Raw genomic sequence first — 57,671 nt, 5'->3', positions numbered from 1 at the left:
CAGGACGGGGGACAGGCACCCCGGTGGGCGTTGCTTCGCGCACCGGTGGCTGCGGGGGCTGAGGCACAGCAGCGGCGGCCGGCCGCAGGAACGGTGGATCGGCGCTGGCAGCAGGTGCGGCCCCAGGCCGTTCAGGCGCGGGTGCGGTGGCGGCCGGCCTGACGGCGGCCGGCGCGGCGGCCATCGCGCTTTCCAGCGCAGCGACGCGGCGGCGCAGGCCGGCAATCATCACCAGCGCGACCACCAGCAACAGCGGGATGGCCAGAAGAACCAGTACGACCAGGGCTATCAGTGCTTCCATTGCGTGCTTCCAATGCGATCCCGCGCCCCAGCGGCGGCGGTCGACCGCCCCATGCTACGACAGGGTGGGGCCCATAAACGACGAACCCCGGCCAGGCCGGGGTCCGTCTTCGATCCACACCGGCCTTACTTGGCGGCGATGACCTTGGCCATTTCCAGGCACTTGTTGGAGTAGCCCCACTCGTTGTCGTACCAGGTCACCAGCTTGACGAAGGTGCCGTCCAGGGCGATACCGGCGTCGGCGTCGAACACCGAGGTGCAGGTCTCGCCGCGGAAATCGGTGGCCACCACCTTGTCTTCGGTGTAGCCCAGGATGCCCTTCAGCGCGCCTTCGCTCTGTGCCTTCACTTCAGCGCAGATCTCGGCGTAGGTGGCTTCCTTCTCCAGCTCGACGGTCAGGTCGACCACCGACACGTCCGAGGTCGGGACGCGGAAGCTCATGCCGGTCAGCTTCTTGTTCAGTTCCGGGATGACCACGCCGACGGCCTTGGCCGCACCGGTGGACGAGGGAATGATGTTTTCCAGGATGCCACGGCCACCGCGCCAGTCCTTGTTGGACGGGCCATCGACGGTCTTCTGGGTGGCGGTGGCCGCATGCACGGTGGTCATCAGGCCGCGCTTGATGCCCCACTTGTCGTTGATGACCTTGGCCAGCGGGGCCAGGCAGTTGGTGGTGCACGAGGCGTTGGAGATGATTGCCTGGCCAGCATAGGTCTTGTCGTTCACGCCGAACACGAACATCGGCGTGTCGTCCTTCGACGGGGCCGACATGATGACCTTCCTGGCGCCGGCATCGATGTGCTTCTGCGCGGTTTCCTTGGTCAGGAACAGGCCGGTGGCTTCCAGCACCACGTCGGCGCCGACTTCGTCCCACTTCAGGTTGGCCGGGTCGCGCTCCTGGGTCAGGCGGATCTTCTTGCCGTTGACCAGCAGGTCGTTGCCCTGCACCGCCACGTCGGCCTCGAAGCGGCCGTGCACGGAGTCGTACTTGAGCATGTAGGCCAGGTAATCCGGCTCCAGCAGATCGTTGATGGCCACGATTTCGATGTCGTCGCCGAAGTTCAGCACCGCCGAGCGCAGGACGTTACGCCCGATGCGACCGAAACCGTTGATACCAACCTTGATTGCCATTTCTCAAGCTCCTGCAGCCGCGACGGGTGCGGCGGGATGGATAGGGCCCACAAGTCTAGCAGGCCGAGGCTGGCCACCGTGGGCCAGGCCGGGCCGCCAGCAGGTCGGCGGACAGGATTTGATCCGGATCAAAGCGTTAGCGCGGCGTGAGGCCGAGACTGTCGCCATCCACCCAGCAACGAGAACACCCCCATGCGCAAGACCTCCCCCCTGATCGTGGCCAGCCTGGCCGCCGCCCTGTCCCTCGCCGCCGCCCCGGCCATGGCCCAGTCCAAGGGCGACTGGACCGTTTCGGCCGGCGTGCACCAGGTGGCGCCGAAGTCGAACAACGGCTGGCTGGCCGGCGGCACCCTGAAGGTCGACGTCGACAACGACGTCAAGCCGACCATCACCGGCGAGTACTTCATCGCCGACAACCTGGGCATCGAAGTGCTGGCCGCACTGCCGTTCAAGCACGACATCAACATCAACGGCCTGGGCCGCGTCGGCAGCACCAAGCAGCTGCCGCCGGTGGTGACCGTGCAGTACCACTTCAACAGCAAGGGCAAGGTGTCGCCGTTCATCGGCGCGGGCGTGAACTACACCACCTTCTTCAGCGAAGACACCACCGGTGCATTGGCCGGCAGCAAGCTGAAGCTGCAGGATTCGTGGGGCCTGGCCGCGCATGCGGGCATCGACTTCGCGATCGGCGAGAAGGGCGCCCTGCGCGTGGACATGCGCTGGATCGACATCGACAGCAAGGTGAAGTTGAACGGCGAGAAGATCGGCACCGTCAACATCGATCCGCTGGTCTACGGCGCGTCCTACGTCTTCAAGTTCTAAGCGGTGTGTTGATTGCGGGGGCTTCGCCCCCGCTCCCCCGCTGCACGCACAAACCCTCGCAGCATGTTGCCCCGGTGATTGCCGGGGCTTTTTTGTGCCTGAGACTGAAGCGGTTCCGGAGCTGGGGCGAGGCGGGGAGCAGAGCCTGTACATCCGAGGCGTAATGGTTGCCTGCAATTGCAAAAGGCGGATTTTGATCCTGCATTTGTTCTTGATGTTGCCTTTGACGTTTGCATCCGCCTCCGCGGCCATGTTGGATGGGGCTGCAGGGGCAGGCGCTGCGGGACCGTTGGCGCCATGGATGGCGCCATCGAGCCTCCAGGGACGGATTTACGGCGTGTCCCGCCGCCCCTCCCTCTGCGCTCCCACTTCGGAACAGGAACGCGCCGCTCCTCAATCCACCTACCCCGCTAGAATGTGTGCATGAAAGCCCTGCACTCCCTGTTCCTCGCCGCCGCCCTGGCGCCGGCCCTGCTGTCCGTCTCCGCCCCCGCCCATGCCTGGGGCGCGCAAGGCCACCGCCTGGTTGCCGAAGTCGCCGACGCCCGCCTCAACCCCGCCGCCCGCGCCGAAGTGGACCGCCTGCTGGCCATCGAGCCAGACGCCACGCTGGCCAGCATCGCGCCCTGGGCCGACCAGCTGCGCGCCAAGGACCCGGGTCTGGGCCGTCGCTCGGCCGGCTGGCACTACGTCAACATCGCCGAAGACGACTGCCACTACGAAGCACCGAAGCACTGCAAGAACGGCAACTGCATCGTCGAGGCCCTGAAGGCACAGAGCGCCATCCTCGGTGATCGCAGCCTGACCGATGGCGAGCGCCTGCAGGCACTGAAGTTCGTCGTGCACCTGGTCGGCGATATCCACCAGCCGATGCACGCCGGTTACGCCCACGACAAGGGCGGCAACGATTTCCAGCTGCAGTTCGGCAACCGCGGTACCAACCTGCACTCGCTGTGGGACAGCGGCATGCTCAACACCCGCAAGCTGGACGATGCCGGCTACCTGCCGGTGCTGCAGGGCCAGCGCGCGCCAAAGCTGGCGCGCCAGTCCAACCCGCAGCGCGACCCGCAGGCCTGGGCCGAAGCCAGCTGCCGCATCTCCATGCAAGCTGGCGTTTATCCGGCGTCGCATAAAATCGGTGACGAATACACCGAGCGCTACCGGCCGCTGGCCGAAGCGCAGCTGCGACTGGCCGGTGAAAACCTGGCGCAGTTGCTGAATCGCGTGCTAGGCACGCGCTGAGGAGAATCCCGATGCCGGTCCAGGTGCAGTCGTTCTTCCACCGTGACAGCAATACCTTCAGCTACCTGGTCAGCGATCCGGCCAGCGGTGAGGCGGCGCTGATCGACCCGGTCCTGGACTACGACCCGGACACCGACGCCAGCAGCGAATCACCGCTGCGCGGGGCATTGCAGGCCATCGAACAGCAGGACCTTCAGCTGCGCTGGCTGCTGGAAACCCATGCCCATGCCGACCATGTATCGGCCGGGCGCCGGCTCAAGCAGCGCTTCCCGCAGGCCACGCTGGCCATCGGTGAAGGCATCCGCGCGGTGCAGGCAACGTTCGCGCCGCGCTATGGCCTGCAGCTTCCGGCCGCCGATGAGATCTTCGATCACCTGTTCAGCGACGGCGAAACCTTTGCCATTGGCGAGCTGCAAGGACAGGTGATCGCCGTGCCCGGCCACACCAGCGACAGCATCGCCTACCTGATCGGCGATGCACTGTTCACCGGTGACTCGCTATTCATGCCCGACGGAGGCACCGCACGCTGCGATTTCCCGGGTGGCGATGCCGCACAGCTGTACCGCTCGATCCAGCGCCTGCTGGCCCTGCCCGATGCCACCCGCGTGTTCGTCTGCCACGACTACGGCCCGGGCGGCCGCGACTTCGCCAACGAAACCACCATCGGCGAACAGCGCGCGCACAACATCCACGTGCATGACGGCGTGGCCGAGGCAGAGTTCGTCAGCGTGCGCCAGGCCCGCGATGCCACGCTGGAAGAACCGAAGCTGATGCAACCGGCGGTGAAGGCCAACATCCAGGGTGGAGCCTGATCCACGCCGCTGCGCCCGCCGGGCATGGCCCGGCGCTACCCCGGTCATCGCGAGCGATCATTTTCCCTGCGTACGCACCACGTGCTGGCCCTTCACGATCTCGAAGGTGAAGGCGTACTGCAGGGTGACCGCCACCGGCTCGACGCGCTCGGCGCCGCGACAGTCGCCGCGGTCGGCAGGCACCTTGCCAGCGGCGAAGTGGCAGACCGCTGCGGACGAGTACTTCCACATCGCCACGGCCTCCTGCGCAGCCTCAATCAGGGGCGCATTCTCGCGTGCGGCTCCTGCGGCGCAGTCCTGGCGATCGGTCAGCGGCATGCTGCGTTCGACACCGCCCTGCTCATCCACCACTACCTGCAGGCAGATGGTGGTCGGCGCCAGTTCCGCGCGCGGGTCGCGATCACCGACCTCCGGGTCCGGTGCCGCATACAACTGCGGCATCCGGTAGCCCTCGGTCGCACCCAGCGAATACGCCTGCAACTGCCCACTGCCACCGCCCGCCTGCGGCTGCAGTCGCTGGTGGCCGACATTCTCGCTGCGGGTGTGCACGGTGGCCAGCCGTTCCTGGCTCGCACACCCCACCATCAGCGCCGCCACCACGAGCAGCGGCGCGGACTTCACTGGGCGTCCTCGCTGTTGTCCATCGCAAAGGTGATCGGAATCTTCACTGCGCCTGCCACCGGCTTGCCGTTCTTCATCGCCGGCCGATAGGTCCAGCTGCGCGCTGCGGTGATCGACACCGCGTCGAACACGCCCGGATTGGTGGCACTGAGCACTCTGACATCGGTGGGTTGGCCGCTGGCGTCCACTTCCACGCGCAGGTTCACCACGCCCACCTGGCGTTGCTCGAACGCGGACCTGGGATAGGAGGGCGGTGGCATCTTGACGACCTGGATCTCCCGATCCGTGACCGCCGCTGCCGGGCGGCCGGCCATCGCACCGCCCTGGCTGGCCCACGCTACTGCGCCCATTCCCAGGCACAACCCGACGACCAGCACCTGCCCCGATACCCACGGCAATGCCTTCCGCTTGGACTGCTTCAACATGGCGATACGCTCCTTCAACACGGGTTGGCTGCGCCAATGGCAGACCGCTGGCGCAACCGGGTGGACCAGCTGCGCCTTCAGCAGCGTGCCGGCATAAAGGCCGCGCAGCGCAGGCTGCGGGGCGATGGTACGGGCATCGCAGGCCAGTTCCTGGTCGCGCAGGAAGCGGCGTGCGGCCCAGGACAGCAGCGGGTGGAACCAGAACACCGCGCGCGCCAGCAGCAACGCGCCGTTGGCCCAGTGATCGCCATTGCGACGGTGGCTGCGCTCGTGCTGCAGGATCAGCCCCTGTTCCTGTGCGCTGAACTGTTGATCGAAGTCCGGGCCAACCACGATTCGCGGCCGCCACAGGCCAACCAGTGCTGGCAGGCCTGGATCACTACTGGCCTGCCAGCTGCCATCGGCGCGCGGCTTCAGCGGGCCCATGCGCCGTTCGAAACGACGCTGTGCGCGCAGGTCGCGCAGCAGGCAGATGCCCATGCCCAGCGCCCATGCCAGCAGCAACAGCGGTGCCCATGGCAGCGACGGCCCTGCCAGTTCGTCCACCGCCCCTGGCTCGACTTTCAGCGGCACTGTCGGCACGTGCTGCAACAGCGCAGCCTGCGGCAACGGCAGCAGCAAGGTCACCAGCAGCATCGGCAACAACCACCAGCTGCGATAAGCCAGTCCAGCGCCCCCCATCCACACCAGCAGCGGTCGCAGCACGGCCAGCAGGATCACCCCCATGGCCAGCCACACGCTGGCCTGCCACAGTCCACCGAGCAGCTCAGTCATGATCCAGCTCCTGGATCAGCTTCTTCAGCTCGGCGATGTCCTGTGCGCTCAGCTGGCCGCGCTCGCTGAAGTGCGCCACCAGCGGCGCCACGCGCCCTTCGAAGACACGGCCGATGAAGTCCTGGCTCTGCGCCTCCACCCAGGCCTGGCGCTGCAACAGCGGGCGATACAGATAGCGCCGTCCATCGCGCTCGGCGGCGATCGCGCCCTTGGTCAGCAGGCGGTTGAGCAGGGTCTTGATGGTCGGCTCGGCCCAGTCACGGTGGGCCAGCGCGGCGACCACTTCGTCGGCACTACGCGGTGCCTGATGCCACAGCACCTCCATCACAACGGCTTCGGCTTCGCTGATCGGGGTCATGATTTACATCCGTAATCGACAGATCGATTACGCACGTAATCGAACCAGCTGTCAAGCCCCTCGACTCCGGATTCATCGGCTTTGCGCCAGCATCGAGCCCTCCCAGCCGAGGCCCCGGATGAAAGCGCTTCCCAAGAAGGAATTCCCGGTCGAGCAGGCCCGCCGCTTCCTCGAACCCGGCCCGATCGTGCTGGTCAGCACCGCCTGGCGCGGCCAGCACAACCTGATGACGATGGGCTGGCACATGGTGATGGGCTTCTCGCCGTCGCTGGTCGCCACCTACCTGTGGAATGAAAACCACAGCCATGCACTGGCCGTCGGCAGTGGCGAGTGCGTGATCAACGTACCCGGCGTGGAACTGCTCGATACCGTGGTGGACATCGGCAACTGCAGCGGCCGCGAGGTCGACAAGTTCGCCCGTTTCGGGCTCGATGCGCTGCCCGCGCGCGAGGTCGGCGCGCCGCTGGTCGGGCAGTGCCACTCGAACTTCGAATGCCGCTTGTACGACGACAGCCAGGTGGCGTCGAGCAATCTGTTCATCTGGGAGATCGTGCGCGCCCATGTTGCGCCCCGGCCGAAACTGCCGCGCACGGTGCATTACCGCGGCGATGGGCAGTTCATGGTGTCCGGCGCAGAAGTCTCGCGTCGACGGCGGTTCAAGCCCGACATGCTGTAATGCCCGCACTCCCCCACACGCAGGACCGCCGCGCATGACCGAACACCTCACCGACCTGGACGCCGCCGTCGACTGGCTGTTTGCGCGCGTGGACGGGCCGCTGCGGATCGGGGCACCGCTGGCGCTGGGCAAGCCGCATCGGCTGCTCAACGCCCTGTATGCGCGCGTCGAGCACGATCCCTCACGGCCGCTGCAGCTGTATACCGCGCTGTCGTTGAACCCGCCGAAAGCGCGTGGCAACGGCCTGGAGGCACGCTTCCTTGCGCCGTTCGCGCAGCGCCACTTCGGCGACGATTTCCCGCGCCTGGCCTATGCCGATGCGATCGCGCGCGACGCGTTGCCAGCGCACGTGCAGGTGGAAGAGTTCTACATGCAGTCCGGCGCCCTGCTCGGTTCGCGGCAGGCGCAATCCAGCTATACCAGCCTGAACTACACCCATGCCGCCGACGCGGTCGCGCAGCGCGCGCCGCAGGTCATCGTGCAGAAGGTGGCGATGCGGCCGAATGACCGTCGGCTTTCGCTGTCGTGCAACAACGACATCACCCAGGACACGCTCGATGCGATGACCGCGCGTGGCCTGCCACGCCCGTTGCTGATTGCCGAGATCGATCCGCAGCTGCCCTATCTGGGCGGCTCGGCGACGGTCGATGTGTCGTTCTTCGATCTGGTGATCACTCCGCCTCCGCCGTACCCGGCGCTGTTCGGGCTGCCGCGGCAGCCGGTCGGCGACGCCGACTACGCCATCGGCCTGTATGCCAGCACCCTGGTACGCGATGGCGGCACCCTGCAGATCGGCATCGGCACGCTGGCCGATGCCCTCAGCCATGCGCTGGTGCTGCGCCACACCGACAACGCGCGCTACCGCCGCGTGCTGCACGCGCTGGATCCGCAGCTGGCCAGCCACCCGCTGGTGCAGGAGATCGGCGGCGTGGATCCGTTCGAGGTGGGCCTGTACGGCTGCAGCGAGATGCTCAATGAGGGCTTCCGCCGCCTGGTGCAGACCGGGGTGATCAGGCGCAAGGTGCACGACGACCTGGCGCTGATGCAACGCATCGAGAATGGCAGCACGTTGTCGATCGACCACGCCACCCTCGCCGCGGAAGGCGAGTACCTGCATGGCGCCTTCTACCTGGGCTCGCCGGAGTTCTACGAGTGGCTGCGCACGCTGCCGGAAGACGAATGCCGTGCGATCGGCATGCGCCGCATCAGCGAGATCAACCAGCTGTATGGCGGTAACGAGGCACTGGAGCGCCTGCAGCGCCGCCATGCGCGTTTCTTCAATTCCTGCATGATGGCTACCGCGCTCGGCGCGGCGGTATCGGATGCGCTGGACGATGGACGCGTGGTGTCCGGCGTGGGCGGCCAGTACAACTTCGTGGCGATGGCACATGCCCTGCCGGAAGCGCGCAGCGTGCTGATGTTCCGTGCCGCACGCGATGACAAGGGCCGCCGGGAATCGAACGTGCGCTGGAACTACGGCCACACCACCATCCCTCGCCACCTGCGTGACATCTACCTCAACGAGTACGGCATCGCCGATCTGCGCGGGCTGACCGACGAGGACTGCGTGCATGCGATGACCGCAATTACCGAAGCGCCCTTCCAGGGCGATCTGCTGCAGCAGGCACAGGCCTCGCGCAAGCTGCTGGCGGCATCCCAGCCCGACCCGCAGCGCCTGCAGCGCAACACGCCCCAGGCGCTGGCGGCGGCACTGGCACCATTCCGCGCCGATGGCAGCCTGCCGGACTACCCGCTGGGCAGCGATTTCAACGAGATCGAGCAGGTGCTGGTCAAAGCGCTGGCGTGGCTGAAGGCCAACACGCAGACCCGCAGCGACAAGCTGCGCACCGTCTGGGCAGCGCTGCGGCAACCGGCCGGCGACGGCGATGCGGTGTACCTGCAGCGCATGGGTCTGCAGGCACCGAAGGATTTCGCAGAGCGCCTGGATGCGCGACTGCTGCGCCTGGCACTGGCGCGCACTGCGTAAGCACTGGTGGCGCCGGGCCATGCCCGGCGAATGGGGATCGCTGCCAACCAAGCTTGGCAGCTCCCGGAGCGCCGTCGCTGACGCGGTATCCTGTAGCGATGAAAGACGACTCCCGTTTCCTGCGTGACCTGCAGCAGCGCCAGGCCGCAGGCGAAGACCTGCGTTACCTCTGCTTCTGGGGCCACCAGCCGCCGCGCATCGGTGTGTCCGCCTCGTGCTTCAGCCAGTGGTATGACGCAGGCTTCGACATCGATGGCATGCACTACCGCACCGCCGAGCACTACATGATGGCCGGCAAGGCGCGCCTGTTCGGTGCCACCGGCCTGCTCGACACGATCATCGCCAGCGCCACGCCGGACAAGGCCAAGGCGCTCGGCCGCAAGATCGAAGGCTTCGACGAGGCGCTCTGGACGCAGGCACGCTACGACCTAGTCGTGGAGGGCAACAAGGCCAAGTTCGCGCAGAACCCGGAACTGGGCGCGTTCCTGCGCTCTACCGAAGGCTGGGTGCTGGTCGAAGCCAGCCCGGTGGACGTCATCTGGGGCATCGGCCTGGCCAAGGACCACGCCGACGCGCACAACCCGGCACAGTGGCGCGGATTGAACCTGCTGGGGTTCGCGTTAATGGACGTGCGCGAGGCGATGTAGCGTTTATCCACGCACGGCGTGGATCTACTGGCAAGACGACCGATTCGTTTCGCCCCACAGAAAAAGAGAAAGGCCGGCTTGCGCCGGCCTTTCCTTCATCACTCCATGTCGCTGCTTACAGCGCCTTGGCCGCTTCCACCACGTGCGCCGTGGTGATGCCGAAGTGCTTGTACAGCTGGTCGGCCGGGGCCGAGGCACCGAAGGTGTCGATACCGATCACCGCACCGTCCAGGCCTACGAACTGGCGCCAGAAACCGGTGACGCCAGCTTCCACGGCCACGCGCTTGCGCACCGCGTTCGGCAGCACCGATTCACGGTAGGCCGCATCCTGGCGCAGGAACACGTCGGTGGACGGCATCGAGACCACGCGGGTCTTGATACCGGCCGCATCCAGCTGGGCCTTGGCTTCGGTAGCCAGCGAGACTTCCGAACCGGTGGCGATCAGGATCACGTCCGGGGTACCGGCGGCATCGGCCAGCACGTAACCGCCGCGCTCGATCTGCTTGATCTGCTCGGCGCTGCGCGGCTGGTGCGGCAGGTTCTGGCGGCTGAACACCAGGCAGCTCGGGCCGTCCTGGCGGGTGATCGCGGCCTTCCAGCTCACCGCCGACTCGACCGCATCGCACGGGCGCCACACGTCGTTGTTCGGGATGTAGCGCAGCGAGGCCAGGTGCTCCACCGGCTGGTGGGTCGGGCCGTCTTCGCCCAGGCCGATCGAGTCGTGGGTATAGACGTGGATGGCGTGGGCCGGAATCAGCGCGCTCATGCGCACGCCGTTGCGGGCGTAATCGCTGAACACCAGGAAGGTGGCGTCGAACGGAATGAAGCCACCGTGCAGGGCCAGGCCATTGGCGATGGCGGTCATGCCGAACTCGCGCACGCCGTAGTACACGTAGTTGGCGTTGGCGTCGTCGCTGGCGACCGACCTGCTGCCCTTCCACAGGGTCAGGTTGGAGTGCGCCAGGTCGGCCGAGCCACCGACGATTTCCGGCAGCAGCGGCGCATAGGCTTCGATGGCCAGCTGCGAGGCCTTGCGCGATGCAATCGTCGGGCCTTCAGCGGCCACCTGGGCGATGTAGGCATCGGCCTTGGCAACGAAGTCGGCTGGCAGCTCGCCGTGCGAGCGGCGGGTCAGCTCAGCCGCCTCTGCCGGATACTGGCTGGCGTACTTGTCGAACAGCTGTTCCCACTCGGCCTGGCGCAGGGTGCCGGCGCCATTGGCGCGCCAGCCGTCGTAGATCGCCTGCGGGATCTCGAACGGGCCGTATTCCCAGCCCAGCTGCTTGCGGGTGGCTTCCAGCTCGTCCTTGCCCAGCGGAGCACCGTGGCTGGATTCCTTGCCCGCCTTGTTCGGCGAACCGAAGCCGATGGTGGTGCGGCAGCAGATCAGGGTCGGCTTGTCGCTCTGCGACAGCGCGGCCTCGATGCCGGCCTTGATGCTGTCCGGGTCGTGGCCGTCAACATCGCGGATCACGTTCCAGCCATAGGCCTCGAAACGCTCCGGGGTGTTGTCGGTGAACCAGCCCTCGACGTTGCCGTCGATGGAGATGTGGTTGTTGTCCCAGAAGCAGACCAGCTTGTGCAGGCCCCAGGTGCCGGCCAGCGAGGCCGCTTCGTGCGACACGCCTTCCATCAGGCAGCCATCACCCATGAACACCCAGGTGCGGTGGTCGACCACTTCCAGCTCCGGGCGGTTGAAGCGCTGTGCCAGCAGCTTCTCGGCCAGGGCGAAGCCCACGGCATTGGCGAAACCCTGGCCCAGCGGGCCGGTGGTGGTTTCCACGCCCGGGGTCTCGTGGCGCTCCGGATGGCCTGCGGTGTGGCTGCCCAGCTGGCGGAACAGCTTGAGCTGCTCGATCGGCAGGTCGTAACCGCTCAGGTGCAGCAGCGCGTACTGCAGCATCGAACCGTGGCCGTTGGACAGCACGAAACGGTCGCGGTTGAACCAGTGCGGGTTGCTCGGGTTATGGCGGAGGTAGTCGTTCCAGAGGACTTCGGCGATGTCGGCCATGCCCATGGGCATGCCGGGGTGGCCGGACTTTGCGGTTTCAACCGCATCGGCGGCGAGGAAGCGGATGGCGTTGGCCAACTGGCGACGGGTAGGCTGCGTCATGGTTCTGTCGGAATCGGGAGGCGGCCGCGGACGTGCGGGCGGCCTATTGTCCCACAGACGCGGGGCCGGGTTCAGGCGTAGGACCAGATCCCTTGCCAGTGAAAGGGATCTGGTCCCGCCAACCCCTTACTTGGGCGCGGCAGCCTCGATCACGCCACACATCGACTTCTTCTGGAAGTCCTCGCCAGTGGCGTAGGTAGCCGGGGTGGTCTTGGTCACGGTGATCTTGGAACCCTTGCCCTCGGCTTCAACCAGCACGTTCCACGGCAGGGTGGTCTGGCCACCATTGAACTGGACGTTCTGTTCCAGGGTCAGCATGCCCAGGTCCTTGTCCACGCTGGCGACCTTCAGGCCCGACTTCACGCCCTCGATCTGGATACGCTTGAGAGCGTCGGCCGGGGTAACGTTGGGCACCACGTCCCAGGTGGTGAAGGTGCGCCCGGCGAAGAAGCTGCCGGTCTTGGTGTAGTTGGTTTCACAGGCCTTCTGGGCACTGGCGTCGAAAGCCAGCAGGCCCAGGGCGGCGACCATCACGTACGAAATCCTCATTTCTGCTCCCTTTCGCACGGCGCCAATCCCGACGCCTTCCATGCGTCGGGATAGTATCCATGGCATTCAGGGCGCGTTCAATCGAGGGGCGTGCCCAGCGCCGGTCCGTCATGGGACTCGCCCTTGGCCACCAACGTGGTCAGGGCCAGGTCGCCGGTCACGTTCAGGGCGGTACGGCACATGTCCAGGAAGTGGTTCACGCCCAGGATCAGGCCGATGCCCAGCGGGTTCACACCGACCATCGCGCAGATCATCGCCACCACCGGCAGCGAGCCCGACGGCACGCCCGCCGTGCCGATGCCGCCAAGGATGCAGACCGCCATCACCATGATCTGCTGGCCAATGCTCAGGTCCACGCCGAAGAACTGGGCCAGGAAGATCACCGTCACGCCCTCGAACAGGGCGGTGCCGTTCTGGTTGGCGGTGGCACCCACGGTCAGCACGAAGCGCGACACGCGCTGCGGCAGGCCCATCTGGTCCGCCACGCGCAGTGCGGTCGGCAGGGTCGCGTTGCTGGAGGCGGTGGAGAACGCCATCACCGTCGCTTCCTGGGTATCGCGGAAGAACGACAGCGGCGAGCGGCCGGACAGCCATACGGCAGTACCGTAGGTCACGACCATGTGCAGGCCGAGCGCCAGCACCACCACGCCCACGTACGCGCCCAGGCGGATGATCAGCTCGAAGCCGAACAGCGCGGCCAGATTGAACATGAAGCAGGCCACCGCATAGGGGGCCAGGCGGATGACCAGGTTGATCAGGGTCATCGAGATTTCAAACACGCCTTCGATGGCGCGGCGCAACGGGGCGACCTTCTCATTGTCGGTCAGTACCATGCCGATGCCGAACATCAGCGCGAAGAACATCAGCGACAGGATCGCGCCGTTGTCCGACGCGGCCTGCAGCACATTGCTCGGCACGATCGACAGCAGCATGTCCATGCCCTTCGGCGTGCCATGGATGCCAGCGACGATTTCCTTGCTGCGCTCGGCGTTCTCCGACAGCATCATCGCGGCGACCTGCGGATCCACGCCGGCGCCCGGCTTGAGCAGGTTGACCAGCACCAGGCCGATGCCTACGGCAATGCCGGACAGCAGCACGGTATAGGCCAGGGTCTTCCAGCCGATGCGGCCCAGGGCGCGGATGTCGCCCATCTCCGACACGCCCATGATCAGCGCCGAGAAGATCAGCGGCACGATCAGCATGAAGATCAGGTTGAGGAACAGGCCCGACGCCGGGGTGGTGACGTAGTCCATGACCCACTTGGCACCGGCCTGCAGGCCATCGACGCTGCCGCCCAGGGCGTGCACGATCAGTCCCAGGATCAGGCCGATCGCAAAGCCGATGCCCATCTTCCAATGCAGGGGCAACTTCTTCTTGTCGGCAGCAGCTGCTGTCATGCGCGGGTTTCCTCGAAAAATGAATGCACTCTAACAAAGCGCGCAAGCGGCGCCGGTTCAGGTTCGCCGCGTTGGATACAGCGGCGCCAGGCCAGTGTCGGCGGCGCCGGTAGCCACCGACCAGTGCGGTCCGTCACGGAAGACCTCACGCAGGCGCATGCGCAACGGGGCCAGTTCGCCCTGCCCGCCCCAGCGCGCCTGCTGCAGGTCCAGCAACACCTGGCGCTGGGCCGGGTCATCCAGCCGGGCGATCACCTGCTCGATGCGCTCCACGCCCGCCATCGCACACAGACGCGCCTCCACCTGATCGAAACCCTCACCATCCAGCGCGCGGCGCAGTTCGGCCAAGCCGGCACGCCCGCTCACCACGGTCGTCACAGAGGGCTTGCCGGCTGCAGGCGCCGCCACACGCGGGCGTCGGCCTCGCTGCCAGCCCCACAACAGGGTCAGCAGCCACAGCAGCGCCAGGCCAATGGCCGCCGCCATCCATGGCCACGGTCGCTCGGACAGGCCGCTGGCGCGTGGATCGGTCGCGGCGATACGCCCATCCTGTCCATCGCTGCCCGGCAGCGCGGCAGCGGTGTCGATCGGTGGCAGCGCTGCCGGCGAGGCAGTGGCGGCGCCGGTACCGGCCGCAACGGCCAGCGTCAGGTCCGGCAGCTTCGCTTCCTGTGCCTTGCCGTTGCGCACATCCCACCAGGGCAGGCGTGGTCCCGGCACCACCAGCGAACCCGGCTGGCGCGGCACGATCGAATAGCGGCGGGTGATCTTCAGGCGCGGCGTGCTGCCGTTGAAGGTCTCTTCGTACTGTGCCGGTTCGGCGAACACCTGCGCGTTGGCGCCGACATCGGGGACCGGCAGGTCGGTGAACTGTGCTCGGGTCGCGCCTTCGGCAACCGCTTCGACCACCACGTTGGCTGCCTCGCCGGTACGGGCACTGGTGGGCGCGCTGGTGTAGCGCAGCTGCAGGCTCTGCAGGGGCAACCACGGCTGCGGCGCCTGTGCCGGCTGTGCCTGCACCTGCAACGTGCGGTCTGCGCCGGTGGCATTCATGCGGCCATCGCCGCCCCCGAAGAAGTCATCGAAGAAACCTCCGGCGCTGCGCCCGCTGAAACGCGCACCGGACAGCCGCAACGCGCCGCTGCGCTCGGGGATCAGCAGGAAACGTCGTTCGACCACGTTGTAGCGGCGCCCGTTCACCTGCCGTACGTCGGTGCGGTCATCGCCCACCCGCTGCAACGACGCGCCCGCCGGGGTATCCAGCACCAGCTCGCCGGAGGCCAGCTGCGAGGCGAAATACAACCGCACCACCACGCCCACGCTCTGCTGCACGTACGGCGTATCGTCATCGACAACGGTTTCGATGAAGGCCATCGCATTGCTGTCAGGTCCGGCCACGGCGGCCGCATCGACCTGCAGCGTCAGCGGCGCGGTTCGCGCACTTCCCACCTGCAGGCCCGGTACCACCAGCGCACCACTGCGCCGCGGCGTCAGCGCCACGCCATACAGGTTGCGCTGCTGCATGCTGCCATTGCTCCATTCCACCTGGCGGCTGCTGGTCTGGCCGCTCAGGTCGAAGTCGGTGCGCAATGGCGTGAAGTCGGGAGCGCCCTGATCGCTCTCGACATTGAGGGTGACCGTATCACCCATCGCGATGCGGTCGCGATCCAGCCAGGCGCGTGGATGCGCCCAGGCCAGCAGCGGCAGCCACAGCAACAGCGCCGCCAGTACCGGCCGTGACCAGTGCCCGTGCATGTTGATCGCCCGCGTCATCGCCCTTCCCTCTTCCTGCGTTCGTTTTCCAGCTGGAACTTGGCCCGCAGCAACGCGCCCGGATCATCCGGCACACGCCGCATCCACGCTTCCACCGCCTGTTGCTCCTCGCGCTCGCGCGGTGTGCGGCCCTCAGCCCCCGGTACGGGTTTGCCGTCCTTGCCAGCCTCGCCTTCGCGTGCCTGCTGCATCGCCTGCTGCATGCGCTGGCGCTGCTGCTCATCGGCCTGGGCCTGTGCCTTGGCATCCTCCACCTGTGGTGGCGCCTGCTGGCCATCGCGGCCGCGCTGGCCGGGCTGCGGGCTCGACGGGTTCTTGTCGTCACCCGCCCTGGGCTGCCCCTGCTGGCCCGACGGCGGCTGGCCCTGGCCGGGATTCTGCTGGCCCTGCTGCGGCTTCTGGCCCTGCGGGTTCTGCTGGCCCGAGGTATCGTTCTGCTGCTTATGCTGCCCGCTCTGCGGTGGCTTCTGATGATCCTGGCCTTTGCCACCCGACTGCCTGCGCTTGCGCGCGGCATCGACCACGGCACGGTTGGCAACCGCATCGGCCATGCCGGGATGCAACGCCAGCGCGCGGTCGTAGGCGGCGATCGCTTCGTCGTAGTTGCCTTCGCGTGCCAGCGTGTTGCCCAGGTTGTACCAACCGGCATCGTTGTCGATGCCTTCGAAGCGTTTGCGTGCAGTGGTGAAGTCGCCGTTGCGGTAAGCCTGGACCCCCTCGGCCAGGCGCTGATGCTGCGCCTGGTCGCTACGCTTCCACAGCGTGCCCTGCGCGGGTTGCGAGGCCTGCGTCGCAGGTGCCTGCGCCTGCGCGTCATTCATCCATGGCACGAGGCCGACCGCGAGCACCGCCGCCAGCAGCGCACGACGGCGGAAGGCCAGCAATGCCAGCAGCATCACCGGCGGCAGCAGCCAGAAGCCTTCGTCACGCCACTGCTTGCCTTCGCCCGGCCGCTGCGCCGCCGTGCCTTCGCGCGCGTCGAGTACACCGAGCGCACGCAGATCGCTGTCATCGGCGGCGATGCGTGCATAGCGGCCGCCGCCTGCAGTGGCCACCGCGCGCAGGCTGCCCTCATCCAGCGCAGCCTGGCGGATCTGCCCGCTGCCATCGCGGTAGGCCGCACCGGCAGGCGTGCCCAGGCCCAGCACCGACACCTGCAGGCCCAGGCTGCGTGCCTGCGCTGCCGCCAGTGCAGCTTCACCATCCGCCTGGTCGCTGACCAGCAGGATCTGCCCCTGCAGCGCACCGATCTGCCGCATCAGCCGTGTTGCCCAGTCGATGCCGCGGTCGGCACGCTGGCCATCGCGCGGCATCACGTCCGGCGACAGCGCATCCAGATACAGCGCGACGTTGCTGCCGTCGTCGGTCAGCGGCGCCACGGTGTAGGCATCATCGGCATACACCACCAGCCCCACCTGCCCGCCCTGGCGAGCGCGCAGCAGCTGGCCTACTTTCGCGCGCGCCTGCAGCAGGCGCGACGGTGGCAGATCGGTTGCGCTGATCCGGCTGGACAGGTCCAGTACCACCAGCAGCGGCGCGCTGGCCTGGAACATCGGCTGCGCCTGCTGCCGCCAGCTCGGCCCGGCCATCGCCAGCGATGCCAGTGTCCAGCCCAGCAGCAGCGCCCATGGCAGGCGCACGCGACGCTTCGCACCGGCGGCCAGCAGATGTGGCAACAGATGTGCATCCACCGCCTGCCGCCACGCATCACTGCGTCGCTGCCGGTGCAGCGCCAACGCGATGATCAGCGGCAGCGCCAGCAGCGCCCACAACCACTCGGGCCGCAGGAAGTGCAGCGCGTTCCAGTCGGGAAGATTCGAAGCAAACGCGATCATCGGCGACACTCCGGCCACAGCCAGGCCAGCACGCCCAGCAGCAACGCCAGCCCCAACGGCCAGGCATAGCGTTCTTCGCGCGGACGCAGGCTCGGGCCCTTCGCGGCCACTGGCTCCAGGCGATCGAGCTCGGCGTAGATCCCGGCCAGCTGCGCGGTGTCACGCGCGCGGAAGAACTGGCCACCGGTCATGCTGGCGATCTTCTTCAGGGTGGCCTCATCGACCGGATCCTGGTCGGTGGAAATCGGAATGCCGAACAACCGCATGCTGCCATCGCCGCCAAATGCGACCGTGTGGATGCGCACGCCCTCGGCGCGCGCCACTTCCGCGGCGCGCAGCGGTTCCAGCACACCGGCATTGCTGACACCATCGGTCAGCAGGATCAGCACGCGCTGTCCCTCCGGCTGGCTGCGCAGGCGCTTGACCGCCAGGCCGATGGCATCCCCGATGGCGGTCTCGCGCCCGGCCAGGCCGACCACGCTGTCGCGCAGCTGGTCGCGCACGCTGGCCAGGTCCGCAGTCAGCGGCGTGAGCGTGTAGGCGCGGTCACCGAAGATCAGCAGGCCGACGCGGTCGCCCGCACGACGATCAAGGAAGTCGGCAAGCACGGCCTTGGCTGCGGTCAGGCGATCGACCGCCTGGTCGCCCAGCACCATGTCGCCCTCGCCCATGCTTCCGGACACGTCCATCGCCAACATCATCTGTCGGCCCTGCTGCGGGGGTGTCATGGCTTCGCCCAGCTGCTGCGGTCGCGCCAGCGCGATGCACAGTGCACACCACCCCAGCCAAAGCAACAGCGTGCGCAGCCACGACACGTCGACGCGGCCACCACCGGACAGCGCTTCCAGCTCGGCGGCAGCGTAGGGGACGCGTAGTGCAGCACCCGGCGCTGCACGGCGCTTCCACCAGCGCATCAGCAGCGGCAACGGCAGCGCCAGCAAAGCCAGCGGCCACGCCAGCTGCAGGTCCGGCCATGGCCAGTAACTTGCCAGCAGGTTCATCGGCGGCGCTCCAGCAGCATCGCCAGGTAGCGTTCGCGGGCCCAGCTGCGTATGGCCGCCACGTCGCGGTTGTCGACGCGCGGGCGATAGGCGCCTTCGGCCAACAGGCTGCGGTGGTCATCGGCCAGCGTGCGCTGCGGGTCGAGGCGTTGCCACCAGGCGTCATCGCGCAGCGATTCACTGCCCGGCCGTGCATGGCGTGCGGCACGGCGCAGCAGTCCGGCGATGGCCGCCAGTTCGGCCGCAGCGTCGGGGGCGGTTGCCAGTTCCTGATCGAACAGCTGCAACCAGCGCTGGCGACGGCGGCGACGCCGCCACATCAGTACGGCGATCACCAGCAGCACCAGCATGACCACCGCGCCGATCATCAGGTAACCGGGGGCTGGCGGCCACCATGACGGTGCCGGCGGCAGCTGCACATCGCGCAACGGCAGCGCGGCGCTCATGCCGGCACCTCGGTCGGCGACGGCGCCAGCCAGGCGTCGCTGGGCGCATCGGAGGACAGCACCTGCACGTCGACGCGGCGCGCGCCGAGCTGGCGCCGCAGCTCCTGCAGCGGCTCGACAAAATGCGCCTGCCAGTGCGCCTGCACTTCGCTGCGGCGCAGGTCGAGACCGATGCGCTGCTGCGCGGTCTGGAACTGCAACGCCGCCGACGGTGGCCGCAGCTCCAGTGGATCGACCAGCAGCACCAGGCTTAGGTCGTGATGCTGGGCCAGCGCGCTCCAGCGCGCGGGCGGAATGCGGATGGCCTGCTGCGGATCGGCCAGCACCAGCATGCGCGCGCCTGGGCGCAGCACGCGGCCGGCATGGTCCAGCGCGCGCTCCAGGCCCAGATCGTCGGCCGGCGGCTGTGCATACCAGCGGGTCAGCGCGTCGAGCACGCGGAGCACACCGCGCGGCCCACCTGCGGGGGTGATCGGCGCTTCGCGGTCGCTGCCACGCAGCGCGCCCACGCGATCGCCACGGCGCTGCGCCGACCACGCGGCAACAGCACCCGCGCGTGCGGCCTGCACCGATTTGAAGCGCACGCGGGTACCGAAGTACAGCGCCGGCGACGTGTCGGCCACGATCAGGCTGATCCGCTCGCGCTCGGCCTGGAACAACTTGGTATGCGCGCGACCAGTGCGCGCGGTCACGCGCCAATCGATGTGGCGCGCGTCGTCGCCGGCCACATAGTCGCGCGACTCGGCGTACTCCATGCCGCGGCCGCGCAGCGGGGATGGCGCCTGGCCGGCGTTGCCGGTGCGGCCACGGCGCGGCGGCGGCGGACGCTGTGCCAGCCGGCGCAACGCGACCAGTTCGGCCAGCTGCGGGCGCAGGCCGTCACCTTCGAGCGCAGACGGTGCCTGTTCCAGGGATCGATCGGTCATGCGCAGGCTCAGGGTGCCGGCACCCGGGCCAGCAGCTCCTGCACCAGGCGCTCGCCATCCCAGCCCTCGGCGGTGGCTTCATAGCTGGGCAGCACGCGATGGCGCAGCACGTCGGCGGCGACCGCACGCACGTCGTCGGGCGTGACGAAATCACGGCCGGCCAGCCAGGCGCGCGCACGGGCACAGCGCTCCAGTGCGATGGAGCCGCGCGGGCTTGCCCCCCAGGCGATGCGGCGGCCCAGGCCGGCGTCGTAGCGCGAGGGGTCGCGCGAGGCCAGCACCAGCTCGATCAGGTAGCGCTCCAGTGCCGGTGCCATGTGCAGGTCCAGCACTTCACGGCGGGCATCGAACACGTCCTGCATCGGCATCTTGTCCGGCGCCGGCGCGGCCTCGCCCAATGCACCACGGGCACGCTCACGGGCCAACCGCAGGATCTCCGATTCGGCGGCCTGGTCCGGGTAGCCGATGCGCACATGCATCAGGAAGCGGTCCAGCTGCGCTTCCGGCAGCGGGAACGTGCCTTCCTGTTCGATCGGATTCTGCGTGGCCATCACCAGGAACAGCGGCGGCAGCGCATAGGTATGCCGGCCGACCGTGACCTGGCGCTCGCCCATGGCTTCCAGCAGCGCCGACTGCACCTTGGCCGGCGCGCGGTTGATCTCGTCGGCGAGCAGGATCGGGTGGAAGATCGGGCCAGGCACGAACTCGAACCGGCCTTCCTGCGGGCGCCAGATCTCGGTGCCGGTGAGGTCGGCCGGCAGCAGGTCGGGGGTGAACTGCACGCGGGCAAAGTCCGCTTCCAGGCGCGAAGCCAGCGCACGGATCGCCGTGGTCTTGGCCAGGCCCGGTGCCCCCTCCACCAGCAGATGGCCGTCGGCCAGCAGCGCGATCAGCAGGCGTTCGACCAGTGCCGCCTGGCCGACGATCTCGGCCGACAACGCGTCGCGCAGTCCGGTGAATGCCGCATGCAGGCGGGAGATGGCCGGCGCGGGCGGCGGCGAGATGGTTTCGGGCATCGGCGGTGGCAGGTTCATGGGGGCCTTTGACCGGCGCAGGACGGCACGGGTTCCCGACATCATCGCAGGGTGCCTTGCGATTGGCATCAAGAACGGCTGAACAGCGCATCCACGCATGGCGTGGATCTACCGGCGGAAACGAGGAAGGGCCGCACAGGGCGGCCCTTCTTCGAAGACTTCGGAGCGATGGCTCAGTTCTGCTTGGCCACGCGCAGCACCTTCGGGGTGACGAACACCAGCAGTTCGGCCTTGTCCTTGTTGCGGCCGCGCTTCTTGAACAGGTTGCCCAGGAACGGCACGTCGCCCAGGAACGGCACCTTGCTGATGCTGTTGCGATCGGTGAACTCGTAGACACCACCGATCACCACGGTCTGCCCGTCCTCGACCAGAACCGCGGTATTGACTTCGCGGCGGTTGATCGACGGCACGGTGCCGTAGCCCTCCAGCTGGATCAGCTGGTCGACTTCGTCCTTCTTCACCTGCATGTTGAGGAACACGCGGTTGTCGTTGGTGATGGTCGGGGTGACCTTCAGCTCCAGCACCACTTCCTTGAACTGCACGTTCGGCGTCGCCACGCCGCCAGCGGTACCACCGCTGATGGTGACGTAACCGATCTCCTTGCCCTGCTTGATCATCGCTTCGCGCTGGTTGGTGGTGACCACGCGCGGGTTGGAGATCACCTCGCCTCGCGATTCCTGCTGCATGGCCGACAGTTCCACGTCCAGCAGGTAGCCGGCATTGAGGATCGACAGTGCCAGCGAACCCGGGTTGCTGGCGGCGGCCACCGGCAGGTTCCAGTTCAGGCCACGGGTGATCGCCGAGCCGGACTTCACCGGCGGCGGGCCGACCCGGCCACCGGCTTCCCAGTCACGCTCGGCCTTGGCGTTGGCCAGGTCTGTTGCGACCTGCGACTTGCGGGTCTCGGCATTGGCATCCAGGCTGCCGCTGAAGTACACGTTGTCACGGCTGCCGCTGACACCGAACTTCGCGCCCAGTTCGCGGGCGAAGGTATCGGTGGCGATGACGATGCGGCTTTCGATCAGCACCTGGTCGACCGGGCGGTCGATCACGTTGATCAGCTCGCGCATGCGCGCGATCTTCTTCGGGATGTCGCTGATCATCAGCGTGTTGGTGCGCTCGTCGGCCACGATGCGGCCGCGCGAGGACAGGAAGCCACTGTCTTCCTGCGACGAGCTGCCCGAACCACCGCCGCTGCCACCACCACCACTGCCACCGATGCCCTTGGCCTCGGTCAGCGCTTTGAAGATCTGCGTGGCGCTGTGGTAGTTGATCTGGATGTAGTCGGTCTGCAGGTCTTCGCGGTTCTCGATGGCGATGCGCGCGTCTTCCTTCTCCTGCTCGAACTTGGCCAGTTCAGCCTGCGGCGCCACCCAGATCACGCTGCCATCGCGACGCTTGTCCAGGCCCTTCGCGCGCAGGACGATGTCCAGCGCCTGGTCCCATGGCACATTGACCAGGCGCAGGGTCACATTGCCCTGCACCGAGTCGGACGCAACCACGTTCAGGTTGGACTCCTCGGCGATCAACTGCAGCACGGTGCGCACCGGCACGTCCTGGAAGTTGAAGGTCACCGGCTTGCCGGTGAAACCACGCTGGCCGACGGCCTTGGCCGCCTGGGTGACGCTGCCGGCGGTGACCGCGCCGACGGCGGCCGGGGCCTGTCGCGGGCTGATCTCGACCACGTACTCATTGCCGCTCTGGTAGGCCAGCGACTCCACGGCACCCCCGGTGCTCAGCACCAGCTGGGTACCGGCACCGGACGGCTTGGCGTCGATGCGCTGTACCGGCGTGGCGAAGTCGGTGACGTTCATCGGCTTCTGCAGGTTGGCCGGCAGTCGGGCATTGCCGACGTCGACCACGACGCTGTTGCCCTGCGTGCGCAGGTCAGGGATCGCGCCCTGCCCGTCGAACTGCACGATCAGGCGCCCGGCGCCGTCATCGCCACGCTTGAAATCGATCTTGGCCACCGACAGGCCTGCCGGCGCAGCGGCCGGTGCCACGGTGGCGCCCACCGGCTTTTCCGCCGGTGCGGCAGCCAGCGCCGGAGCGCAGGCCAGCATCAGCGCGACTCCCAGCGCGCTGACACGGTTCAAGGTAGAGCGCCGGATGGGACGCAGCCCCTTGGCTTGGTGAAAGGTCATCGTGCTATCCCCAGTAAACGATCATTGATCTTCAAGCGAGAGCGTTGCCGGCCGTTCCAGCCAGCCACCCGCGCCATCCGGCACCAGTTCGATCAGCTCCACGCGGTCTTCGAAGACCGCCGTGACCCGCCCGTCGCTCTGCCCCAGGTAACCGCCCGGGCGGACCCGGTAGGTGACCTTGTCCGGCCCCATCACCAGCGCCACGGTGCCTGCACCGGTACCGATGGTGCCGACCATGTCCAGCGCATCCAGCGGGAAGCCTTCCAACGGCTCCTTGCGCCGGTTCGGGTCCGGTCGCAATCCGCCGTTCCCCTGCTGCGGATTGGTCCAGGCATCGGTGAACGGATCGCGCATGCCCTGCGCGGAGTATTCAAAGGTCTCGAACTGCTGCATCACCGGCAGCGGCTCCAGCGGTTGCGCCGGTCGCGCCCGCTCGCCTTCCACCCACTTCTCAAGGTTCGGTGCGTCGCCGGGCGTGCTGGTCACGCCACGGCCGCAACCGGCCAGCAGCAGTACAGCCAGCACCATCGCACCACGTACGGTCTGCGCGCGCATCACTTCTTGCCCTCCTTGCCAGCGTCAGCCGCCTGCTGCGCCTGCACTTCGGTCTCGTCCAGGTAACGGTAGGTCTTGACCGTACCGGACAGTTCCAGTGCACCGCTGCGGACGTTGCCGCCGGTCTTTTCCTTGGGCTTGAGGTTGATGTCATGCATGGTCAGGATCACTACCCGCGGCAACGAGGCCACGCCACTGACGAATGCGCCGAACTGGTGGTAACTGCCGACCATGCGCAGCTTGATCGGCTTCTCGGCGTAGAACTCCTTGATCTGCTCCTGCTCCGGCTCGAACAGCTCGTTGGTCAGGCCGCTGGACAGCGCGGTCTGCGAGATGTCGATGATCAGGTCGGGCATTTCGGTCTTGCTCGGCAGCTGCCGCAGCATCTGCTGCAGCACCTGCTCCATCTGCGCCAGCTGCTGCTTCAGCGGCTCCAGGTTCACCGCGCGTTCCTGCTGCTTGGTGAACTCGGTGCGCAGCTCGACTTCCTTCGATTCCAGGCCGGCCAGCTCCTCGCGCTTGCCGCTGATCAGCAGCATCCACGCCACGAACATGATGACCAGTGCCAGCAACGAGCAGAAGACGATCTTTGCCTTCTGCGGCCAGTTGCCGATGTCGTTGAAATCCAGGTTCTTGATGTCGATCTTCTGGCTCATGCGCGATCCCCCTGCAGCAGCGCATTGAAGGCCTGCGGCGGCTGCGCCAGGCGGCTGCCCTCAGGCTTCGGGGCAGGTGCCGGAGCCGGCGCGGCAGCCGGAGCGGCCGGTTGGTTCGGCTTGGCCGGAGTGGCCGGCGGTGCAGCGGCCGGTGCGGCGGGAGCCGCTGCCGGCTGGCCCGCTGCCGGCGCCGCAGGCGTCGCGGCATCCGGACCTGCGGCCAACGGAGCCACCGGTGCCGGTGCCGGCGCCGCCGTCGCCACCGAGCCATCGGCGTTCAGGCCCGGCGTCGCCGAGACCTCTTCGCTCTGTGCCGGCAGTTTCACCTTGACCACGAACACGTAGGGCAGCGCCTTGATGTCGGCCAGCGGACCGACCTTGCCATCCTTGTCCTTCTCCGGGTCACGCGCTTCGATGATCGACAGCTCCGGATTGGTCATCCAGCCGGAGGTCTCCAGGTTGCGCATGTAGGCCGAAACGCGGGCATTGGACTGGGTGCGACCTTCCAGCGTCAGCACATCCCCTTCCTGCTTCAGTGCGGTCAGCACCACGCCGTCGGGGATGGTGCGCACCAGTGCGTCGAACAGGTGGACCATCTGCGAGCGCTTGGCCTGCAGTTCCTCGATCACCTTCTTGCGGGCCAGCAGGCGTTCCTTCTGCGCGTCGAGGCGATCGATCTCCTTGTTCTGTTCCTTGACCTTCCCGATCTCGGCTTCCAGATAGGCGTTGCGGTCCATCTGGCCGCTCACCTGGCGGTCGTAATAGAACCAGATCATCAGCGACAACAGCAGGCCACCGACAGCGGCCATGCCCAGCATTGCGTAGAACTCGCGCTGGCGTTGCTTGCGCCGCTCGGCGCGCCAGGGCAATAGATTGATGCGTGCCATCAGTCGAAGCTCCTCAGCGCCAGACCGGTCGCGATCATCAGCGCGGGGGCATCCTGGGCCAACGCATGCGCGTTCACCTTCGGCCCCAGGGTCATCTGCGCCAGCGGGTTGGCGACCACGGTCGGCACGCCCAGCTGCTCCTCGACCATCTCCGGCAGGCCACCGAGCACGGCGCAGCCGCCGGCCAGCACGATGTGATCGACGCGGTTGAATTCGCTGCCCGCATAGAAGAACTGCAGCAGGCGGCTGATCTGCTGGACCGTGGCTTCCTTGAACGGCTCCAGCACTTCCATCTCGTAGCTTTCCGGCAGGCCACCCTGGCGCTTGGCCAGCCCGGCTTCCTCGTAGCTCAGGCCATAGCGGCGCATGATCTCGTCGGTCAGCTGCTTGCCACCGAACACCTGCTCGCGGCTGTAAAGGCTACGGCCGCCGCGCAGGACATTGAGGGTGGTCATGGTGGCGCCGATGTCGACCAGCGCAACCACGCCGTCGATGGACACCGGCAGCTCGCTGGCGACCAGGGCGTAGGCGTTCTCGACCGCAAAGGCCTCCACGTCCATCACCTTGGCCTGCAGGCCACCGAGCTCCAGTGCGGACTGGCGCAGCTCGACATTCTCCGAACGCGACGCGGCCAGCAGCACCTGGACCATCTCCGGGTTGTTCGGGATCGACCCGATCACCTCGAAGTCCAGGTTCACTTCCTCGATCGGATACGGAATGTAGTTGACCGCTTCCAGCTCGATCTGGGCTTCCATGTCGTTTTCGTCGAGATCGGCCGGCATCGGGATCACCTTGGTGATCACCGCCGACCCCGCGACGGCGGCAGCGGCCAGCTTGGCCTTGCTGCCTGAACGGTTCATCGCCCGGCGGATGGCCTCACCGACGGCCTCCACTTCAACGATGTTCTTCTCCACCACCGCATTCGGCGGAAGAGGTTCCACAGCGTAATGTTCCACGCGGAAACGATTGCCGCTGCGGGACAGCTGCAAAAGCTTTACCGCAGTCGAACTGATGTCGACGCCTACAAGCGGCGACTGACTTTTTGGGATGAGCCCCACGGTTTCTCCCCTGCCGACGGGCACTTGGACGCAAGACCTGCGTCCGAGCATTAATAACGTATTCTTAGCAAATGGCAACGGCCCTGCTGTGAAATCCCTCACGGATTCACCATGCAGCCCCTGACTGTTCCCCTTGCGCTCCCCGGTGCCGACCCCAGCCGCCACCTTGCGTAATCTATACTCTGCGACCACGAAATCCGCAATCGGAATCTGAACCCGATGACTCGACTCCGCCGCTGGCTGCGCTGGATCTTCCTGATTGTCCTGGTCCTGGCGCTGATCGGCGCGGCCGCCGTGGGCGGTCTGTACTATGCCGTTTCCTCCAAGCTTCCCGACGTGCAGACCCTGCGCGACGTGGAAATGCAGGAGCCGATGTACGTCTACGCTGCCGACGGCAAGCTGATGGCGGTGTTCGGCGAGACCCGGCGCACCCCGGTCACCATGAAGGACGTGCCCGAGCGGCTGAAGCAGGCCTTCCTGGCCACCGAGGACGCCCGCTTCTACGAGCATGGCGGCGTGGACTACATGGGCATCGGCCGTGCGGTCTGGCTGCTGGCCACCACCAACGACAAGCGCGTGCCGGGTGGCTCCACCATCACCCAGCAGGTCGCCCGCCAGTTCTTCCTCAGCTCCGAGTACAGCTATACCCGCAAGCTGGCCGAGATCCTGCTGGCGCGCAAGATCGAGTCCGAGCTGAGCAAGGACGAGATCTTCGAGCTGTACCTGAACAAGAGTTTCTTCGGCAACCGCGCCTACGGCGTGGCCGCCGCCGCCGAGTTCTACTACGGCAAGAAGCTGAACGAGCTGGACCTGGACGAGATGGCCTCGCTGGCCGGTATCCCCAAGTTCCCCTCGTCGGGCAACCCGATCTCCAACCCGGAACGTGCCCGCCAGCGTCGTGACAACTACGTGCTGCAGCGCATGGCCGACCTGAAGTTCGTCAGCCAGGCCGAGGCCGACGCGGCCAAGGCCGTGCCGATGCACGCCACCGCGCATGAGCCGCCGGTGCAGGTCGATGCACCCTACGTGGCCGAGTTGGTGCGCCAGGAAATGATCGCCCGCTTCGGCGGCGACGTGGTCAACAAGGGTTACCACGTCACCACCACGATCGATTCCACCCTGCAGACTGCGGCCAACCTGGCCGTGCGTGATGGCCTGCTGCTGTACGACCACCGCCACGGTTGGCACGGCGTGGAGAAGCAGGTGCAGCTGGGCGCCGGCGACGATACCGCCGCGCTGGCCGAGCACCTGCGCGGCATGTACGGCCAGGCCGGCCTGCTGCCGGCAATCGTCGCCAGCACCTCTGCCGATGGCAGCGCCACGGTGGTGCTGGCCAACCGCACCGAGATCGTGCTGCCGGCCGGTGCCGCCAAGTGGACCAACAAGACCCCGGGCAAGCTGGTGCAGCGCGGCGACATCGTGCGCGTACGCGCCGGTGCCAAGGAGGGCGAGTGGCTGCTGGACCAGATCCCGCGCGGCCAATCCGCGCTGGTCTCGCTGGATGCCCACAGCGGCGCGCTGAAGGCGCTGGTCGGCGGCTTCAGCTTCTCCGGCAACAAGTTCAACCGCGCCACCCAGGCCCGCCGCCAGCCGGGTTCCAGCTTCAAGCCGTTCATCTACGCCGCAGCGTTCGACAAGGGCTACAACCCGGCCTCGATCGTGCTCGACGCCCCGGTCGTGTTCCGCGATCGCCGCGGCAAGACCTGGGCCCCGCAGAACGACGGCGGCGGCTTCCGCGGCCCGATGCGCCTGCGTGAAGCGCTGGTGCAGTCGCGCAACCTGGTCTCGGTGCGCCTGCTCGATGGCATGGGCGTGGACTATGCGCGCAAGTACATCAGCGAATTTGGCTTCGCCGAATCGGAGCTTCCGCCGAACCTGTCGATGTCGCTGGGTACTGCCTCGCTGACCCCGCTGTCGGTGGCGCGTGGCTACGCGGTGTTCGCCAATGGCGGCTCGCGCGTGGATACCTGGCTGATCGACCAGGTCAATGACCGCGACGGCAACCTGGTGTTCAAGGAAAACCCGGCACTGGCCTGCCGCGATTGTGCGGGCAGCAGCGATCAGCCGGTCAACCAGGTGGTGGATGGCTTCAACTTCGGCGCCCCGGCCCCGAAGGTGGACCCGGCCGCTGCGGCCAAGGCCGAAGCCAAGACCGAAACTGCCGCCGCTCCGGCCAACCCGGATGCCCGCACCGCCCCGCGCGCGATCGACGCCCGCACCGCCTACCAGCTGGTGTCGATGATGCGCGACGTGGTCCAGCGCGGTACCGGCGTGCAGGCCAAGGTGCTCGGCCGCGAGGACGTGGGCGGCAAGACCGGCTCCACCAACGACCATCGTGACGCCTGGTTCTCCGGCTTCGGCGGCCCGTACGTGACCACCGTGTGGGTGGGCCGCGACGACTTCCGCTCGCTGGGTTACCGCGAATACGGTGGCAAGGCGGCGCTGCCGATCTGGATCGACTACATGCGCACCGCGCTGAAGGACACCCCGATCGCGCAGAACGAGCCGCCCAGCGGCATGGTCCAGGCCACCCTCAACGGCGCAACCGAGTGGGTGAAGGTGGAAGACATGGACCGCCTGACCGACTACGACCTGAACCTCAATACGCCGCAGGCCGACGCCGCCGCGTTCGATATCTTCTGAGGAAGGGCCAGGTGGGTGCCAACCGTGGGTTGGCACCGCTACGACTGTAGAGCCGAGCCCATGCTCGGCTCAGGGCCCCCGCGTAGAGCAGCCGAGCATGGGCTCGGCTCTACATCCCCACCTTGAAATACCCACGCGGATGTCACATCCGTGCGCTAGTCTGTAGCCAGGTCGCAACAGGAGTCATCGCATGCACCGCGCCCGTCAGCATGCTGCCAGCCAGACCCGCGAGCGGCGCCACCGCCTCGCCCACGAAGCCGCCCGCCTGATGGCTGAAGGCGGCATCCGCGACTACCACCAGGCCAAGTTGAAGGCCGCCAGCCGGCTCGGCATCCACGACGATGCCTCCCTGCCCCGCAACACCGAGATCGAAGACGCCCTGCGCGAGTACCAGCGGCTGTTCGCTGGCCCCCAGCACGGCAGCGAACTTCAGCGCCGCCGCGAGGCCGCGATGCGTGCGCTGGAGTTCCTGCACGGCTTCGCCCCACGGCTGGCCGGCCCGGTGCTGGAAGGTACCGCCGATGCCAACAGCCCGGTGCAGCTGCACCTGCACAGCGACGACCCGGAAGCCGTGCACCGCTTCCTGGAGGAGCACGGCATCCCCGCCGAATCGCGGACGCGCCGGCTGCGCATGGACCGCGAGCGCAGCCTGGATGTGCCAGTGTGGGTGTTCAGTGCCGAGGAGCTGACCTTCGACCTGGCCGTGCTGCCGTACGATGCGCTGCGCCAGGCGCCGCTGTCCCCGGTGGATGAGAAGCCGATGCGGCGCGCGTCTGTCGCACAGTTGCGGCAGCTGCTGGCCGAAGCGGAGATCACCGCGTACGTCGGCGGGTGACGGTCGCGCAGGTTCTGGTAGGTGCGGACCGTTGGTCCGCACGGTGCATCAGGCATCCGGATAGCTGACCGAAGAGCAGCCGAGCATGGCTCGGCTCTACAGAAAGTGCGTTGCCCTACCAGACATCATGGTGCTGCTCCTCCGTCTCATCGCCAAGCAGGCGCATCAACCAGGGAGCTCCCACGCGCTGCGGGTACGCCATCATCATCCGCGCGTGCATGTTCTGCAGATCGCCCAGCAACCAGGTCTGGTTGTAGACATCGCCGAACGGATCGGACCACGCCGTCTGTATCCGCGCGCGCTCACCGCCGTTGAGGTTGGGCATCCTGTCCAGCGGGATCTCCAGTACCGGCTCCAGCGCCCGATTGATGGCCGCGTTCTCCGCCTCCGCCGCACGCATGAGCTCCAGCCGATGGCTCACCTGCCAGCACGGGAAAGGGAAGCAGCTTCCCGTGGCATCGATGTACGTCGCGATGTCGGCCAACATGTGGGCCTTCAGCTGCCACACCATCGCACTGTCCAGCAGCTGCCGCACCCGCAGTGTGCGCAGCGTGCCAGCACGGACATCCTCCGGGGTGGTGAACGGCTCACCCGGGGTTGGGCCGCCATGCCGCACCAGCACGATGCGATGGATCGCCTCCTGGGTGATGTTCTCCACGCGCAGCGCGGCCGCCTCCGGATGCACGCGCGGCGGCGGCACGCTCGATACCCGCCAGGTGTACCAGGCCGCCAAGCACGTGCCCGCCACGCACAGCAGGGCGAACAGCAGCCAGCGGTCCAGATTGCGGGTGTAGTAGTAATACCGCGCCCGCCACAGATAGAACGTGCGATAGCTGATGAATCGGCTTACCCAACGGTACATGGCCATTTCCTCGGCAAGGGCCCCGGCGCGGCGGGGCGGGTTACGCGCGTCACGCCGGGGCTCCATCGCTTACCAGCCGATGCTGACGCCGACGCCCATGCTGCGCTCACCGCTGTTGGTGAACGCCCCATTGAGGCTGAAGGTGGCCGAGCCCTTCTCGTTGAGCACGCGCTGGTAGCCCACCGCCATCGCCGACTCACCCTCGCTGTAGCCCACGCCCGCACCCAGGCGGTTGTAGGTGGCCAGGCCGGCGGTGTTCATCGCCATCGCGCTCTGCGCGCTGCTCATCGCCGCCATGCGGTTGAAGCGCTTGTCCATCTTGTCCAGGCGGCGCTCGAAATTGCTGATCGCACCATCGGTGTACTCGTTGGCACGGGCCAGCATCTTCTCCAGCTCGGCGGTGTCGACCTGCGGCTTGGGCGTGTCGTCCTGCTTCGACTTCGGCTGCGGCGTGGGCTTGTCACCTTCACCGGTAGAGGCGATCTGCGGCGAACCGCTGGTTTCCGGCGTCGGCGCGATCTCTTCGGTGGATGGCGACGGCGTGGATGCCGCGGCCATGGCGCGGGCCTGCGGCTGATCGTCGATGCGCTGCTCCAGCCCATCCATGCGGCCGTTGAGCTGCTGCTGCATCGAGTGCAGCTGGCCACCGTTGACCGCATCGCGGCTGCCAGCCGCGATCAGGCCGTTGGCCACGTTGGAGATGACCATGCCGTTGGCACCGGCCAGGGTGAGCTGTTGGGTACCGTCTGCGCGGACCGAGGGGGTTTCCTGGAACACGGAGCGGAGCTGGGACTCGACCTGGTTCACGCGCGAGGTGGTGCTGACGACCGCGCCGTCGAGCGCTTCCAATGCACCATTGAGGGTGGATTGGGACTGGCCCTGCACGTTGAAGCTGGGGCCAACGATGTTGCCGTTGGCATCGACTTCGCTGCCGAGAGCGGAGAGTGCGCCGCGCAGCTGGCCGACGGTGGCGGCGTTATGGTTGGCGGTGCCGTTGGCGATGTTTACGAGGCGGCGCTTCATGCCAACACCGCCAAATGACGCGACTCCTTCTTCATCTGCCAGGGAACCGTTTCCAAGTGCTAGGGAGCCATGAGCTCCGCCTTCAACTCTTGCGGCAGCACCAATCGCGATACCTTCATTCGCACCGCCCGCGCCTCCACCGACCTGTGCACCGACCCCCATTGCGAATCCATTCGCAGAGTCCACAGAGACAGCCGCCGCTCTACCAATTGCGGTGGAGTTCTTCCCCATCGCCTCCGCAAACGTGCCTACCGCAGTTCCCCCCTCCAGTCCCGTCTTTGCTGAATTTCCAACCGCAACGCCTGCCACACCTGCTTCGGCGCGTTCACTGAAGGGCGCTGATCCGATACTCACAAACTGTGCGACATCCTCAAGCTCCGAAACACGGCTGTTGGTCTCATAGAGCTGACTGCCACGCACAACATCCGAGCTATCAGCCGACAGAGTCGCCTCGGCCACGCCAGTCAAACGCGCACCACCGTAATCGATGACGCTCGCATCCAATCCACGCATTGCCTGCGCGCCCATCTCCCGCTCCTTGCGCATCGCCTCCAGATCATTCCGATTCTGCGAGATCTTCTGCTCTGCGGCGTACAACTGACTGCCGGTTACGGCATCACGGCTTCCTGGCGCCACTCGGCCGTCAGCCAGGTTGGTCAGCACCATGCCATTCACGCCATTCAGCGCGATCTGGTTCATGCCATCGGCACGGGCCGACGGCGAATCCTGGAAGATCGAGCTGAGCTGACCTTCCACCTTGTCCGCGCGTCGGCCCGCGGTGATGACAGCGCCATCGAGTGCCATCAGTGCATCCTCGACGGTGTTCTGCGTTCCACCCTGCACCGCGTAGGTCGGGGCGATGATGCTGCCGCTGGCATCCATGCCTGCGCCGCCGCCGAGGGTGGCGAGGGAGTCCTTGAGCTGAGAGACGGTGGTGGCGTTGTGGTCGGCAGTGCCATTGGCAAGGTTCACCAAACGGCGCTGAAGCACTCCATCTCCAAAAGATACTGTTCGACTTTCGTTAGCCACCGAGCTATCCCCCAAGGCAACGCTATTGAGCGCCCCCTTCGTCACAGAGCTCCCAGCGCCAATGGCAACTCCATTCGTCTCCTCAACAATTGATCGAGTACCAAGTGCAAAGCCACCGCTTGCAGAGCTATGGACCCACGAGGCTCGACCGATCGCGATCGATGCTTCACCCTGTGCACGAGAGAACGCGCCAATCGCCACCGCCCCCTCAGATAGAATCGACGCCTCGGATGACTCTCCCAGAGCAATACCCAGAACCCCGCTCTTGGCAGCATCTCGATCACTTGAAGAGCCGATCGACAAGAATCTGGTCGTTTCTTCTACTACTTCAACACGGCGCTCAGCGCCCTCTACTGAAGACTGAACCTTTGAGATTGACTCGTTCGTCGCATGTAGCTGCCTTCCCGATACGGCATCCGTACTAGTCTCCCCTAGATCTGCGTCTGAAACGCCACTGATCTTCCGGTTAGCATTGGCGCTGTTACGCACATCCAAAGTCGTACCGCTGTTCTTCCCGCCCAGGCGCACATCGCCAGACGCAGATACCTGCGCCACCAGCCCGCCCAGCGCAGCTGTCTCGGCCAGTGCCTTGGTTGCATCAGTTTTCGCCACAGCAGCGTCTTCGCCCGCAGACCTGGCCACGCCCTCCACCGTCGTCACCTTGTCATTGGTGGCATTGAGCTGCCTGCCGTTGACGGCGTCATAGCTGCTGGCGCCGACCACGCCGTCGGCCACACCGGTCAGGTTCCGATTCGCGTTCGCGCTATTGCGCACATCCAGCACGGTGCCGCTGTTCTTCTCGCCAATACGAACGTTGCCATTGACAGCGGTCTGGTTGACCAGGCCACCCAGCGCGACCGCCTCGGCCAGCGCCTTGCCCGATTCCACCTTTGCTTCATTGGCGGTGGTGGTCGCCGCGTCAGCGGCTGTCTGGGCCTTGGTCACGGCCTGATTGGTGGCATGAAGCTGGTTGCCGGTGATGGCATCGGTACTGCCGGCTCCCACCGCGCCATCGGCGATGTACTGGATCTTGCGCTTCCTGCTGGCGCTGCCAACTGATATCGAATTGGCCGAAGCCGTCACTGCGCCTGCACCCAGCGCAACAGCGTTCTCATGAGAGGCCTGGGCACGGTCACCCAATGCCACGGAGCTGGTGTTCGTAGCCTTGGCCAGATTGCCCAGCGCGCTGGCGAACTGCGCCGTCGCCTCGCTGCCACGCCCCAGTGAGGTGGCCTGGCTGGCACTGGCCTTGCTCAGATAACCAACCGCCGTACCATGCTCTGCCTCGGCCTTGGCGTCGCCGCCTACAGCAATAGAGAAGTTGCCGCTTGCGTTGGCACGGAAGCCGGTTGCGACGGCGCCGTTGGCGCTGCGGGTCCCGGCACCAACCGAGACACCCGCGTTCTGGTTGGCCACCTTGTTACCGTCCGCATCCACACCAGCGCGTGCGTCGTCGCCCAGCGCTACGCTGCGGCCGTTGTACGCTTTGGCGTTGTTGCCGAGTGCAGTGCTGATGCCGAAGCTCGCATTCTCTGCAGTGGCGCCTTTACCGAGTGCGACATTGGTGGCGTCGATGCGGTTCGTGGCAGCCTGTGCGATTGACTTCACCGTGGCCAGTTCACCCGTGACATCGCCTGCAGTCTTCTCCACGGCCGAGAGACGGGTATTGGTCTGGAACAGCTGGTTACCCGTGATGGCATCGGTGCTGCCTGAACCCACTACACCATCAGCAACGTACTGGATCTTCCGCTTCCTGCTGGCGCTACCGACCGAAACGGAGCTGGCTGAAGCGGTTACCGAACCGGCGCCAATCGCAACGGCGTCCTCATGCCCAGCATGTGCGCTGTGTCCAAGGGCGAGCGAACTGATGCCCGTTGCCCTGGCTAGATTGCCCACTGCGGTTGCAAATTTCGCCGTTGCTTGTGTCCCTCGCCCCAAGGCCGTCGTCTGCTGAGCGCCCGCGATACTGCTCTTTCCGAAGGCCGTACTCAACTCTTGATTGGCCACGGCATCGGTGCCGATCGCAACGGAGAAATTTCCTCCCGCGATGGCCTTGTGTCCCATGGCAACGGCACCGTGTGCACTCCGGGTACCGGAGCCGACCGAGACGCCCCCCGAGCTTCCATTGGCCTTGTTCCCAGCGGCATCCACACCTGCCCGTGCATCGTCACCGAGGGCAACGCTCGCGCCGTTATAACCCTTTGCATTGTTGCCCAACGCTGTGCTTGCGCCATAGTACGCATCTGACTCAGCGACAGCTCCCTTGCCGAGTGAAAGTGAGTCGGCATTGATGCGGTTAGATGCTGATTGCGCCAACACATGCGTGGCGTACAACTGCTTACCGGTGACCGCATCTGTACTTGTTGCATTCAAGCGCGCGTCAGCCACGTTGACAATCCGCCGCTTGTTTCCACTTGTGCCGACGGAAACAGTACCCTGCTCATGAGCTTCAGAATCTGTCCCAAGTGCAACGGAATTTGCAGCCGATACCTTCGCCTTGAAACCAAGGGCCACACCATTGAAGTCTGCACTGCTGTTTCCACCCACCGCGATCGCACCGGAATATCCTGACCTCCCCGCAGCAGATCCGCTCCCAATAGAAATGGCATCGATGTAAGTTGAACTTGCCCCATTGCCCAATGCGACAGCGCCAATTCCATTTGTAAGAGCATGTGCGCCAAAGGCGGTGCTGTAACCCTGCTTGTTCTGGGCGCCGTAGCCGAATGCCACGCTCCGGTCACCCACACTCTTGGCCTGATGTCCAAAGACCGTGGATTCCCTGCCCTGCACATAGGCTCCGTTCCCCATTGCCAGGACTCTGGCGCTATTGGGACCCACGCTCGCCTGGGTGAACTTGTCGTCCAGCCCCGCATATGGCAGACATGAGATCCAATCCGGATACTGATTGATTGTGCATTTCGAGCCAAAATTGTCGGCGCTGACATTGCCCATGAACAGCAGCAGGACGGGCAATGTAGATAAAACTGCCACGTTGGCGCTCAGGTTTGCGCTGCGCTTGCCGCGGACTCTTGCGACCTCGCCCGCAACCACCCAGCACTGCTTGGCCACACTCCAGATACGTCGATAGATTCGATTCATGCTCGTTCTCCTTAACACCAAAGGGAAATGAAGCCCCGCGCTGACGCGGGGCCATGAAGGTCAGGCGCTCGGCGCCAGGGTCGTTACGTGATCGCGATAGCCGTCGTTCGACAAGCGGTACTGCAGTTGCAGGGTGCTGCCGGGCTGGAGCTGGACCGGCAGGGTCAGCGCAGCGTCGGGGTAGAGGCTCTTCGACAGCTCAAGCGGTGTGCACACGCCACTGGCATTGCACTCGGATGCACCGGTAATGCCGACACGCAGCGTGCCGGTGTTGCGCAGGGTGTCACCCTGCAGTTGCAGATCCACGCTGCCCTTGGTCGGCACCACGTTCACCAGTGCCCCCCAGACCAGGCTGACGCCGACATTGGCCTGCGCGGTCTGTTCAGCGTCTTCCAGAGGGGCTTCATCCGGGCCTTTGACACCCTCGAAGTAGATGCGGTACGCCGCCTCCTTTTCCACGGTCTGCAGCGGAATCACCCGGATCAGGCGATTGCCACCACCGCTGAGTGCGAACTTTCCGGGCGTGATGGCAATCGCCGCGTCGGCGGCTTCTACTTCGATCTCTTCCTCATCCAGCTGTGCCGGGTTGGTGATGCGCAACAGCCGTGCCTGCACGTACTGCGGCTGGGTGGATTGCGAGTACACGCGGATCTGCGTGCCGTGCCTGGCATCCACCGCTGCACGCATCGGATAGATGGACAGGTTGGCCTGTGCCGGCTGGGCCAGCAGCGCGCTCAACGGCAACAGGCAGAACAGCAGTTTTTTCATGATGAGCCTCCGTGGGGATCAGGGTTTGGCGGTCGGCACGCGCAGCTCTACCGTCAGCTCGCCCTCATAGATACCGGGGCGCTGGCTGGCGATGGGGGTGGGCGGTGTCTCCAGCGTCAGCGGCGTGGGCACGCAGTACACGGGCTGGCTGATGCCCGGCAGCAGCACCATGCGCAGCTGCGCGCTGTCGATGCCGCGCAGCAGCTGTTCCTCGCCGTGTTTCATGGCCAGCTCGTTGCCGCCGTAACTCAGCCGAACGTGGTAGTCGAGGCGCTGGGTATCGTCGCTGCCACCGTCCTGGTGCCAGACCGCGAAGTCACGCCCGGGTGGCGGACGCGGCCCGCTGTCGCGCACGGTGACACCGAGGAATTCGCTCTGCGAGCCCACGCCGTCGTACAGGCACATGTCCACTTCCTTGTAACCGCCGACCATCTTGCGGATGGGGTCGTAGCGCAGGTCCATGTTGACCAGTGGGGCAATGCCGTCGAAGCCCGGGAAGTAGATCGAGATCGCGTCGTAGTCGGTGACTGTGAAGTCGAAGTTGAAAACGTACTTTGCAAGGCTCTGTGATGGCGGCTTTCGTAGATCGAGCTCCAGCTTGCCCTGCCAATGTCCAGCGGTGAGTCCCTGGAGTTCATCGGCTTCCAATAGCAAGCTCGCACCGGTTCCAACAACCGGTTCTCCGAGACAAGTCTGCGCATACGATGGATAGAGGGTGTAAAGCTCGCGATGCCAGTAGTCACTACTGCACCAAGTGACAGGGTCAATCCGATATAGCGCGCCCTTGACTGTGACCTCTGCAGGCATTCCCCCACGACGTTCCGTCAGGCGAACTGGGACTCGGGAAAGAATCCCTCGCGCGCTCTCATGGGTATCTTCTGTCGCACACTTGCCAGTAGATGAATCCGTCTCCGAAGCGCAAGTGAGGAACAAATGCCCATATCCGGCGGTCCCGGTGCCTTCGTGCGCAATAAGTGTCTTGGGCGCCCATATCTCAATGTCCCCTGGCATCGCCGAACGGTCCCATGCCATATTTATGTCCTGGCCAATCACACCGCTCGGCGGATCTGTTTCAGGCAGTCGTTGCGCCCAGGCCCGTGGCATCACCAGCACCAGCGCACACACCAGCATCAGCACACACATCCAACGCCGGCTCATGGCGTACCTCCTGCAGCAGCGGTCTGGGGTGTGGCGGCAACCAACGCGCGTTCCTGCAGCAGGCGGGTCACGCGGGCCTGCTGGCGGATCTCGGGCGGCAGCTGGGCCACGGCCAGCGGCTCGCAGTGCACGGCGCCGACCAGCAGCACCACCTGGCGGCGCTCGCGCACCTGCAGCGGGCAATGCAGCAGGCGGTCGTCCTGCAGCAGGTACAGCGTTGTTTCGCGACGCGGGAAATCGGCAACGAAGCTGCCGTTGGCGCTGGTGCCGGGCACCGGCGCATTGAGGATGCGGGCGCCGCCCAGCGGCGCGCCGCCAAGGTCCTTGGCGCTGCCGATGAAGGTGTAGGTCACTTCGATCGGCACCGGCATGCGCATCAGCTTGCCGGGGGTGAGGAACATCGGCCGTGCACCGCCCACGCCGGTCACGCGGATGGCGGCGATGCTGTCCAGCGTGCTGGCATCCTGAACTTCAGCGCGCTGCGACTGATAGGCCTGCAGCGGCAGCAGCCGTCGCTCGCCGATCTGCAAACGCTGTCGGCGTAGCCCGCCCACCTGCAGTTCGGCAGCCACCCCGCGCAGGTCGATGTCGTCGGAGCCGGCCACCTGCACGGCCAGGCCCGCGTCAGCGCCGTTGCTTCCGCTCCAGTAGAAGCCGCGCTTGCCCAGTGCAAAGCCGGAGCTGTGCATACCGCTGTAGGCGGTTTCGCTGCGGCCGCGCTGCTGGTAGTGCGCAAGGGTGGCGCCGCTCTGGCCCAGGCTGTTCTGCAGCTGGCCGCTGAGCGTGGCGCTGTAGCGATTGCTGTTGTTGCCGCGCAGTTCGGCAGACACCTCGCGGTACTGTGCGTCCAGCTCCTGGCGCAGACTCTGGCCAATGCTGTACGTGACATCCGGACGCTGATGCTGTGGCTGGCGCACGTCCACGCTGTAGCGGCGCTGGCCGCTGCCGGCGGTGCCGCGCAGAAGACGCGTGAGGCTCAGATTGAAATAGATACCGCGGTCGCGCTGGTCGCTGCCGCGCAGGCTGTCCGTGCTGCGTTGCTGCCACACGCCCACCCGGGTCGATACGTTGAAATCCTGCCAGCGGCGGCTGCGGTTGAAGCTGGCCTGCCAGGTGCGGCTGAGCTGCGGCTCGCGACGCGGCTGCCACGGCGCCGGTGGCGGCAGCAGCGGGTCGAGCCCGGCCAGCGGATCGTCTTCCAGGCCTGGCAGGGTGCGCCCGGCGCGCCAGGTCTGGCGCCGCGTAAAGCCCACATGGGCACTGCCACCGGCCACCGGCAGCGCCATCGAGGCGCTGAGCGAATTGATGCAGCCCAGCTGGTCGCGCGCATCGGCCTCGAACTGGCAGGCCTTGCCGCGCATGCGCTGCCGGTAGATGTTCCAGGACGCGGTGCGACGGTAGGAGAGCTGGTGCTGCTGGCCGGTACTGCCATCGTTGCCGCGCATGCCACCGAAACTGGCGCGCAGTTCCTGGGTGGCATACAGGCGGCGCAGGTCCACGCGCAGTTCGCCATAGCGGAAGCCGCCCAGGTCGGCGGCACCGGCCACCATCGCCAGGTCGCGGCCCAGCGGCACGCGCATGCCGGCCACGGCCACGCGCTCGCCATCGAAGCGGTCACTGCGGCGCTCGTTGCGCCTGCCACCCTGCACGAACCATTGCCACTGGCTGTTGGTCCAGTCGCCGCCCTTGTCGAAGGGCGCGTCTTCGGTACGCACCAGCACGCCGTCTTCGTAGATGCGCAGGGTGACGTTGTAGTTGCCGAACGGGAAGGTGCGGGTATCGATCTGGTTGATGCCGGCCTGCAGGTAGGAGGTCTGCAGCAGGCGCGTGCCGTCGTAGGCATCCACGCGCGCGTCGCGGGCCAGCAGCACGGTCAACGGCGTGGCCTGCACGGCGGCATCGGCATCCACATAGGCCTGGGTGGTGCCCACGCGCACGCCCTGGAAGCGGTCCAGCGGCAGCATGCTGAAACTGAAGGTGCCGCCCTGCGGACTGGACAGGTTGCGGCGGTCCATGCGCCCGGCCTGCAGGTAGTGCGCCTGCCCCAGGTCATGGCGGTAATAGACGTTGTCGAACTGGAACGCGCTGTCGCTGCTGCGGCTGCGGTAGCGCTGCTGATTGAAGTTCCATTCGGCAAAGGCGTGCCCGCGATCGAACAGGCCCAGCACGCCGGTGCCACGCGCGGACAGCGCCTGGTAATCGCGGCTGCCACTGACATTGATCACCTGCTGGTGCAGGAAAGCGTTCTCGGCATTGGCGCTGACGGTGTGGAAACGTTCTGCGGCTGGCTCGCCGGGAATCCACTGGCGGGCAACGAACAGGCGCACCGCGCCCTCGCCTTCGTCGTACAGCGCGCGCACGGCAGCGGGGTCCTCCGGTGGGTCGAGATAGCCGCAACCGGCCGTGGCGCCACCGAAGCGGCAGGCCAGGTGGCTGTTGCGCGGCATCGGTTGCGACAACGCAGGCAGCAGCACGGCCTGCGCCTCGGCTGACAGATCGAGCGACTGCAGCACCTGCCCGGGCGCTTCCAGCTGCACGTGTTCCAGGGTCACGCGTACCGGCGACAGCCCGGCCGAGCGGCCGAACAGCTGGATGTCGAGTTGTTCGGTCTGGCCTTCAACCAGATCCTCGAAACCGGGCGGGACGCCGCGCGCCGCCACCAGCGGCGTTGCCAGCGCCAAGGCGAGCGCGACCGCCAGCCGGGTAACGGCGGGGGCATGTGGGGTCATGGGAGTACCGCTGGAGAAGCGGCCGGCCCGGCGTGCGGGCCGGCGCGGGGATTACGGCGTGGTGGCCTTCTGGTTCAGCACGATGTTGACGATGCCGGTGTAGGCACCCTTGGTGGTGATCGGCGCCGGGGTGGTCTGGGCAATCGTCAGCGGCATCGAGATCGAAGCACCGGGGGTGGAGCCGGCGCCGGTGAACAGATCGGCAGCCTTGAATTCGATCGGGCTCTCCGCCAGTGCGCGGCGGTTGAGGCTGACGGTCATCGGCACGGTGACCTTGCCGTCACCGTTGACCAGCGCGAAGGCACCGCCGATCTTGGCTTCGATATCGGCCTTCTCATCGTTGGAGTGGATGCGCACATGCTGGGTGCTCGGCACAAGGCCGCGCAGCGGATCGTGGGTCAGGGTGACGGCGTCCGGCAGTGCGCTGCCGTCATCACGCAGCAGGGCCAGGGTCGGGTCGACGTCGGCGTAGACGGAGATCTTGGTTTCAACAGCGTGCGCGGACAGCGAAGCGGTAGCCAGCGCTGCAGCGAGCGCGGCCTTCTTGAGAATGGCGTGCATGGTTGTCTCTCTCGGACAAGGGGGAATTTGAAAGCTCCCCTCCCCAAGGAGAAAAGGGAGGGAAGCGCCGCCCGCGGGGATGGGTGCGGGCGACGGAGAGAATGTTAGAAATCCATTGCCATGCAGGCCATTCAAGGATTCCTAAAACGTTGAACGTTAAGGAGAATTCTTGAATTCGCTCAATGTTTGAGGGTTATGCAATTTCCCTCATCGGTTCAATGCAACAAACCTCATTGCATTGAATTTGTAGAGCCGAGCCGATGCTCGGCTGCCGTTCGCTTCAACCTGCCGGCACGACGGTGACGTGATCAACATCGATGTCGGTCGGCTTGAAGCGATGCGTGTCGACCTTGCCACGCAGTTCGACCACGGTGTCGGCGCCGATGGCCTGCGGCGGCAGATCTTCGTCATCGATCTCAACGTCGATCTGGCCGCTGGCATCACGGAACTGGTAGCGCTCGTCACCGATCCTGGCGATGAGGGTGCCGCGCAGCACCACCGGATGGTCATCACGTTGCGCGCGAGCGTCGGCGACAGTGCTGGCAGCAGCCCCTGCCCCCGGCCCAGTGTACTGCGCGACGGCCTGCGGGCTCAGCAGGGCCAGCGGCGTGGCGATGAAAGCGATGGCGATCAGTCGGTTCATGGCGTTCTCCATACAGGGATGAGTACGCACAGGTTCTATCGCCTTCGATGTGATCCCCATGCAATAGATCCGAAAAAACATGAAAGCGACATTCATTATCAGAGCGCGTTCAGACCCGGAGGCGGGCTCTTGTAGAGCCGAGCCACGCTCGGCTGCGCGGTGTGGACGGGCGCCAGCCGAGCATGGGCTCGGCTCTACAGCGCCCCTCCGGGAATCGTGCGGACCAGCGGTCCGCACCCACCCTCCGTCGAACACGATCAGGGCACAAAAAAACGCCCCGCGGATGCGGGGCGTTCTCGGCACAACCTACGCGGGCGATCAGCCCTGGTAGTCGCGCACGTCGCTGCCGGTGTAGACCTGGCGCGGACGGCCGATCTTCATTTCCGGATCGACCTGCTGTTCCAGCCAATGCGACACCCAGCCGGAAGTACGGCCCAGGGCGAACATGACGGTGAACATTTCGGTCGGGATCTGCAGCGCCTTGTAGATGATGCCGCTGTAGAAATCGACGTTCGGGTACAGCTTGCGGGCGACGAAGTACTCGTCCTGCAGCGCAGCCTGTTCCAGCTTCACGGCCACGTCCAGCAGCGGATCCTGCACGCCCAGCTGCTTGAGCACCTTGCTGGTCATCTCGCCGATGACCTTGGCGCGCGGGTCGAAGTTCTTGTAGACGCGGTGGCCGAAGCCCATCAGGCGGAAGCCGGAGGTCTTGTCCTTGGCCTTGACCACGGCGGACTCGACATTGTCGGCGCTGCCGATCTCTTCGAGCATCTTCAGCACGGCTTCGTTGGCACCGCCGTGGGCCGGACCCCACAGCGCGGTGACGCCCGCAGCGACCGACGCGTACGGGTTGGCACCGGTCGAGCCGACCAGGCGCACGGTCGAGGTCGAGGCGTTCTGCTCGTGGTCGGCATGCAGGATGAACAGCAGGTCCAGTGCCTTGACCACGTCCGGGTTCAGATCGTACTGGCCGTCAGCCGACTCGAAGGTCTGCTTCAGGAAACGGCTGACGTAGTCCAGCGAGGTGTCCGGCTTGTTGGCCGGCAGGCCCTTGCCATGGCGGTAGATCAGCGCCGACAGGGTCGGCACCTTGGCGATCAGGCGCACGGCGGCCTTGCGGCGCTGTTCGGCGTCGGACAGGTCCAGCGAGTCGTGGTAGAAGGCCGACAGCTGCGCGATCGCGGCCGCCAGGATCGCCATCGGGTGGGCATCCTTGGCGAAGCTGCCGATCAGGGTGTTGATCGACTCGTCGACGTTGGCTTCGGCGGTCAGCTCATCGGTGAAGGCCTTCAGCTGCTCGGCGCTCGGGCGCTCGCCGTTGATCAGCAGGTAGGCCACTTCGACGTAGCTCGACTTTTCCGACAGCTGTTCGATCGGGTAGCCGCGGTACAGCAGCACGCCCTTGTCGCCGTCGATGTAGGTGATGGCGGACTTGCAGCTGGCCGTCGCGGTGAAGCCGGAATCGTAGGTGAAGAAACCCGTTTCCTTGGTCAGCTTCGCGATGTCGACGCAGTCGTTGCCAAGGGTGGGTTTGATGACGGGCAGAACGACGGACTTATCGCCGGCGTTGAGCGTGACCTGATCAAGATCGGACACTGTGTGCGCTCCTTCATGGGAAGGCGCCTGCCCAAGCGCATTGGTCAGGCACGTGAATGACGTCCTCGGCCTGTGCCGGGGATCATGTCATTATCGCACAGCAGCATTTGTCGGGTGCTAGACGGAAGTCGTATACGACAGGCGGCCAGACACCGGCCGTTGAGCGGCCCGGATCGGCAAAAGCGTTGTCACACGAACGCAGTGTTCCGTCCATCCAAACGCCCGTTGGGTTGGCGTTGGGGAAAAACAAACGGCCGCGCAGAGCGCGGCCGTCGGTTCGAAGCTGGATCGACAGATCAGCGCGCGTAGCGCTTCTGGAACTTGTCGATACGGCCCGAGGTGTCGATGACCTTGTGCTTGCCCGTGTAGAACGGATGCGAAGCCGAGGAAATTTCAACCTTGACCAGCGGGTATTCGTTGCCGTCTTCCCACTGGATGGTTTCCTTCGTCGCCATGGTGGAGCGGGTCAGGATCTTGAAATCGGAGGTGACGTCATGGAAGACGACGTCGCGGTAGTTCGGATGGATATCGGCCTTCATGGGCTCACACCGTAAATGGGCTGGTGGTCAAGAGCGGCATTATAAGCACCGGTTGCCGTTCGGGGCAACCGGTGGCCGGCAACGGACGTCAGTCCGCGCCCAGGGCCTGGCGCACCAGGGCCTCGAAACGCCCCTGGTCGTAGGCCATCAGTAGATCGCAGTTGTCCGGCTGGCCGGTCTGGCGGTTCCAGTCGACGATGGTGGCGCCGCGGCTGAACGTGCCATTCAGCTCGACGTTCAGCGGCCGCGACTCGACCTGCAGCTGCCCTTCCGGATTCAGCGCCCACGCCATGGCCACCGCATCAGCGGTATACCAGCGGCCGCCCTTGGCATCTTCCGACAGCGCGCGGGTCTTGCGCGAGATCAGTTCGTAGAAGCGGGCGCGATCGGAATCGGCCTGCAACCACTGCTCGGCCTGCTCAAGCGGCAGGCCATGGGCGACGGTGGCCTCCCAGTCCGACACCAGCAGGTGCTTGAACGAGGTGAACACCACGTGCGCCGCTTCGGGATCGAAGGCGATGTTGAACTCGGCAGCCGGGGTGATGTTGCCGTGGCAGGTGACCGCGCCGCCCATCACCACGATGCGCTTGATGCGCTGGGGCAGGGTCGGGTCCAGCTTCAGCGCCAGCGCCAGGTTGGTCAGCGGGCCGAGCATCACCAGCATCAGTTCGCCGGCGTGTTCATGCGACAGGCGCAGGATGGCCAGCGCAGCGTGCTCGGCTTCGGCCTGGCGGCTCGGCGGCGGCAGGTCCACGTCGCCGTAGCCATCACGGCCATGCACGTGGGCAGCGTCAACGGAGGGGTGCAGCAGCGGATCCGGGCTGCCGGCAAACACCGGTACGTCGGGGCGGCCGACGATGTCGCAGAGCTTGAGGGCATTGCGGACGGTGTATTCGAGGCCGACATTGCCGGCGGCGATGGTCAGGGCGACCACGTCGTGCCGTTCATCGGCAAAGGCCATCAGCAGGGCCAGGGCGTCGTCCACACCGGGATCGGTGTCGATCAACAGGGGGATCTTGTGGGTCATTATTGCCGTCTTCAGATCGGCAACGAAGTGTGGACCGGGATGATGACCGTTGCAATACCGCACTACCCCAACGGCAAAGGTGCCGGGGAGAGCGTGGGCTCCCTTGCCCGCCACTAACGGCCCCGCCCGACTCGCTCACGAACATGAACGAATTTTGATTGGGCACGCTTGGAGCGCTCAACATCATTTGCTATAAAAAGTAATACATATTTTATAGAAAGCCGCCATGAAGGTGCCCATGCCAGCCCCCGATCTGGCAACCCTCACCCGGAAGTACATTGAGACCCTCGGTACCATCCTGGACGCCCGGATTGGGCCAGAGGTGAACGGCGCCTATGAGCACTGGGACAAGGTGCGCCACAGAGCGCCACCGGCAGGCCTGAACGCGGAGCAGTGGTGGCTGGGTATCACGTGGACGCGCGCAGCATTGCTGAAGCCGCTGCCGCTGTTGCTGGACAAGACGCAGCAACCCTTCAAGCTCGCACTTACCGATTCAATGCAGCGGCACCTGCACTACATTGACCGGGAGGCCGCAGGCTCGGTGAAGGGTGTGGATGCTGCCAGCGGCCAAGGACGGTTCATGATCCGGTCGCTGATCGAGGAAGCGATGACCTCATCGCAGTTGGAGGGCGCCTCGACCACGCGGGCCGTGGCAAAGGAAATGTTGAGCACGGGCCGCGCGCCGCGCGACCAGTCCGAGCGCATGATCTACAACAACTACGTGGCAATGAACGTGATCCGCGAGCGCGGCATACGCCCGATCACTCCCGGCGAGATTCTGGAACTGCACAGCATCCTCACCGACGGCACGCTGGAGCTGCCAACCGACAGCGGGCGTTTCAGAACCGCCGAAGACAACGTTGCGATCTTCGACCGCGGCTCACCGCCTACGCTTCTGCACACCCCTCCTCCGGCCGAGGAAGTGCCTGCACGGATTGAGCGGCTGTGCACGTTCATCAATGAAGAAAGCACACCGTTCGTGCATCCAGTCGCCAAAGCCATCGCACTACATTTCCAGATTGGCTATGACCACCCTTTCGTGGATGGAAATGGCCGTACGGCGCGCGCACTGTTCTACTGGGCAATGATGAATGCCGGGTACTGGATGACCGAGTACTTCTCCATTTCCAGCGTGCTGAAGAAGTCTCCAGGCAAGTACATGCGGGCCTACCTGTACACCGAAAGTGACAACCGGGATCTTGGCTACTTCGTTGCGCAACAACTGGAGGCCATTGAGCAATCGATCCAGGGACTGCATGCCTACATCGCCAGGAAGCATGCAGAGGATCAAGCGGCGCGACGTATGTTGCGAACCGCCCGGCTTGGCGGTATACAGCTCAATCACCGTCAGCGCGCGTTGCTGGCCAACGCGCTGAAAGATCCTGACCGGACCTACACCGTCGCCAGCCACCAGGCGGCACACACCATTACCTATCCGACCGCATTGAAGGATCTGAATGGATTGGTGGCTGCCGGACTTGTCAGCAAAGAGCGCGTCGGGAAGGCTTCCGAGTATCTCGTGCTTCCCGGCCTTTCGGAACGCTTGGTGTTGTAGATCCACGCCATACGTGGATGACGGGAGGATGATCGAAAGCGCCGTCTGTAGAGACGAGCCATGCTCGACTCCCGCGCGCAGCGCGAACAGCAGCCGAGCGCGGGCTCGGCTCTACAGTAGATCCACGCCATGCGTGGATGTGTGGACCAAGGTCCACACCCACCAAGGCGGCATTATGCCGAGGCGTAACGCACAGCGGTGCCGATCCACCGTGCAACCACGCGATCGGCCAGCGCGGGCTGCTGGTCCAGCAGGCGCTCGGCCAATTCATGCACGCCGGGCAGCAGGCCGGCGTCGCGGGCCAGGTCGGCAATGCGGAAACCGGCCAGGCCGGTCTGGCGCGTGCCCAGCAGTTCGCCGGGGCCACGCAGTTCCAGATCCTTCTCGGCGATGACGAAACCATCGTTGGTCTCGCGCATGGTCTGCAGGCGCTCGCGCGCCATCTGCGAGAGCGGGGACTGGTACAGCAGCACGCAGCGCGATACCGCCGAACCACGACCCACGCGGCCACGCAACTGGTGCAGCTGGGCCAGGCCGAGGCGCTCGGCGTTCTCGATCACCATCAGCGAGGCGTTCGGTACGTCCACGCCCACTTCGATCACGGTGGTCGCCACCAGCAGGTCGATCTCGCCGGCCTTGAACGCCACCATCGTCGCAAGCTTCTCGGCGGCCTTGAGGCGGCCATGCACCAGCCCGACGCGAACACCGGGCAGCAGCGCCTGCAGTGATTCGTAGGTGGCCTGCGCCGGGGTGGCATCCAGCTCTTCGCTTTCCTCGATGAGCGTACACACCCAGTACACCTGCCGCCCTTCCTGGCAGGCCAGTGCGATGCGCTCGATCAGTTCCGGGCGACGGTCATTGTTGAGCGCGACCGTCTGCACCGGTGTACGTCCCGGCGGCAGTTCGTCGATGGCCGACACATCCAGGTCCGCGTACTCGGACATCGCCAGCGTGCGCGGAATCGGCGTGGCGGTCATCACCAGCTGGTGCGGCACGCTGTTGCCGCCCGCGCCCTTGTCGCGCAGGGCCAAGCGCTGGTGCACGCCGAAGCGGTGCTGCTCGTCGACGATGGCCAGCGCCAGATCCTGGAACACCACGGCCTCCTGCATCAGCGCATGGGTACCGACCACCACCTGCGCTTCGCCGTTGGCGACCTGCTCCATCACCTTGGCACGTGCCTTGCCGGTGACCTTGCCGGCCAGCCACGCGATGCGCACACCGAGCGGTTCCAGCCAGCCGCGCAGATTGTTGAGGTGCTGCTCGGCCAGCAGTTCGGTGGGTGCGGCCAACGCAACCTGCTTGCCCTGCTCCACCGCCAGCATGGCGGCCAGCGCGGCCACCACCGTCTTGCCGGAGCCGACGTCGCCCTGCACCAGCCGCAGCATCGGGCTGGGGCGCGCGAGGTCTTCACGGATCTGCTTGAACACGCGTGCCTGCGCCCCGGTCAGCGCGAACGGCAGCTGCTTCAGCAGCGCCTTGGCCAGCTTGCCGGGACCGGCCAGCGGCGGCGCATGGTGTGCCTGCAAGGCAATGCGCTGGCGACGCAGGCTGAGGTGATGGGCCAGCAGTTCTTCCATCGCCAGGCGACGCTGCGCCGGGTGGGTACCAGCCGCCAACGCGGCCAGATCGGCATCCGGCGGTGGCCGGTGCACGGTCAGCAGCGCGCTGCGCAGCGACGGTAGGCCCAGGCCATCGAGCCAACCGCTGGGCAGCAGTTCCAGCGTGCTTTCCTCGGGCAGGCGGTCCAGCGCCTGGCCGATCAGCTTGCGCATGGTCATCGGGCCGACGCCTTCGACGGTGGGATACACCGGGTCGAGGCGGTCGCCGAGTTCGGGATCGTCGTTGCGGCCCAGCACCTGGTAGCTGGGATGGACGATTTCCAGGCCGAGGTGGCCGGGCTTGGGCGTGCCGAAGCAGCGCAGCCGGGTGCCGACCGCGAACTGCCCGACCTGCTGCTGGCGGAAGTGGAAAAAGCGCAGCACCAGGGTGCCCTGCCCTTCGTCCTCCACCGCCACTTTCAGCATCGGCCGGTAGCGCATGCCGCGCTCGACCGCGACCACCCGCCCTTCCACCTGCGCCGGCACGCCGTTGCGCAGGTCTTCGATGCGGGTCAGCCGGGTCCGGTCTTCATAGCGCAGCGGCAGATGAAGCCAGAGATCCTGCAGGGTGGCCAGGCCACGCGCCTGCAGTTTGGCGGCCACGGCCGGACCGACGCCGGCGAGCATCGCCAGGGATGCTTCGCCGGACGGTGACAGGACCGGGGTGACCGCCGCCTTGCGTGCCACGTGGCGGTCAGTCGATGACCATCACCGCGTCGACCTCGAAGCTGGCGCCCTTCGGCAGGCCGGAGACTTCGATGGTGGAACGGGCCGGGTACGGGGCCTGGAAGTAGTCCTGCATGACCGCGTTGACCTTGGCGAACTCGCCCAGGTCGGTCAGGTACAGGCCCAGGCGCACGACCTTGTCCAGCGAACCACCTGCGGCTTCGGCCACGGCCTTGAGGTTGTCGAAGGCGCGGCGGGCCTGTGCTTCGACGTCACCGGCGCCGACGATGTCGCCGGTAGCCGGGTCGAGCGGGATCTGGCCGGAGAAGTACACGGTGTTGCCGGCGCGCACGGCCTGCGAGTACGGGCCGATGGCGGCGGGGGCCTTTTCGGTGTTGATGATCTGGCGGGACATGGGTCGCTCCGGTGCTTGGGGGAAAACAGAGCGGTGATTGTACCGGCTGGGGGTGCATCCACGCATGGCGTGGATCTACCGCAGTCCGGGCATGTGATGCGCCGCCTGTAGAGCCGAGCCCATGCTCGGCTGCTTCAGGCAAGAGCAGCCGAGCATGGGCTCGGCTCTACAAAAACCATCCACGCATGGGGTGGGGTTATTGGCGGCGTACCGATTGCACGACCGACAGGCGGCGCAGGCGGCGCATCACTTCTGCCAGGTGGTTGCGGTCGCGCACCTGGATGTTGAACGCCAGCACGGCGGCGTTGAAGTCGCGGTCCAGGTAGTCCACGCGCTCGATGTTGGAATGGCTCTGTGCGATGGCGGCGGCCAGCTGCGCCAGCACGCCGGTGCCGTTCTCCACTTCCACCACCAGCGAGGTGTCGTAGTCGCCGGAGACGGTGGTGTCCCAGCCGATCGGCACCCAGCGCTCGGGCGACTTGCGCAGCTCGGCCAGGTTCGGGCAGTCCATGCGGTGCACCACGATGCCCTTGCCGGCGGTGTGGTAGCCCATGATCTCGTCGCCGGGTATCGGCTGGCAGCAGCCGGCGAAGGTCACCACGCCACGCTCGCTGCCGTTGATCAGGATTTTCTCCTGCGAGTGGTGGCGCGAATGCGGGCCACCACGCAGTTCGGCGTAGGCCATCAGCGCCTGCGCGGCCTGGGTCGGCATCCAGTTGCCCAGTGCGACCTCGGCCAGCAGCGCTTCCAGGCGCGGGAAGCGGTGTTCGGCCAGGAACGCGTCCAGGCGGCCTTTCGGCAGGCGCTCCAGCGACGAATCCATCGCTTCCAGCGCACGGTCGAGCATGCGATGGCCGAGCTGCACGGCATCTTCGTGCTCCAGCTGCTTGAGCTGGTGGCGGATGGCGGTGCGTGCCTTGCTGGTGACCACGAATTCCAGCCACTGCGGTTTCGGCGTGGCCGAGCGTGCGGTGATGATCTCCACCGACTGCCCCGACACCAGCTTGGTGCGCAGTGGCACCAGTTTCTTGTCCACGCGCGAGGCCACCGCCATGTTGCCCACGTCGGTATGCACGGCGTAGGCGAAATCAAGCGCGGTGGAGTTGCGCGGCAGCGCCAGGATCTTGCCCTTCGGGGTGAACAGGTAGACCTCGTCCGGGAACAGGTCGACCTTGACGTTGTCGAGGAACTCCAGCGAGGAACCGGCGGCGCGCTGCGAGTCGATCAGCTCGACGATCCAGGCGTGGGCACGGCTCTGCGCGCTGTTGGGCGAGTCACCACCGAACTTGTAGGTCCAGTGCGCGGCCACGCCGCGTTCGGCGATCAGGTCCATTTCCTCGGTACGGATCTGCACTTCGATCGGCGAACCATACGGCCCGAACAGCACGGTGTGCAGCGACTGGTAACCGTTGGCCTTGGGAATGGCGATGAAATCGCGGAAGCGCCCATCCAGCGGCTTGAAGGTGGCGTGCACCGAACCCAGCGCGTGGTAGCAGCTGGGCACGCTGCGCACGACCAGGCGGAAGCCGAACACATCCATCACCTGGTCGAAGGATTTGTTCTCGTCGCGCATCTTGTTGTAGATGCTCCACGGGGTCTTGATGCGGCTGATCAGCCGATGCTCGATCCCCTCCTTGGCCAGGCGCTGCGACAGCTGCACTTCCACCTGCGCCATCGCTTCGCGGCGCACCACCGGCTGGCTGCGGATGTGTTTTTCGATGATGGCGTGGCGCCATGGGTAGAGCGCCTTGAACCCCAGGTTCTGCAGCTCGCTCTTGACCAGGCTCATGCCCAGGCGCTGGGCGATGGGCGCGTAGATCTCCAGCGTCTCGCGGGCGATGCGGCCGCGCGCTTCGCGGCTCTGCGCGCCCAGCGTGCGCATGTTGTGCAGGCGGTCGGCCAGCTTGATCATGATCACGCGCAGGTCGCGCGACATCGCCAGCAGCATCTTGCGGAAGCTCTCGGCGGCCGCTTCCTGGCGGTCGCGGAACTTCAGCTTGTCCAGCTTGGTGACGCCGTCGACCAGTTCGGCCACGGCTTCGCCGAACTCGGCGGCCAGCGCCTCGCGGGTCAGCGGGGTGTCTTCGATGGTGTCGTGCAGGATCGCGGCGATCAGCGCTTCCACGTCCAGGCCGAGCTCGGCCAGCACCTGGGCTACGGCCACCGGATGGGTGATATAGGGCTCGCCCGACTTGCGCGTCTGCCCAGCGTGCGCGGAGGCCCCGACTTCCCAGGCACGGCGCAACAGCGGCAGCTGTTCCGGCGGCAGGTAATGGGCGGCGCGTTCGAGCTGGAGGACATAGTCGGGTACGGCGGCAGCGGGGGCTGCGGCGACCTTGGCAGTGGGGCCTGGGTTCATGCCCGAAGCCTATTCCAGCGCGACGTTTACGGCAAATCCTGAATGCGAAACAGCCCGCACGGGGCGGGCTGTTCGGTGTATCCAACGATTACGTTGATCGATGCGATCAATCGTCGTTCTTGGACATGTCTTCGTCGGCGACCACTTCGGCGGCAGCCCACTCCAGCGCTTCGCGCTCGGCGCGCTCACGCTCGGCCTTCTCGACTTCGTCGATCAGGGCGTTGTCGATCTTGCGGGCGGCGATTTCGCGCAGCGCCAGCACGGTCGGCTTGTCCTCGGTCTCGCTGTTGTCCAGCGTGGCCTGCACGCCGTTGGCGAGCTGGCGGGCACGCTTGGACGCCATCATGACCAGTTCGAAACGGTTGTTAACGACTTCCAGGCAATCTTCTACGGTGATGCGGGCCATACGGGCTCCCGGCGACCGGTCGGCCGCTCAGTCGAATGAGGGAAAGGGGACGGAGTGTACTGGCAGGGGCTGGACAAAATCAAGCCAACCCCTACCCGATTCTTTTGGAATCAGTCAGTTGCACCCGGATCGGGGGTCAGCAGCGCCTGGATCAGGCCGGCGTGGCGGACCTTCTGGGCCTCCCGGCGCAGGCGGCTGGCAGTGAAGATGGCGCACAGCTCGTCCACGGCAGTGTCGAATACCTCGTTGACGATGACGTAGTCGAACTCGTTGAAGTGCAGCATTTCATCGCGGGCTGCCCCCAGCCGCTGGGCGATGACCGCTTCGCTGTCCTGGCCGCGCTTGCGCATGCGGTCCTGCAAGGCCTGCTTGGACGGCGGCAGGATGAACACGGTGACCGTGCCCGGCACCAGCTGGCGCACCTGCTGCGCGCCCTGCCAATCGATCTCCAGCAGCACGTCCTGGCCGGCGGCCAGCTGCGGTTCCACCGACTGCCGGGCCGTGCCCTTCCAGTCGCCGTGCACCCAGGCGTGTTCGAAGAAGTCGCCGGCGGCGATCATCTGCTCGAACTTCTCGGCACTGACGAAGTGGTAGTGCTGGCCGTTCACCTCACCGGGGCGCATCGCGCGCGAGGTGAAGGAGATCGACAGGGCGATCTGCGGGTCACGCGCCAGGGTGGCATTGACGATGCTGCTCTTGCCGGCGCCGGACGGGGCGGCCACGATGTACAGCGTGCCGCGCGCAACGGCGTCCGACGGCTTCGACGGGGCGCTCATGCGCGGAACCCAATTGGTTGATTTCGCAAAATTTTTCCTCGGTGTTCCAGGTCCGGCGCGGAGGATCGCGCCAGGACGGCGGGGGCTGCGCGGAACATCCTGGAACCAGGCCCGGCAGACGCTTCCCCAGGGGGCGGGCACGCAACTTTACCAGAGCAGGCCCTTTCCGGGCCCGCCCGGCAGGCGCCGCGCCTTGTGCCACATGGGCATCCGGGGGCCTGTGCTATAACCGGCCCGTACCCAACGACAGCCCGGAGGCCTGCGCCTCCCCGCCATCCCAGGAGAACGGCATGCCATCGATGAGCCGCCGCCAGTTCCTGAAAGTGACCGGGACAACCCTGGTCGGCTCCAGCCTGGCCTTGATGGGCTTCGCGCCCGGCATCGCGCTCGCGGAGGTCAGGCAATACAAGCTGACCCGCGCGACCGAGACCCGCAACACCTGTACCTACTGTTCGGTGGCCTGCGGCATCCTGATGTACAGCCTCGGCGATGGCGCCAAGAACGCCGAGCCGAGCATCTTCCATATCGAGGGCGACCCGGACCATCCGGTCAACCGCGGCACGCTGTGCCCGAAGGGTGCCGGCCTGGCCGACATCATCCACAGCAAGTCGCGCCTGCTCTACCCCGAGTACCGCGCGCCGGGCTCCAACGAGTGGAAGCGGCTGAGCTGGGACGATGCGCTGGATCGCATCGCGCGGCTGATGAAGGAAGACCGCGACGCCAACTTCGTGCAGAAGAACGAAGCCGGGCAGACGGTCAACCGCTGGCTGACCACCGGCATGCTGGCGGCCTCGGCCACCAGCAATGAGACCGCGGTGCTGACCCACAAGGTCGTCCGCTCCCTTGGCATGCTGGCATTCGACAACCAGGCACGTGTCTGACACGGCCCGACGGTGGCAGGTCTTGCCCCGACGCTAGGCCGTGGTGCGATGACGAATCACTGGGTCGACATCAAGAATGCCGACCTGATCCTGATCATGGGTGGCAATGCCGCCGAGGCGCATCCGTGCGGGTTCAAATGGGTGACCGAGGCCAAGGCGCACAACAAGGCCCGGCTGATCGTGGTCGATCCGCGCTTCAACCGCTCGGCCGCGGTGGCCGATGTGTACGCGCCGATCCGCACCGGTACCGACATCGTGTTCCTGGGCGGCCTGATCAACTACCTGCTGACCGAGGACCGCATCCAGCACGAGTACGTGCTGAACTACACCGACATGTCGTTCCTGGTGAAGGACGAGTTCGCCTTCAAGGACGGCCTGTATTCGGGCTACAACGAAGAGAAGCGCAGCTACGACCGTTCCAGCTGGGACTACGCCTACGGTGACGATGGCTTCGTGCGCAGCGACCCGACGCTGAAGGACCCGCGCTGCGTCTACAACCTGCTGAAACAACACTACGCGCGTTACACCGTGGAGATGGTCGAGCGCATCTGCGGCACGCCGGCCGACAGCATCCGCCAGGTGTGGGACATGATCGCGTCCACCGCCGGCAAGGACAAGGCGATGACCATCCTGTACGCGCTGGGCTGGACGCAGCACTCGATCGGCGCGCAGAACGTGCGTGCCGGCACCATGGTGCAGCTGCTGCTGGGCAACATCGGCGTGGCCGGTGGTGGCATGAACGCGCTGCGCGGGCACTCCAACATCCAGGGCCTGACCGACATCGGCCTGATGTCCGACCTGCTGCCCGGCTACCTGACCCTGCCGAAACAGGATGAGCAGGACTACGAGGCCTACATCGCCAAGCGCACGCAGAAGCCCCTGCGCGCCAACCAGATGTCGTTCTGGCAGAACTACCCGAAGTTCCACGTCAGCCTGATGAAATCGTGGTGGGGCGATGCCGCCACCGCCGACAACAACTGGTGCTTCGATTACCTGCCCAAGCTCGACAAGCCGTACGACATGCTGCAGGCGTACGAGCTGATGAACGAGGGCAAGATCCATGGCTACATCTGCCAGGGCTTCAACCCACTGGCTTCGGCGCCGAACAAGGGCAAGCTGATCAGCGCGTTCTCCAAGCTGAAGTTCATGGTCAGCATGGATCCGCTGGAAACCGAGACCATCGCCTTCTGGCAGAACCACGGCGCACTGAACGACGTCGACCCGAGCACGATCCAGACCGAAGTGTTCCGCCTGCCCACCACCTCCTTCGCCGAGGAGAACGGCGCGGTGGTCAATTCATCGCGCTGGCTGCAGTGGCACTGGAAGGGGGCCAACCCGCCGGGCGAAGCGCGCAGCGACATCGAGATCATGTCCGAGCTGTTCCATCGCATCAAAGCGATGTACGAGAAGGATGGCGGTGCGTGGTGGGAGCCGGTGCGCGACCTGGCCTGGAAGTACGCCAACCCGGAGCTGCCGACGCCGGAAGAACTGGCGATGGAATACAACGGCAAGGCGCTCGTGGACGTGTTCGATCCGAAGGACCCGACCAGGCTGGTGCGCAAGGCCGGCGAGCAGCTGGCCGCGTTTGGCGACCTGCGCGACGACGGCAGCACCGCCTCCGGCTGCTGGATCTACATCGGCGCCTGGGGTCCGACCGGCAACATGATGGCGCGGCGTGACAACAGTGACCCGACCGGCATCGGCAACACGCTGGGCTGGGCATGGGCGTGGCCGGCCAACCGCCGCGTGATGTACAACCGCGCCTCGTGCGACGTGGCCGGCCAGCCCTTCGATCCGCGCCGCACGCTGCTGGCCTGGAACGGCAAGAACTGGGGCAACGTGGACGTGCCGGACTTCAAGGCCGACGAAGATCCCGCCGGCGGGATGGGCCCGTTCATCATGAACCCGGAAGGCATCGCCCGCTTCTTCGCCAAGGCCGGCATGGCCGAGGGACCGTTCCCGGAGCACTACGAGCCCTTTGATACGCCGCTGCGCAGCAACCCGCTCAGCCCCGGCCAGGCCCTGACGCTGAACAACCCGGCGGCACGCGTGTTCGCCAGCGACCGTGCACAGATCGGTTCGCCGGACGAGTTCCCGCATGTGGCCACCACCTACCGCCTGACCGAGCATTTCCACTTCTGGACCAAGCACGGCAAGTTGAACGCCATCATCCAGCCCGAGCAGTTCGTCGAGATCGGCGCGGCATTGGCCGATGAGCTGGGCATCACCAACGGCAGCCGCGTGCGGGTGAGTTCCAAGCGTGGCCATATCGAAGCCGTTGCGATGGTGACCAAGCGGATCAAGGCCCTGCAGATCGATGGAAAGACCGTGCACCAGGTGGGCGTGCCGATCCACTGGGGCTTCCTCGGTGCGGCCAAGCCCGGATATATCGCCAATACGCTGACCAATGCCATCGGTGACGGCAACTCGCAGACGCCCGAATCGAAGTGCATCCTGGTCAAGGTCGAGAAGGTGTAGGAGAAACGCCATGTCACTGCAATCGCTGGACATCATCCGCCGCTCGGCCACCACCACGCCCTCGCCGGAGGCGCGCGGTGCGCACACCGGCCAGGTCGCCAAGCTGATCGATGTGAGCAAGTGCATCGGCTGCAAGGCCTGCCAGGTCGCCTGCATGGAGTGGAACGACCTGCGCGACGAAGTGGGCAGCTGCGTTGGCAGCTATGACAACCCGCCCGATCTGAGCGAACAGTCGTGGACGGTGATGAAGTTCCGCGAGTACGAGGACGAAAAGGGCAAGCTGGAGTGGCTGATCCGCAAGGAGGGCTGCATGCACTGCAGCGACCCGGGCTGCCTGAAGGCCTGCCCGTCGCCCGGCGCGATCATCCAGTATGCCAACGGCATCGTCGACTTCCAGGAAGAGAACTGCATCGGCTGCGGCTACTGCGTGACCGGCTGCCCGTTCGACGTACCGCGCATCTCCAAGAAGGACCACAAGGCCTACAAGTGCACGCTGTGTTCGGACCGGGTGGCGGTCGGTCAGGAGCCGGCATGCGTGAAGACCTGCCCGACCGGGGCGATCACCTTCGGCAGTAAACAGGCGATGACCGAGCATGCCGCCGGCCGCGTGGAAGACCTGAAATCGCGCGGCTACGAGAATGCCGGCCTGTACGACCCGCAGGGCGTCGGCGGTACCCATGTGATGTACGTGCTGCAGCACGTGGACAAGCCCGAGCTGTACGCCGACCTGCCCAAGGACCCGCGCATCAGCCCGATGGTGGAAGTCTGGAAGGGCGTAGCCAAGCCGCTGGGCGTGCTGGCGATCGCCGCTACGGCCTTTGCTGGGTTCCTGCATTACATCGGCATCGGCCGCAACACGGTCAACGACGAGGAAGAAGAAGAAGCCGAGCACGAGGCGAAGAAGATCGAAGAGGAGCAGCGGCCATGAAATACGCCCCGCACCCGCGGCAGATCATCCGCTACCGCGCGCCGACCCGCATCAATCACTGGATCGTGGCGATCTGCTTCGTGCTGACCGCGCTGTCCGGGCTGGCGTTGTTCCACCCTGCCCTGTTCCCGTTGACCCAGCTGTTCGGTGGCGGCCCGTGGACGCGCATCCTGCATCCGTTCATCGGCCTGGCCATGGTGGTGGGCTTTGCGCTGCTGGCGTTGCGCATGTGGCGCGACAACCTGCCGACCGCCGATGACCGCGCGTGGATGCGCGGCATGCGCGATGTGCTGCGCAACGAGGATGAAAAGCTGCCACCGGTCGGTCGCTTCAATGCCGGCCAGAAGCTGCTGTTCTGGGCCATCATCGGCTGCCTGTCAGCACTGCTGCTGACCGGCTTCGTGATCTGGCGGCAGTATTTCAGTCATTTCTTCCCGATCGGAGTGATCCGCTTCTCGGTGCTGGCCCATGCGCTGTTCGGCTGGGTGCTGGTCTGCGCGATCGTGGTGCACATCTATGCGGCGCTCTGGATCAAGGGATCGGTGCGGGCGATGACCCAGGGCAAGGTGACCTATGGGTGGGCGTACAAGCATCACCGCCAGTGGTTCCGCGACATCCTGCGCGGGCGCCGGGAACAGGGGTAGCGGCAGGGCCTGCGGCCCTGCACCCGCTTCAAGCCAAGGCAACAGCAACAGCGGCTATCCGTGGGATGGCGGGGTGGATCCGGTTGCGGGAGACGCTGCAAGTACCCCTCCGGGGCCCGGCCCAGCCGCTGGCGGCTGTGCGCTCGGGCGCTTGCGAAGCAGTGCTTCGCAAGCAAAGCGCCCTCACCCATGTAAGCTCGGTCGCCGCTTGCTCGTGTGCGCAATCCTGCGCACGCGGCAAGACCGGGGTTGGGCGTCCTGCCCAACCCGCCCGAGGCATGCCT

General features: G+C 66.1%; 46 protein-coding genes (1 of these 46 running past the window's edge). 12 read left to right on the top strand and 34 right to left on the bottom strand.

The annotated features are described in order from the left end of the window. A protein-coding gene (locus AC5P5V_RS11770) for a DUF2339 domain-containing protein (protein WP_231352272.1) crosses the window boundary here: on the bottom strand, nucleotides 1–301 show its start. Its footprint begins 2,378 nt before the window's first position; only the first 301 of its 2,679 coding nucleotides appear in the window; its start codon is at nucleotides 299–301; its stop codon lies beyond the left edge, outside the window. 125 nt (nucleotides 302–426) lie between these two features. Beyond that, nucleotides 427–1,431, bottom strand: coding sequence for a type I glyceraldehyde-3-phosphate dehydrogenase (gene gap / locus AC5P5V_RS11765; RefSeq protein ID WP_061479320.1), 1,005 nt, complete (start codon nucleotides 1,429–1,431; stop codon nucleotides 427–429). A 192-nt stretch (nucleotides 1,432–1,623) separates the two neighbouring features. On the opposite strand from gap, the gene AC5P5V_RS11760 reads away from it, so the two are divergent. From AC5P5V_RS11760 to AC5P5V_RS11750, 3 genes are all read left to right on the top strand, one after another. Next, complete coding sequence (locus AC5P5V_RS11760; RefSeq protein WP_061479321.1) at nucleotides 1,624–2,253, top strand: OmpW/AlkL family protein; 630 nt, start codon at nucleotides 1,624–1,626, stop codon at nucleotides 2,251–2,253. A 423-nt stretch (nucleotides 2,254–2,676) separates the two neighbouring features. After that, nucleotides 2,677–3,495 carry a S1/P1 nuclease gene (locus AC5P5V_RS11755; RefSeq protein ID WP_061479323.1) on the top strand — a complete coding sequence of 273 codons (819 nt, stop codon included), beginning with the start codon at nucleotides 2,677–2,679 and terminating at the stop codon, nucleotides 3,493–3,495. 11 nt (nucleotides 3,496–3,506) lie between these two features. Continuing rightward, complete coding sequence (locus AC5P5V_RS11750) at nucleotides 3,507–4,307, top strand: MBL fold metallo-hydrolase (RefSeq protein ID WP_061479324.1); 801 nt, start codon at nucleotides 3,507–3,509, stop codon at nucleotides 4,305–4,307. A 57-nt stretch (nucleotides 4,308–4,364) separates the two neighbouring features. Here AC5P5V_RS11750 and AC5P5V_RS11745 read toward each other — a convergent pair whose 3' ends face one another. Genes AC5P5V_RS11745 through AC5P5V_RS11735 form a run of 3 tightly spaced genes read right to left on the bottom strand, consistent with a single transcriptional unit; the run spans nucleotide 4,365 to nucleotide 6,485 of the window. Then, nucleotides 4,365–4,928 carry a hypothetical protein gene (locus AC5P5V_RS11745; RefSeq protein WP_134968093.1) on the bottom strand — a complete coding sequence of 188 codons (564 nt, stop codon included), beginning with the start codon at nucleotides 4,926–4,928 and terminating at the stop codon, nucleotides 4,365–4,367. Beyond that, nucleotides 4,925–6,127 carry a M56 family metallopeptidase gene (locus AC5P5V_RS11740; RefSeq protein ID WP_134968092.1) on the bottom strand — a complete coding sequence of 401 codons (1,203 nt, stop codon included), beginning with the start codon at nucleotides 6,125–6,127 and terminating at the stop codon, nucleotides 4,925–4,927. Before AC5P5V_RS11740 ends, AC5P5V_RS11745 begins: the two co-directional genes overlap by 4 nt. Continuing rightward, nucleotides 6,120–6,485 carry a BlaI/MecI/CopY family transcriptional regulator gene (locus AC5P5V_RS11735; protein ID WP_061479327.1) on the bottom strand — a complete coding sequence of 122 codons (366 nt, stop codon included), beginning with the start codon at nucleotides 6,483–6,485 and terminating at the stop codon, nucleotides 6,120–6,122. The genes AC5P5V_RS11740 and AC5P5V_RS11735 overlap by 8 nt, the downstream gene beginning before the upstream one ends. A gap of 118 nt (nucleotides 6,486–6,603) precedes the next feature. Here AC5P5V_RS11735 and AC5P5V_RS11730 point away from each other — a divergent pair, with 118 nt between their 5' ends. The 3 genes from AC5P5V_RS11730 to ybiA all read left to right on the top strand — a co-directional run bounded on the left by AC5P5V_RS11730 (nucleotide 6,604) and on the right by ybiA (nucleotide 9,795). Further along, nucleotides 6,604–7,161: a flavin reductase family protein gene (locus AC5P5V_RS11730; protein WP_005418896.1), complete on the top strand. Its 558-nt coding sequence runs from the start codon at nucleotides 6,604–6,606 to the stop codon at nucleotides 7,159–7,161. Nucleotides 7,162–7,195: 34 nt separating this feature from the next. Further along, nucleotides 7,196–9,148, top strand: coding sequence for an acetyl-CoA hydrolase/transferase C-terminal domain-containing protein (locus tag AC5P5V_RS11725; RefSeq protein ID WP_134968091.1), 1,953 nt, complete (start codon nucleotides 7,196–7,198; stop codon nucleotides 9,146–9,148). 98 nt (nucleotides 9,149–9,246) lie between these two features. Next, nucleotides 9,247–9,795 carry a riboflavin biosynthesis intermediates N-glycosidase gene (ybiA, locus tag AC5P5V_RS11720; protein WP_061479329.1) on the top strand — a complete coding sequence of 183 codons (549 nt, stop codon included), beginning with the start codon at nucleotides 9,247–9,249 and terminating at the stop codon, nucleotides 9,793–9,795. A gap of 115 nt (nucleotides 9,796–9,910) precedes the next feature. Here the strand turns inward: ybiA and tkt are convergent, their stop codons facing one another. The 14 genes from tkt to AC5P5V_RS11650 all read right to left on the bottom strand — a co-directional run bounded on the left by tkt (nucleotide 9,911) and on the right by AC5P5V_RS11650 (nucleotide 26,169). Further along, complete coding sequence (tkt, locus tag AC5P5V_RS11715; protein ID WP_134968090.1) at nucleotides 9,911–11,908, bottom strand: transketolase; 1,998 nt, start codon at nucleotides 11,906–11,908, stop codon at nucleotides 9,911–9,913. 126 nt (nucleotides 11,909–12,034) lie between these two features. Further along, nucleotides 12,035–12,457: a hypothetical protein gene (locus tag AC5P5V_RS11710; RefSeq protein WP_227837915.1), complete on the bottom strand. Its 423-nt coding sequence runs from the start codon at nucleotides 12,455–12,457 to the stop codon at nucleotides 12,035–12,037. A gap of 77 nt (nucleotides 12,458–12,534) precedes the next feature. Then, nucleotides 12,535–13,854: a dicarboxylate/amino acid:cation symporter gene (locus AC5P5V_RS11705; protein WP_065185312.1), complete on the bottom strand. Its 1,320-nt coding sequence runs from the start codon at nucleotides 13,852–13,854 to the stop codon at nucleotides 12,535–12,537. A gap of 57 nt (nucleotides 13,855–13,911) precedes the next feature. Then, a complete protein-coding gene (locus tag AC5P5V_RS11700) occupies nucleotides 13,912–15,627 on the bottom strand; it encodes a BatD family protein (RefSeq protein ID WP_231352273.1) in 1,716 nt (571 codons plus the stop codon). After that, nucleotides 15,624–17,462, bottom strand: coding sequence for a tetratricopeptide repeat protein (locus tag AC5P5V_RS11695; protein WP_231352274.1), 1,839 nt, complete (start codon nucleotides 17,460–17,462; stop codon nucleotides 15,624–15,626). Before AC5P5V_RS11695 ends, AC5P5V_RS11700 begins: the two co-directional genes overlap by 4 nt. Continuing rightward, on the bottom strand, nucleotides 17,459–18,463 hold the full coding sequence (locus AC5P5V_RS11690; protein WP_134969406.1) for a vWA domain-containing protein: 1,005 nt from the start codon (nucleotides 18,461–18,463) through the stop codon (nucleotides 17,459–17,461). Before AC5P5V_RS11690 ends, AC5P5V_RS11695 begins: the two co-directional genes overlap by 4 nt. Next, on the bottom strand, nucleotides 18,460–18,909 hold the full coding sequence (locus AC5P5V_RS11685; RefSeq protein WP_231352275.1) for a DUF4381 family protein: 450 nt from the start codon (nucleotides 18,907–18,909) through the stop codon (nucleotides 18,460–18,462). Before AC5P5V_RS11685 ends, AC5P5V_RS11690 begins: the two co-directional genes overlap by 4 nt. Further along, nucleotides 18,906–19,835 (bottom strand): DUF58 domain-containing protein, encoded by a 930-nt coding sequence (locus AC5P5V_RS11680; RefSeq protein WP_231352276.1) that lies wholly within the window; start codon nucleotides 19,833–19,835, stop codon nucleotides 18,906–18,908. Before AC5P5V_RS11680 ends, AC5P5V_RS11685 begins: the two co-directional genes overlap by 4 nt. An 8-nt stretch (nucleotides 19,836–19,843) precedes the next feature. Next, the gene (locus AC5P5V_RS11675) at nucleotides 19,844–20,869 is read right to left on the bottom strand and encodes an AAA family ATPase (RefSeq protein WP_049411374.1); all 1,026 of its coding nucleotides are present in this window, start codon (nucleotides 20,867–20,869) and stop codon (nucleotides 19,844–19,846) included. 173 nt (nucleotides 20,870–21,042) lie between these two features. Then, nucleotides 21,043–23,013: a type IV pilus secretin PilQ gene (locus AC5P5V_RS11670; protein ID WP_065179084.1), complete on the bottom strand. Its 1,971-nt coding sequence runs from the start codon at nucleotides 23,011–23,013 to the stop codon at nucleotides 21,043–21,045. Between the two features lie 21 nt (nucleotides 23,014–23,034). Continuing rightward, nucleotides 23,035–23,568, bottom strand: coding sequence for a pilus assembly protein PilP (locus AC5P5V_RS11665; RefSeq protein ID WP_005418914.1), 534 nt, complete (start codon nucleotides 23,566–23,568; stop codon nucleotides 23,035–23,037). Then, on the bottom strand, nucleotides 23,568–24,224 hold the full coding sequence (locus AC5P5V_RS11660) for a type IV pilus inner membrane component PilO (protein ID WP_049411380.1): 657 nt from the start codon (nucleotides 24,222–24,224) through the stop codon (nucleotides 23,568–23,570). Before AC5P5V_RS11660 ends, AC5P5V_RS11665 begins: the two co-directional genes overlap by 1 nt. Beyond that, nucleotides 24,221–25,111 carry a PilN domain-containing protein gene (locus AC5P5V_RS11655; protein ID WP_231352277.1) on the bottom strand — a complete coding sequence of 297 codons (891 nt, stop codon included), beginning with the start codon at nucleotides 25,109–25,111 and terminating at the stop codon, nucleotides 24,221–24,223. The genes AC5P5V_RS11660 and AC5P5V_RS11655 overlap by 4 nt, the downstream gene beginning before the upstream one ends. Then, nucleotides 25,111–26,169, bottom strand: a complete 1,059-nt coding sequence (locus AC5P5V_RS11650) for a pilus assembly protein PilM (RefSeq protein WP_014038321.1) — start codon at nucleotides 26,167–26,169, stop codon at nucleotides 25,111–25,113. Before AC5P5V_RS11650 ends, AC5P5V_RS11655 begins: the two co-directional genes overlap by 1 nt. A 219-nt stretch (nucleotides 26,170–26,388) precedes the next feature. On the opposite strand from AC5P5V_RS11650, the gene AC5P5V_RS11645 reads away from it, so the two are divergent. Both AC5P5V_RS11645 and AC5P5V_RS11640 read left to right on the top strand, forming a co-directional pair. Further along, nucleotides 26,389–28,812, top strand: coding sequence for a penicillin-binding protein 1A (locus AC5P5V_RS11645; RefSeq protein WP_134968921.1), 2,424 nt, complete (start codon nucleotides 26,389–26,391; stop codon nucleotides 28,810–28,812). Nucleotides 28,813–29,002: 190 nt separating this feature from the next. Further along, nucleotides 29,003–29,647, top strand: a complete 645-nt coding sequence (locus tag AC5P5V_RS11640; RefSeq protein ID WP_061479340.1) for a hypothetical protein — start codon at nucleotides 29,003–29,005, stop codon at nucleotides 29,645–29,647. Between the two features lie 115 nt (nucleotides 29,648–29,762). Here AC5P5V_RS11640 and AC5P5V_RS11635 read toward each other — a convergent pair whose 3' ends face one another. The 10 genes from AC5P5V_RS11635 to AC5P5V_RS11590 form a co-directional block, all read right to left on the bottom strand. After that, the gene (locus AC5P5V_RS11635; protein ID WP_134968922.1) at nucleotides 29,763–30,509 is read right to left on the bottom strand and encodes a hypothetical protein; all 747 of its coding nucleotides are present in this window, start codon (nucleotides 30,507–30,509) and stop codon (nucleotides 29,763–29,765) included. 69 nt (nucleotides 30,510–30,578) lie between these two features. Further along, on the bottom strand, nucleotides 30,579–35,660 hold the full coding sequence (locus AC5P5V_RS11630) for an ESPR-type extended signal peptide-containing protein (protein ID WP_134968923.1): 5,082 nt from the start codon (nucleotides 35,658–35,660) through the stop codon (nucleotides 30,579–30,581). A gap of 60 nt (nucleotides 35,661–35,720) precedes the next feature. Next, a complete protein-coding gene (locus AC5P5V_RS11625; protein WP_134968924.1) occupies nucleotides 35,721–36,428 on the bottom strand; it encodes a pilus assembly protein in 708 nt (235 codons plus the stop codon). Between the two features lie 18 nt (nucleotides 36,429–36,446). Then, a complete protein-coding gene (locus tag AC5P5V_RS11620; RefSeq protein WP_495215888.1) occupies nucleotides 36,447–37,532 on the bottom strand; it encodes a CblD like pilus biogenesis initiator family protein in 1,086 nt (361 codons plus the stop codon). Between the two features lie 50 nt (nucleotides 37,533–37,582). Continuing rightward, entirely contained in the window at nucleotides 37,583–40,315 is a 2,733-nt protein-coding gene (locus AC5P5V_RS11615; RefSeq protein WP_231352279.1) for a TcfC E-set like domain-containing protein, read from the bottom strand. Nucleotides 40,316–40,366: 51 nt separating this feature from the next. Next, nucleotides 40,367–40,876 carry a CS1 type fimbrial major subunit gene (locus AC5P5V_RS11610; protein ID WP_134968547.1) on the bottom strand — a complete coding sequence of 170 codons (510 nt, stop codon included), beginning with the start codon at nucleotides 40,874–40,876 and terminating at the stop codon, nucleotides 40,367–40,369. A 280-nt stretch (nucleotides 40,877–41,156) separates the two neighbouring features. After that, a complete protein-coding gene (locus AC5P5V_RS11605; protein WP_134968546.1) occupies nucleotides 41,157–41,519 on the bottom strand; it encodes a NirD/YgiW/YdeI family stress tolerance protein in 363 nt (120 codons plus the stop codon). A gap of 318 nt (nucleotides 41,520–41,837) precedes the next feature. Then, nucleotides 41,838–43,115: a citrate synthase gene (locus tag AC5P5V_RS11600; RefSeq protein ID WP_134968545.1), complete on the bottom strand. Its 1,278-nt coding sequence runs from the start codon at nucleotides 43,113–43,115 to the stop codon at nucleotides 41,838–41,840. A 296-nt stretch (nucleotides 43,116–43,411) separates the two neighbouring features. Then, nucleotides 43,412–43,654, bottom strand: coding sequence for a type B 50S ribosomal protein L31 (locus AC5P5V_RS11595; RefSeq protein WP_005410871.1), 243 nt, complete (start codon nucleotides 43,652–43,654; stop codon nucleotides 43,412–43,414). 88 nt (nucleotides 43,655–43,742) lie between these two features. After that, complete coding sequence (locus AC5P5V_RS11590) at nucleotides 43,743–44,681, bottom strand: nucleoside hydrolase (protein WP_134968544.1); 939 nt, start codon at nucleotides 44,679–44,681, stop codon at nucleotides 43,743–43,745. Nucleotides 44,682–44,907: 226 nt separating this feature from the next. Here AC5P5V_RS11590 and AC5P5V_RS11585 point away from each other — a divergent pair, with 226 nt between their 5' ends. After that, nucleotides 44,908–46,236 (top strand): Fic family protein, encoded by a 1,329-nt coding sequence (locus AC5P5V_RS11585; protein WP_134968543.1) that lies wholly within the window; start codon nucleotides 44,908–44,910, stop codon nucleotides 46,234–46,236. Nucleotides 46,237–46,409: 173 nt separating this feature from the next. Here AC5P5V_RS11585 and recG read toward each other — a convergent pair whose 3' ends face one another. The 5 genes from recG to gmk form a co-directional block, all read right to left on the bottom strand. Beyond that, on the bottom strand, nucleotides 46,410–48,521 hold the full coding sequence (gene recG / locus AC5P5V_RS11580) for an ATP-dependent DNA helicase RecG (RefSeq protein WP_134968542.1): 2,112 nt from the start codon (nucleotides 48,519–48,521) through the stop codon (nucleotides 46,410–46,412). Nucleotides 48,522–48,528: 7 nt separating this feature from the next. Next, entirely contained in the window at nucleotides 48,529–48,915 is a 387-nt protein-coding gene (locus tag AC5P5V_RS11575; protein WP_005418954.1) for a RidA family protein, read from the bottom strand. A 196-nt stretch (nucleotides 48,916–49,111) separates the two neighbouring features. Continuing rightward, the gene (locus AC5P5V_RS11570; RefSeq protein WP_005410876.1) at nucleotides 49,112–51,274 is read right to left on the bottom strand and encodes a RelA/SpoT family protein; all 2,163 of its coding nucleotides are present in this window, start codon (nucleotides 51,272–51,274) and stop codon (nucleotides 49,112–49,114) included. 106 nt (nucleotides 51,275–51,380) lie between these two features. Further along, nucleotides 51,381–51,680: a DNA-directed RNA polymerase subunit omega gene (rpoZ, locus tag AC5P5V_RS11565; protein WP_005410877.1), complete on the bottom strand. Its 300-nt coding sequence runs from the start codon at nucleotides 51,678–51,680 to the stop codon at nucleotides 51,381–51,383. Nucleotides 51,681–51,790: 110 nt separating this feature from the next. Further along, complete coding sequence (gmk, locus tag AC5P5V_RS11560; protein ID WP_005410878.1) at nucleotides 51,791–52,456, bottom strand: guanylate kinase; 666 nt, start codon at nucleotides 52,454–52,456, stop codon at nucleotides 51,791–51,793. A gap of 290 nt (nucleotides 52,457–52,746) precedes the next feature. Here gmk and fdnG point away from each other — a divergent pair, with 290 nt between their 5' ends. The 3 genes from fdnG to AC5P5V_RS11545 are packed head-to-tail and all read left to right on the top strand — an operon-like array spanning nucleotide 52,747 to nucleotide 57,387. Further along, nucleotides 52,747–55,815, top strand: a complete 3,069-nt coding sequence (gene fdnG, locus AC5P5V_RS11555) for a formate dehydrogenase-N subunit alpha (RefSeq protein ID WP_141653593.1) — start codon at nucleotides 52,747–52,749, stop codon at nucleotides 55,813–55,815. A gap of 10 nt (nucleotides 55,816–55,825) precedes the next feature. Beyond that, nucleotides 55,826–56,743, top strand: coding sequence for a formate dehydrogenase subunit beta (gene fdxH, locus AC5P5V_RS11550; protein ID WP_012481154.1), 918 nt, complete (start codon nucleotides 55,826–55,828; stop codon nucleotides 56,741–56,743). Beyond that, nucleotides 56,740–57,387, top strand: coding sequence for a formate dehydrogenase subunit gamma (locus AC5P5V_RS11545; protein ID WP_134968540.1), 648 nt, complete (start codon nucleotides 56,740–56,742; stop codon nucleotides 57,385–57,387). The genes fdxH and AC5P5V_RS11545 overlap by 4 nt, the downstream gene beginning before the upstream one ends. Nucleotides 57,388–57,671: the final 284 nt, after the last annotated feature.

Source organism: Stenotrophomonas sp. YJH_SMC_130 (assembly GCF_059369035.1).
This window is presented reverse-complemented; position numbering and strand designations above follow the sequence as displayed.

Coding starts and splice junctions, on each gene's coding strand:
- AC5P5V_RS11740 (WP_134968092.1), bottom strand. CDS start 6,127: ATGACTGAGCTGCTCGGTGGACTGTGGCAGGCCAGCGTGTGGCTGGCC.
- AC5P5V_RS11655 (WP_231352277.1), bottom strand. CDS start 25,111: ATGGCACGCATCAATCTATTGCCCTGGCGCGCCGAGCGGCGCAAGCAA.
- AC5P5V_RS11760 (WP_061479321.1), top strand. CDS start 1,624: ATGCGCAAGACCTCCCCCCTGATCGTGGCCAGCCTGGCCGCCGCCCTG.
- rpoZ (WP_005410877.1), bottom strand. CDS start 51,680: ATGGCCCGCATCACCGTAGAAGATTGCCTGGAAGTCGTTAACAACCGT.
- AC5P5V_RS11695 (WP_231352274.1), bottom strand. CDS start 17,462: ATGATCGCGTTTGCTTCGAATCTTCCCGACTGGAACGCGCTGCACTTC.
- AC5P5V_RS11730 (WP_005418896.1), top strand. CDS start 6,604: ATGAAAGCGCTTCCCAAGAAGGAATTCCCGGTCGAGCAGGCCCGCCGC.
- AC5P5V_RS11750 (WP_061479324.1), top strand. CDS start 3,507: ATGCCGGTCCAGGTGCAGTCGTTCTTCCACCGTGACAGCAATACCTTC.
- AC5P5V_RS11705 (WP_065185312.1), bottom strand. CDS start 13,854: ATGACAGCAGCTGCTGCCGACAAGAAGAAGTTGCCCCTGCATTGGAAG.
- AC5P5V_RS11610 (WP_134968547.1), bottom strand. CDS start 40,876: ATGCACGCCATTCTCAAGAAGGCCGCGCTCGCTGCAGCGCTGGCTACC.
- AC5P5V_RS11570 (WP_005410876.1), bottom strand. CDS start 51,274: ATGAACCCAGGCCCCACTGCCAAGGTCGCCGCAGCCCCCGCTGCCGCC.
- AC5P5V_RS11725 (WP_134968091.1), top strand. CDS start 7,196: ATGACCGAACACCTCACCGACCTGGACGCCGCCGTCGACTGGCTGTTT.
- AC5P5V_RS11545 (WP_134968540.1), top strand. CDS start 56,740: ATGAAATACGCCCCGCACCCGCGGCAGATCATCCGCTACCGCGCGCCG.
- AC5P5V_RS11675 (WP_049411374.1), bottom strand. CDS start 20,869: ATGAACCTGCCACCGCCGATGCCCGAAACCATCTCGCCGCCGCCCGCG.
- AC5P5V_RS11685 (WP_231352275.1), bottom strand. CDS start 18,909: ATGAGCGCCGCGCTGCCGTTGCGCGATGTGCAGCTGCCGCCGGCACCG.
- gap (WP_061479320.1), bottom strand. CDS start 1,431: ATGGCAATCAAGGTTGGTATCAACGGTTTCGGTCGCATCGGGCGTAAC.
- AC5P5V_RS11640 (WP_061479340.1), top strand. CDS start 29,003: ATGCACCGCGCCCGTCAGCATGCTGCCAGCCAGACCCGCGAGCGGCGC.
- AC5P5V_RS11585 (WP_134968543.1), top strand. CDS start 44,908: ATGAAGGTGCCCATGCCAGCCCCCGATCTGGCAACCCTCACCCGGAAG.
- fdxH (WP_012481154.1), top strand. CDS start 55,826: ATGTCACTGCAATCGCTGGACATCATCCGCCGCTCGGCCACCACCACG.
- tkt (WP_134968090.1), bottom strand. CDS start 11,908: ATGACGCAGCCTACCCGTCGCCAGTTGGCCAACGCCATCCGCTTCCTC.
- AC5P5V_RS11660 (WP_049411380.1), bottom strand. CDS start 24,224: ATGAGCCAGAAGATCGACATCAAGAACCTGGATTTCAACGACATCGGC.
- AC5P5V_RS11710 (WP_227837915.1), bottom strand. CDS start 12,457: ATGAGGATTTCGTACGTGATGGTCGCCGCCCTGGGCCTGCTGGCTTTC.
- AC5P5V_RS11575 (WP_005418954.1), bottom strand. CDS start 48,915: ATGTCCCGCCAGATCATCAACACCGAAAAGGCCCCCGCCGCCATCGGC.
- AC5P5V_RS11700 (WP_231352273.1), bottom strand. CDS start 15,627: ATGACGCGGGCGATCAACATGCACGGGCACTGGTCACGGCCGGTACTG.
- AC5P5V_RS11680 (WP_231352276.1), bottom strand. CDS start 19,835: ATGACCGATCGATCCCTGGAACAGGCACCGTCTGCGCTCGAAGGTGAC.
- AC5P5V_RS11665 (WP_005418914.1), bottom strand. CDS start 23,568: ATGCGCGCGCAGACCGTACGTGGTGCGATGGTGCTGGCTGTACTGCTG.
- AC5P5V_RS11630 (WP_134968923.1), bottom strand. CDS start 35,660: ATGAATCGAATCTATCGACGTATCTGGAGTGTGGCCAAGCAGTGCTGG.
- AC5P5V_RS11625 (WP_134968924.1), bottom strand. CDS start 36,428: ATGAAAAAACTGCTGTTCTGCCTGTTGCCGTTGAGCGCGCTGCTGGCC.
- AC5P5V_RS11755 (WP_061479323.1), top strand. CDS start 2,677: ATGAAAGCCCTGCACTCCCTGTTCCTCGCCGCCGCCCTGGCGCCGGCC.
- AC5P5V_RS11620 (WP_495215888.1), bottom strand. CDS start 37,532: ATGCCACGGGCCTGGGCGCAACGACTGCCTGAAACAGATCCGCCGAGC.
- AC5P5V_RS11635 (WP_134968922.1), bottom strand. CDS start 30,509: ATGTACCGTTGGGTAAGCCGATTCATCAGCTATCGCACGTTCTATCTG.
- AC5P5V_RS11605 (WP_134968546.1), bottom strand. CDS start 41,519: ATGAACCGACTGATCGCCATCGCTTTCATCGCCACGCCGCTGGCCCTG.
- AC5P5V_RS11615 (WP_231352279.1), bottom strand. CDS start 40,315: ATGACCCCACATGCCCCCGCCGTTACCCGGCTGGCGGTCGCGCTCGCC.
- AC5P5V_RS11590 (WP_134968544.1), bottom strand. CDS start 44,681: ATGACCCACAAGATCCCCCTGTTGATCGACACCGATCCCGGTGTGGAC.
- gmk (WP_005410878.1), bottom strand. CDS start 52,456: ATGAGCGCCCCGTCGAAGCCGTCGGACGCCGTTGCGCGCGGCACGCTG.
- AC5P5V_RS11690 (WP_134969406.1), bottom strand. CDS start 18,463: ATGAACCTGCTGGCAAGTTACTGGCCATGGCCGGACCTGCAGCTGGCG.
- AC5P5V_RS11670 (WP_065179084.1), bottom strand. CDS start 23,013: ATGACCTTTCACCAAGCCAAGGGGCTGCGTCCCATCCGGCGCTCTACC.
- ybiA (WP_061479329.1), top strand. CDS start 9,247: ATGAAAGACGACTCCCGTTTCCTGCGTGACCTGCAGCAGCGCCAGGCC.
- AC5P5V_RS11645 (WP_134968921.1), top strand. CDS start 26,389: ATGACTCGACTCCGCCGCTGGCTGCGCTGGATCTTCCTGATTGTCCTG.
- AC5P5V_RS11735 (WP_061479327.1), bottom strand. CDS start 6,485: ATGACCCCGATCAGCGAAGCCGAAGCCGTTGTGATGGAGGTGCTGTGG.
- AC5P5V_RS11595 (WP_005410871.1), bottom strand. CDS start 43,654: ATGAAGGCCGATATCCATCCGAACTACCGCGACGTCGTCTTCCATGAC.